This window comes from Streptomyces sp. NPDC017943 (assembly GCF_044328425.1).
Classification (GTDB): Bacteria; Actinomycetota; Actinomycetes; order Streptomycetales; family Streptomycetaceae; genus Streptomyces; species Streptomyces djakartensis_A.
Window position 1 is genome coordinate 390514 of record NZ_JBIRHH010000006.1, and the last position, 57671, is coordinate 448184.

The following is a 57671-nucleotide window of genomic DNA, read 5'->3' on the forward strand; positions in this document are numbered from 1 at the left end:
TCGGTGCCTCGGACAGGGGCAGCCGGTGGGTGATGATCCGGGTGGGATCGATCCTGCCCTGCTCGATCATGTCCAGCAGCGGTCGCATGTACCTCTGCACGTGGCACTGGCCGGTCCGCAGCGTCAGTGACCGGTTCATCCAGGCACCCGCCGGGAACTTGTCGATCATCCCGCCGTAGACGCCGATGACCGAGACCACGCCTCCGCTCCGGCAGGACATGATGGCCTGGCGCAGCACGTGCGGCCGGTCGGTCTCGGAGCGGACCGCCTGCTTGGCACGGTCGTAGAGGTGGACGTGGGAGGCGCCGTGCGTGGCCTCCAGGCCGACCGCGTCGATGCACTTGTCGGGGCCCCGGCCGCCGGTGAGTTCGAGCAGGGCGGACCGTACGTCGGTGTCCTCGAAGTCGATGGTGGTGTAGCCCTGGGCGGCGGCCATGTCGAGGCGGTAGGCCTCCTTGTCGATGGCGACGACCTTCTCCGCGCCCAGGACCCGGGCACTGTCCATGGCGAACTGGCCGACCGGCCCGGCACCCCAGACGGCGACGACGTCACCCTGCTGGATGTCGCACATGTCGGCGCCCATGTAACCGGTCGGCAGGATGTCGGACAGGAAGAGCACCTGCTCGTCGGTCAGATCCGACTCGATCTTGAGGGCGTTGGCGTCGGCGAGCACCACCCGCGCGTACTCGGCCTGGCCACCGGCGAAGCCGCCGGTGAGGTGGGAGTACCCGTAGATGCCACAGGTGGGATGACCGAACATCTTCTCCGAGATGCCCGCGTTCGGGTTGCTGTTCTCGCAGCACGAGTACAGCTCCGCACGGCAGGACGCACACGCGCCGCAGGCGATGGGGAAGGGCACCACGACCCGGTCGCCGACGCGCAGTGTGCCGTTGTCGATGCCGGGGCCGACCTCGACGACCTCTCCCATGAACTCGTGGCCCAGGATGTCGCCCTTCTCCATGGTCGGCACGTAGCCGTCGACCAGATGGAGGTCGGAGCCGCAGATCGCCGTCGAGGTGATCTTCACGATGGCGTCGCGGCTGTTCAGGATCGAGGGGTCCGGAACGTCCTGCACCTCGACCGAGTTGCGTCCCGTCCAGCAGGTGGCCTTCATGCCAGTGCCTCCTTCAGTTCGTCCTCGGTCAGCGGTCGGGCCGGGTGCTGCGGGAACTCGCCCCGGGCCCGCTTGCCGCCGGGTGCGCCCTCGGAGCGGACGACCTCACCGGTCTCCGCGATCTGCTTGAACCGGCGCAGGTCGTCGTCCAGTTGCTGGTGCGGCTCCTCGCCGAACCAGCGGGCGGCCGCCTTGCCCACCGCCCCACCGGGCAGTTCGTAGCGCAGGGACACCCGGATCTCCGTGCCCTGCCCGCCCGGGGCCGGCACGAGACGGACTTCGCCGGAGTTGCCGATGTCGGCGCCCTCCACCGACCGCCACGCGATCAGTCGGCCCGGGACGTCCTGAGTGATCTCGGCGTCCCATTCGACGGTTTTGCCGAACGGCGCGTCGGCCTTCCAGTGACTGGTGCGCGGGCCGGTCACGTGCACGTCGTCCAAGTGCACCATGAATTCCGGCAGTCGCTCCAGGTCCTTCCAGAGGGTGTACACCTCGTCCGGGGACCGGGTGACGGTGGTGGCCGCGGTCAGTTCCATGGGGGCGCTCCTACGCGTGCGGGTCACGGCCGCGTAGACGTCCGTGGCGGTGAGGGCGGTGACCGCGGCCGTCGCAGCGACGGTGCGTCCGAGACCGCGACCGTTGTGGTTCTTCAGGGCTCTGGCGAGCATCGTCAGGTCCATGAGGTCGCCGCCGACGCGACTCCAGAGCCAGACGGGGTGTGGCCGTCCCAACAGGCCGGTCGCCGCAGCCAGTTCGCGCACGCCGACGGCCGTCGTGGCCGACCGGTGGCGGGGGGCGTCGCCCACGCCCAGGGCCCGTGCGAAGCCCGCCGGGGCGACGACCTGGGGCACGCCCAGGAACGCACTGGCCCAGCCGAGGCCACGTACGAGCGGATCGTGTCGCAGGCGGGAGGTGGAGCGGGTGTCTGTCGTCATCAGTGCTCCTGACGTGCGGTCGTCATCAGTGCTCCTGACATGCGGGAGAACCGGGGCCGGAGGGGGGTGGCCGCCCGCCCGGTGTGGTGCCGCAGCGGGCGGGCGGCCCCGGCCTCCTTACTGCTTGTGGCCGTTGCTGTGGCCGTCGGGATGCAGCAGCACCTTCGTCCAGCCGTCGTCACGGGCGTCGAAGTGCTCGTAGGCGGTGGGGGCCTCGTCCAGGCTGAGCTCGTGGGAGACGACGAAGCTCGGCGTCGCCTTCCCGCCGGCGATCAGGTCCCGCAGCGCCCGGTTGTACTTCTTCACCGGAGCCTGGCCGGTCCCCATGCGCTGGCCCTTGAACCACATCATCCCGAAGTCGATGGGCACCTTGCCCTGTGCCTCCCACTCGCCCTGCGCCTCCTCGCCGCCGGGGTCCTGGGGCAGGAACACGCCCACCACGCCGATGTCGCCCGTGAACCTCACCGAGTCGATCAGGCTGTTGAGGGTGAGGCTGGCGTCCTCGTGTCCCTCGGAGTCGTGTGCCTGGTAGCCGACGCACTCACACCCGTTGTCGGCGCCCAGACCGAGGGTGGCCTCCTTGACGACCTCGGCCGGGTCCTGCTCGGCGGTGTTGATCGGAATGGCCCCGATCTCCTCCGCCTTGGCCAGCCGGTCGGGCTGGTGGTCGGCCACCCAGACGCGGCCGGCACCCTTGAGCACGGCGGAGTAGGCTGCCATCAGCCCGACGGGACCGGCCCCGAAGACGATCGTCTGGTCGCCCGGCTTGACGTTGGCCATCTCGGTGGCGTGGTAGCCGGTGGGGAAGATGTCGGCGAGCATCACGTAGTCGCTCTGCCGCTCGGCGGCGTCCTCGCCCAGGCGCAGCGCGTTGAAGTCGCCGTAGGGCACGCGCAGCAGTTCCGCCTGGCCGCCCTGGTAGGGGCCCATGTCGGCGAAACCGTAGGCGGCTCCTGCGAGGGCGGGTTCCGGTTGCATGGTCAGGCAGTAGTTGGTCAGGCCCCGCTCGCACTGCTTGCAGAAGCCGCAGGCGATGTTGAAGGGCAGGACCACGTACTCGCCGACCTGGACCTTGCGGACGGCCGAGCCGACCTCCACGACCTGGCCCAGATTCTCGTGCCCCAGCGTGCGGCCGGACTCGAACGAGGTGCGTCCCTCGTACATGTGCAGATCCGAACCGCAGATGTTGGTGGTGGTGATCTTGACGATGATGTCGCAGGGGTGCTCGATCTTCGCGTCCGGTACGTCCTTCACGGTGACCGTTCGCGGTCCTTCGTATACCGCTGCTTTCATGATGACTTCCCTGGGTGTCCTTGCATGGCGGTGATGGAGACGGCGCAAGGGGCCTGACTCGCGACCATGCGAGGAGGGAGTCGGTGGTATCGGCACGCCTGCGCGAGCCGTTCGCCTGGATCAGGGAGAACGGTTGTTTCACCCGGTCGCCGGGCGGAGCCTCGGTGCTCCGGCGGCGTACGGTGCGGGTCTCCGTCAACCTCCGGCCGAAACGGCGTTCGTCGCACGAATCGGAGGCAGTGTCGCCGGGGCGCCGACCAGCGGTCGGGACGGCATCCCCGGCACGGACCGTCCGCTACTCACCGTCGTCCGCGAGCATGCGACGACGGTCCTGTTCACGCTTGGAATAGGCGGCCGCCCGGATCGCCTCGTCGCTCTCCAGGCCCGACCCCAGCGCACCACCGGCCGTGGCGACCGAAGCGACGAACCAGGCCAGCGTCCAGTACTCCGCGGCATGCAGCGGCGTCCGAGTCATGGAGGCGAACACCTGGTCGTTGAGGATGAAGAGCCCCCACAGCAAGTTGACGACCAGCAACCCGGCGTAGCAGACGAGCACCCCGATGCCCACGGTCACGACCGTCGACGCGTTGTAGAGCGCCGCCCGCTTCCTCTCCTCCGGCGAGTCCTGCGCCTTCCGATGCCACAGGTGCGCGTCAATGATCAGCCAGCCGATCATGAGGGCGACGGACCCGATCGTGGCGATCACGAGCCGTGGGGTGTCGAGGAATGCGGCCAGGCTCCAGACGGTGGAGTTCACGGTGGCGATCGCTCCGGTGGCGAGTGCGGCCGCAAGGGCCTTGGAGAGGCCCGGGACCAAGCGCCACGGCCTGTTGGCCCGGACCATGCCGCCGAGCACCCTCAGGTAGCCGCGCGGCCCACCGACCACATAACGGAGGTCCGCGGCCTCCTCGTCGCCGACCCGGGCCGGGTGAACGGACGCAAGGCGACCGGTGTCTCCCAGCGACCGATCCCGGCCAGGCTTTCCGCCCTGGGCGGACTGCGCATCCGCCAGGCTGAGCACGGCCTCCTCGACCGCGCGCCGGGCCCTGCTCTGGAAGCGCAGTCCGCCCAGGGAGGGGAGGGACAGGAGTGCCAGGCCGTGTTCATGACTCAGATCCACGACGAGTTTGTGCCCCTGCGAGTGCAACGGCAGGTCGGTGAGGGCCACGACGACGTCCCAGTCCTCTTCACGTCGCCGGTCGATGAGCCGGCGGGTCATCGTGGTCGGGTCCTCGGTCCCCGCGGTGAAGGGCTCACTCACCACCTCGACGGCGAACCGCCGGTGGCGGCCCGACGCGTCCGCGAGCCGGGCGGGCATGTCCCGGGCGATGTGCTGGGCGACCTCGGTCGGCGCGTCCGGATCCGCCAGGAGAGCCACGGCCGTGACGCTCTGCGACGACTCAACCATGACGGTCCCTTCTCGTCGTCCACTCCGGCGTCCAGCAGTGCCCCGAATGCCCGGCGCGTAACGCCCGGTCCTCAACCGTTTCGACACAGCCGTACAGCAGGTCGGGGACGCCGGCGAGCACCTGCGGCCGGGCCTCTCGGACGCGACGCCCGAGCCGTACGGCGTCAACCCCAGGCGGAGCCGAGCAGGCGCGGCCCGGGCTGATCAGCCGCGCTGAGGCCAGATCGGGCCCTGGTCGGTCCAGACGACGCCCTTGTTGCGGCACAGGCAGAAGGGGTGCCCGACGGGGTCGGTGTAGACCTGCCAGCCGTAGCCGTTCGGGCCGATGAAGTCCTGCTTCAGCGTCGCACCGAGGGCCAGGACGCGGCGCTGCTCGGGCTCGAACTCGTCCACCTCGAAGTCGAGGTGGAACTGCTTGGGGTGCTCGCCGTCGGGCCACTGCGGAGCGCGGTAGCCGTCCACCCGGATGAACGCCAACTCGATCTCGCCGAACTGGATACCGGCCCAGTCCTCGGAGCTGCCTTCCTTGACCGGCCGGCCTGTCACCTCGGAGTAGAAGGCCGCCAACTCCATCGTGTCCGGGCAGTCGATGATGAAATCGGTGAGTCTCAGCATCCCGGGATCTTGTCACAGGCTCACGCGCCGCGAGGGCGGGACCTTCTGTCACCGGTGGCAACCGACAGCGACCGTCGTATCTCAGCCGCTCCCCACGAACCCCCAGGTCACAGCCCCCCACCCATACGCGTTTCCGCCCAGCCCTGGCGGTACGGCAAGATGGGGTGTATCTGCCCACTGTCAGATTCAAGCTGCCGGACGGTTTCTCTTGGCTGAGTTCATTTACACCATGCGCAAGGCGCGCAAAGCGCACGGCGACAAGGTGATCCTCGACGACGTGACGACGAGCTTCCTCCCGGGGGCGAAGATCGGCGTCGTCGGCCCGAACGGCGCCGGAAAGTCGACGATCCTCAAGATCATGGCCGGGATCGAGCAGCCGTCCAACGGTGACGCCTTCCTCACGCCGGGTTACACGGTCGGCATCCTGCTCCAGGAGCCCCCGCTGACCGAGGACAAGACCGTCCTGGAGAACGTCCAGGAGGGTGTCGCCGAGATCAAGGGCAAGCTCGACCGGTTCAACGAGATCGCCGAGCAGATGGCGACCGAGTACACCGACGAGCTCATGGACGAGATGGGCAAGCTCCAGGAGCAGCTCGACCACGCCAACGCGTGGGACCTCGACGCGCAGCTGGAGCAGGCCATGGACGCCCTGGGCTGCCCGCCCGGCGACTGGCCCGTCACCAACCTGTCCGGTGGTGAGCGCCGCCGCGTCGCGCTGTGCAAGCTCCTGCTGGAGCAGCCCGACCTGCTGCTGCTCGACGAGCCCACCAACCACCTCGACGCCGAGTCGGTGAACTGGCTGGAGCAGCACCTGGCGCAGTACCCGGGCACCGTCGTCGCGGTCACCCACGACCGGTACTTCCTCGACAACGTCGCCCAGTGGATCTGCGAGGTCGACCGCGGTCGCCTCTACCCCTACGAGGGCAACTACTCCAAGTACCTGGAGACCAAGGCCGCCCGCCTCAAGGTCGAGGGCCAGAAGGACGCCAAGCGGCAGAAGCGGCTCAAGGAAGAGCTGGAGTGGGTCCGCTCCAACGCCAAGGGGCGGCAGGCCAAGTCCAAGGCGCGTCTGGCCCGCTACGAGGAGATGGCCGCCGAGGCCGACAAGATGCGGAAGCTGGACTTCGAGGAGATCCAGATCCCGCCGGGCCCGCGTCTGGGCAACGTCGTCGTCGAGGTCAGCAACCTCAGCAAGGGCTTCGGCGAGAAGCTGCTCATCGACGACCTCAGCTTCACCCTCCCGCGCAACGGCATCGTGGGCATCATCGGTCCGAACGGCGCCGGCAAGACCACCCTGTTCAAGATGATCCAGGGCATCGAGGAGCCGGACTCCGGCGCCATCAAGGTCGGCGACACCGTCAAGATCTCCTACGTCGACCAGAGCCGCGAGAACATCGACCCCAAGAAGACGCTGTGGGCCGTCGTCTCCGACGAGCTGGACTACATCAACGTCGGCCAGGTCGAGATGCCGTCGCGGGCGTACGTCTCCGCCTTCGGGTTCAAGGGGCCGGACCAGCAGAAGCCGGCCGGGGTGCTCTCCGGCGGTGAGCGCAACCGGCTGAACCTCGCGCTCACCCTCAAGCAGGGCGGCAACCTGCTGCTCCTCGACGAGCCGACCAACGACCTCGACGTCGAGACCCTCTCCAGCCTGGAGAACGCGCTGCTGGAGTTCCCCGGCTGCGCCGTGGTCGTCTCCCACGACCGGTGGTTCCTGGACCGCGTGGCCACGCACATCCTCGCCTACGAGGGCGACTCCAAGTGGTTCTGGTTCGAGGGCAACTTCGAGTCGTACGAGAAGAACAAGGTCGAGCGGCTCGGCCCGGACGCCGCCCGTCCGCACCGCGCCACCTACAAGAAGCTGACCCGGGGCTGATCTTGCGGCACATCTACCGCTGCCCGCTGCGCTGGGCGGACATGGACGCGTACGGCCACGTCAACAACGTGGTGTTCCTCCGCTACCTGGAGGAGGCCCGTATCGACTTCCTGTTCCGCCCGGAGAAGGACTTCAAGCAGGGGTCCGTGGTGGCACGCCATGAGATCGACTACAAGCGGCAGCTCGTGCACCGCCACCACCCGGTGGACATCGAGCTGTGGGTCACCGAGATAAGGGCCGCGTCCTTCACCCTCACCTACGAGGTGAAGGACGGCGACCAGGTCTACGTGCGGGCGTCGACGGTGATCGTGCCGTTCGACTTCGAGGCGCAGCGCCCGCGCCGGATCACCGAGGAGGAGCGGGAGTTCCTCCGCGCGTACATGGATGACGCCGAGGAGGAGGCCGTCGCGGCATGACGGTCCTGCACCTCGCCGACGAGGGGGAGGCGGCGGACCTCGCGGCCTTCCTCTCCCGGCTGCTCCACTACGACCGCGGGGCCGCGGTGCGCCTGCAGGCCGCCGGCACCGCACTGGCCGTCTTCGGCCGGCCGCCGTCCTTCGAGGTGCTGGCGGTCCGCGCGGTGCGGCTGGCCAAGCCGTACGAGAAGGGCCTGGAGGTCAGGCTGGACGTGACCGTGTCCGCCGGTGAGCTGCTGGAATCGGTGGACGAGAAGGCCGCCACGGCCGCCGTGCCGCAGGCCGTGACCGGGCCGCCGTGGGCCGGGGTGCTGCCGCCCCGCAGCGGCTGGCGGGCCGAACCGGGACTGCCCGGGCCCGACGCCCTCCGGTCGCTGGTGGCCGCCGCGGTGGCCGAGTTCCGCGCCCGGACGGGGGAGTTGCCCGAGGAGCGGCGCACCCGCGGCGAACTGGACCGCATCGGCCGGGACATCTGGTCCCGCACGGTCGGGGACACCCCGCTGCCGGTCCGGGCCGTGCACGCGGCGCAGTCGCTCGGCTTCCTGCGGCCCGGCGCCCCGCTGGGGCTGCTCTCCTCGGGCGCGTGGCTGCGGCTGCGCACGCCCTACGGGTCGGTCGCGGTACGGCGTGCCGGGCTCGGGGCCTTGGACGTCAGCGTCCGCTGACCGGCCACCGGGGGAGGGCGTCAGCCCGGGGTGTTCACCATCGAGGCGGCCGCGTAGGTCAGGTAGCTCCACAGCGTGTGCTCGTGCTCCTCGGACAGCCCGAGCTCGTCGACCGCCACCCGCATGTGCTTCAGCCAGGCGTCGTGCGCCGCGCGGTCCACCTGGAAGGGCGCGTGGCGCATCCGCAGCCGCGGGTGGCCGCGGTTGGCGCTGTACGTAGTCGGGCCGCCGAAGTACTGGATGAGGAACAGCGTGAAGCGCTCCTCGGCGGGGCCGAGGTCCTCCTCGGGGTACATGGGCCGCAGCAGCGGGTCCCCGGCGACCCCCTCGTAGAAACGGTGGACGAGCCGGCGGAAGGTCTCCTCCCCGCCGACCTGCTCGTAGAAGGTCTGCTCCTGAAGCGTGCCGCGCCGAATCTCTGTCACGCGTTCCATGGTCTCAGACGCCCCGGCATAGGACTCAAGACCTAGGTCCCGCCGCCCGTGATCGGAACGACCGGCCCCAGGCCCGCCGCTTACTGTGGAGACATGGGCGGGCACGCACCCGGCAGGGAACTCGAGGACCTCGGCGCCAGCGCGCGGGCGGGGCTGGTGCGGCGCATCGAGGCGAGCGGGGCCTGGACGGCCGACCCCGCCTGGCGGGAGGCCTTCGCGGCGGTCCCGCGCCACCTGTTCGTGCCGTACTACTACGTGGCCGTCGCGGGCGGTTACGAGCGCCGCTGGGGCGAGAGCCCCGACCCGCAGGCGCGGGAGCGGTGGATACGGGGTGCCTACGAGGACGTGCCGCTGGCGACCCGGCTGCGCGACGGGGAGCTGCTGTCCTCCAGCAGCCAGCCCTCGCTCATGGCGGACATGCTGACGGAGCTGGACGTCCGCGAGGGGCACACGGTCCTGGAGATCGGGGCGGGCACCGGCTACAACGCCGCGCTGCTGTGCCACCGGCTCGGCGACGACAAGGTCACCAGTGTCGACCTGGACCCGGAGATCACCGAGTCGGCCCGCCGGCACCTGGCCGCGGCCGGGCACCATCCGGTCGTCGTCACCGGCGACGGCGCCCGGGGCGTGCCGGAGCGCGCGCCCTTCGACCGGATCATCGCGACCTGCGCCCTGACCTCCGTACCGCCGGCCTGGCTCGCCCAGAGCCGGCCGGGCGGCCGGATCCTGCTGCCGCTGGCCACCGGCCTGCTCGCGCTCACCGTGACCGACGCCTCGCACGCCGAGGGGCGCTTTTTGCACACGCCCGCCTACTTCGTGCCCCTGCGCGGGACCGGCCGGGCCGCGGAGCCGTTCCAGCTCGGCGGGGTGCCCCGCCGGGCCAGGGAGGACGACCTGTTCCGCTTCCTGCTGGCCCTGACCCGCGGCAGCATCGACCCGGAGGAGGCGCTGTCGCTGTGGGAGCAGGAGGGCAGACCGCAGCGCGAGCGCTACGGCATCACCGTCAGCGGCGAACGGGAGTGGGCCTGGCTGGACGACCCGGAGGGGCCGTACGCCTGGCCCCTCCCGTCCTGACGTACCGCCGCGCGGCGCCGACGGTACGGCTCAGCCGCGCGGCTCAGCCGCGGCGGATCGTGATCGTCGTCCAGGCGCCCACGTGCACCCGGTCGCCGTCCTGGAGCGGGACGGGGACGAACGGCTGGATGGGCTCCTCCGAGCCGTTGACCGTCGTGCCGTTCGTCGAGTTCTGGTCGACGACCGCCCAGCTGCCGTCCGGCTGCTGCACCAGCACCGCGTGCTGGTGCGAGACGCCCGGGTCCTCCGGCGGCACCGACAGGTCGATGTCGGGGGTGTCGCCGGTGGAGTGCCGGCGGCGGCCGATGGTGATCTGGTTCCCGGTGAGCGTGCGCTGCTGCTCGGGGGAGTACGCGGGCAGGTTCAGCCCGGCGGCCTCGGGGCCGGAGCGCTGCATCATCGCCAGGAAGTACTCGCGGTCCGGGCCGATCGTCGCGGTCCAGGTCGCCGGTCCCTGCTGCGGCTGGTGCTGCTGCGGGAAGCCTCCCGGGCCGGGCGGGGCCTGGGTGGCACCGGGCTGCGGGTAGCCGTAGCCGCCCTGACCGGGTCCGCCGGGACCGCCGTGGCCGGGACCGCCCGGGCCGCCGTGCCCGCCGGGGCCGGTGTGCGACGGCGGGGAGATCACCCAGTCGTCGTCACCGCCGCCGAAGGCCGGACCGCCCTGCTGCGGGGGCCGCTGCGTCTCCTGCGGGAAGGCGGGCGGGGCCGGCGGGCCGGACTGGTGGAACGCCTGCGGAGCGCCGCCGGGACCGCCGGGGCCACCCTGCCCACCCGGGCCGCCCCCGTAGCCGCCGGGACCGCCGCCGTGTCCACCCGGACCGCCGTGGCCACCCGGGCCGGGCGGCGGCGGGACCGGACGCGAGGGGTCGTTGCCGAATCCGGGCGGGCCGGACGGACCACCCGGGCCACCGGGCGCCCCGTAACCACCCGGGCCACCGGGACCACCGGGGCCGCCAGGGCCGCCGGGACCACCCGGGCCGGGACGGCCGGACTGATCGCCGCCGAAGGGCGGGATCGGCTCGGCCGGGCGGTTCACCTGCGAGGGGCGCGAACTCTGGTAGTCGAACGCGTCACTGCCACTGCCGTACGACGGGCCGCCCGGGCCGCCCTGGCCCGGTGGCTGGAAGCGCGCGCCCGGGCCGGGCGGCGGCGGGGCCGCGGGGGTGTACGAGGTCGCCGTGTTGGTGAGGAAGTTCCACCGGCACTCCTCGCAGAACGGGGCACCACCCTCACGCGGCGTACGGCACTGCGGGCAGAGCTCCGGCTCGGCGGACAGGTGCGGCGGGCGCCCGCCGGGCTGCCCACCGGGGCCGGGGCCGCCGGGGCCGCCCTGGCCGGCCGGGGGCGGGAAGCCGTAGCCGCCGGGGGGCGGAGGGGGAGGAGGCGGAGGCACGGCACCCGCCATGCGGTGACCGCAGACCTCGCACCAGTCGTCGGAACCCGACTGGTGTCCGTTCGGGCAGGTCGGCATGTCGGCGCGTCCCTCCTTCGATCTCTTCCAGGTCACTTCTTGACGCGAACAGTCTTGGTGGACCGGGTTTCGAGCGTCATCTCGTCCGCCTCCGCGACCTTCGCCTTCAGTCGCACAGTACCGGTCGCGGCGTCGACCACGTCCACCACCTTCGCAAGCAGTTTCGCAGTATCGGCGTTCCCCGAGGCACTCGCGAGCTGAACGGCCCGGCCCAGTTTGGCCGTTGCTCCGTCGATATCGCCCGACTTGCGCAGATCGAGCCCCTGCTGGATGACCTGGGCCAGTTCGGCCTGCCCGGTGTAGTGGGCGACCTGGGGGTTGATCGACGTGGAGGCGACCATGTCGTCCGTCCACACGGCCCGGACCAGGCCCTGCGCGCCGAGGTTGTGGACGCCGCCGTCGGGCTGCGGGACGACCAGCGAGATGCGGGCCGCCAGCATCTCCTGCCCGACGTGCGCGGCCGGGACCTGCACACACAGGTGGTAGTCGCGGGACTCGTCGCCCCAGGAACCCAGCGGGTAGTCGCCGGCGCGGGGGCCGGCCTCGGTGCGCCGGCCGGTCAGTTCCTCGACCGCGGGGGCGACCTGCTTGACGAACTTCACCGTGGTGTCGACGGGGGTCCACAGCCGCAGGGAGACGTCCGCGACCTCCTTGCCCATCGCCGTCTCCATCATCCGCGTGAAGTCCGCGGCCAGAGCGGCCGGATCGGCGACGATGTCGGCGGTGCCGAGCAGCGCCGAGGCGATCGCTGTGACTTCTTTCACTTCCCAGTCGGTGCCGACCCCGCGTGCGTCGCAGGTGAAACGGCCCGCGCACGCGTCGAGCGCGGCCCTCAGGTCCTGGGCCGACTCGTGCTCGTTGCGGCCGTCGGTGAGCAGGATGCCGTGGCGGATGGCGACGTCCACGGAGGACAGCAGACGGTCGGCCAGCCGCAGCCAGGTGCCGATGGCCGTGCCGCCCCCCGCGCCGAGCGCCCGCAGCGCCTGCTTGGCCTGCGCGCGGGTGGTGGCGTCGGCGACGGCGACCCGGCCGCCGCCGGGGTAGACCTCCTTGGCGACGTGCGTCCCGCCGATCACCGCGAAGTGGACGCCGTCGCGCAGGGTGTCGATCGCGGCGGCGGTGGCGTCGCGCGCGTTGCGCATCTTGGCGGGCGGGTAGTCCATCGACCCCGAGCAGTCGACCATGATCGCCACCGCGGCGGACGGACCCTGCCCGGGTGCGTACAGCTGCGGTGCGCCGACCGCGCTGCCGAGGGTGCCGCCGCCGGTCGCCGTCACCGTGACGATGGCGTTGACCTCGCGGGCGCCCTCCGGCAGGTACTCGTTCTGATAGACGTCCACCGAGAACCGGGGCGCGCTCGCTTTCGAGAAATTGGCCATGCCTGTTTCGATCCCCCTCCGGAGACCCCGCCGGCAGCGGGGTCACGACGGTGGGCGGACCGGTCCCCTCCGGTCCGCCGAGCCACCCCCGAGCGTGGCCTCAGGCCGATCCTGCCCCCTGCGGCACCGCCGGGAACGGCACGAGCGCCACTGTTACGTTGTCGTGGCCCCCGCCGTCCAGGGCGTGACCGACGAGCACGCGGGCGCTGTGCAGCGGCTGCCCGGCGGCGTCGAGCGGCAGGATGCGGGCCATCTCCTCGGCGGCCTCGGCGTAGTTCCACAGGCCGTCCGTGCAGACGACCACCACACCGGGGCGGTCGGGCTTGAACGCGGCGGTGTGCGGCTCCAGTTCGTAGGCGTCGGCGCCGAGCCAGCCGGTGATGGCGTGGGCGCGCTCGTCGGCGTAGGCCTCGGCCTCGTTCATCAGGCCCGCGGCGACCATCTGCGCCGCCCAGGAGTCGTCCTCGGTGAGCCGGGCCGGGGGAGCGCCGCGGTCGACCGGGACCCAGTAGGCGCGGCTGTCGCCGACCCAGCCGACGATCAGCAGCCCCGAGGTCACCACGGCGCCGACGATGGTGCAGGCCGGGGCGTTCTGGTGCGGGGCGTGCTCGCGGGCCGTGGCCGGCTCCTCCGCCAGCGAGTTGACCGCGTGGGAGGCGGCGACGATCGCCTCGTGCATGGCCTGCTGCGGGTGCGTGCCGCGCGGCAGGGCCGCCAGCAGCGTCTCGCTCGCGGCCTTCGACGCGGCCGCCGAGGCGTCGTCGGGCCGGGTCGCCGAGGAGACGCCGTCGCAGACGATCGCCACGGAGGCGGGCGAGCCGTCGGGCAGCGTGGTGGTCCCGAGGGCGAACGCGTCCTCGTTGCGGTGGTGGCGCAGGCCGCGGTCGCTGACCGCGGCCACCGGCCCGGACTCCTGCTCCATGTGGTCCCGTTCGCGCGGCTGGGCGTGGCCGCAGTTCTCGCAATAGCCGTCGTCGTCCACGCGGCCGGCCCGGCAGGCGACGCAGACCTTGCCGCCGGCAGCGGCGGGCGGGGCCGCCGGTTCGGCGGACACCCGGGGGTCCGGCGCCTGGAGGGGGTACTCGTCCGGCTGGGTGCGGTAGATCTCCGGCGCGTAGCCCTCCGGCTGCGGCGGCCGGTCGAACCGCACCCCCGCCGCCGGGGACGGGGGCGCACCGGGGGGCGGTGCGCCGGCGCCCGGGGCCGCGCCGGCCGGCGGGGCCTGCGGGGGCTCGGGGTACGCGGCGGCCGGGGCGCCCTGGGCGGGCACCGCGCCGTTCAGGGCGATGGTCGGGTTGTCCTCGGGCCGTGCCGGCACGGCGGACAGGTCGTATCCGCACGCGCCGCAGAAACGGTCACCCGACTCGAGGGGTTCCTCGCAGCTCGGGCATGCGGACAACCGGGGCATCTGCGACATCAACTACACCCACGTCCGGGGGCGGTAACGATTGGCACGTTCCACCAGGTCGATCCTCTCCTCGCCGCCCCGCGCCAGCCGGGCCAGCATGCGGTACGAGCGTTCCAGTCCGAAACGCAGTCCCCGCTCGTCCAGGCCGCTGCCGAGCAGCGTCCGCCCCCCGGCGGCGGGAGGGGAGGAACCCTGGCCCCCGGAGAGTACCCAGTCCAGGGCGCAACCGAGGACTTCGGCCGACAACTGCTCCCGCCGCGCCGGATCCAGGCCGTAGGCGTCGAGCGCCTCCACCTGTGCCGCGGCGGCCGTCAGGTCCTCCAGGAAGGGCACGTCCGAGGCCGTGGCCGTGCGCCCGCGCAGCCGTGCCCGGACGGCCGCCACCCGCGCGGCCGTGTAGTGGATGGAGGACTCCGGCACGGACTCCAGCGTCCGCACGGCGCCGCGCCGGTCGCCGGTCGCCAGCTGGACACGGGCCAGGCCGAACGCGGCGCTCACATGGCTCGGGTCGGTCGACCACACCAGCCGGTAGTACTCGGCGGCGTTGTCCAGCTGGCCCAGCACCTCCGCGCACAGGCCCAGCGCCAGCTTCGGGGCGATCTCGCCGGGGAAGGCGTCGTAGATCGCGTCGAAGGCCAGCGCGGCGCCCTCGTCGTCTCCGGTCACCAGCGCGGCCAGGCCCCGGAACCAGACCACCCGCCAGTCGTCGGGCCGTTCGTCCTCCAGGGCGGCGAGCGACTCCAGCGCGGCACCCGGCTCACCGGTCTCCAGCCGGGCCCGCACCTGCCGCAGCCGCGTCTCGGTCGACGGGGCCGGCGCGGCCTCCAGTGCCCCGAGCAGCTCCACCGGGGCGGAGGTCATCAGGCCCGCGAGGAAACCGGCGTTGGGGTCGGTCGGGTCCACCCGGGGCACCGGCAGGGCCAGGGCGGCGGCGCGGGTGTCGACCCGCTTGACGAGCCCGGCGACGGATGCCGCCGCACCGGAGGGCGGAGCGCCGGCCCGGGCCGGGAGCGCGGCGCCGGCGCGGCGTCCCGTCCCCGTCGCCCGCGCGCCCAGCCGGGACACCTCGCCGTCCAGCCGGGGGAACAACTCCGTGTCGGTCACCCGCAGTTCCGGACCGAACAGGGTGGACAGAGCGGGCCGGGCCCGGCCCGTCTGGAGCGAGACGACCTCCCGCAGCACGCCCGTGAGCTGCTCCGTCATCTCCTGCGCGGAGGCGAACCGGCGGGCCGGATCGGGGTCGGTGGCGCGCACCAGGAGCCGGTAGAAGGACTCGTACTGCCGGAACACCTCGATGTGGTCCGGGTCGGGCAGGGAGTCGGCGTAGACGTTGGTGTAGCCCTGGAAGTCGAAGGTCAGCACGGCGAGGGTGCGGGCGACCGTGTACAGGTCGCTCGCCACGGACGGCCCGGTCTCGGCGACCTCGGGCGCCTGGTAGCCCACCGTGCCGTAGATGGCCGACTCCTCGTCGTCCATCCTGCGCACCGCGCCCATGTCGATCAGCTTCAGCTCGTCCTCGGTCTGGATGGCGTTGTCGACCTTGAAGTCGCAGTAGAGCAGGTTGCGGCTGTGCAGGTGCCCCAGCGCCTCCAGCGCCTCGATGCCGTACGCGCACGCCTGCTCCACCGGCAGCGGGTCGCGCCGGCCCTGCGGGGTGCGCCGGGCGTTGGCGATCTCCTTGAGCGACTTGCCGCCCACGTACTCCATGACGATGTAGCCGTCGAGGGAGCCGGTGCGCTGGTCCAGGTGCTCCACGAAGTTGTAGATCCGCACGATGTTGGCGTGCTCGATCTCCGCGAGGAAGCGCCGCTCGGAGATCGCCGCCGCCATCGCGTCCTGGTCGCCCGTGTCCAGCAGGCCCTTGAGGACCACCCAGCGGTCCGAGACCGCGCGGTCCACGGCGAGGTAGATCCAGCCCAGACCGCCGTGCGCGAGGCAGCCCACCACCTCGTACTGCCCGTGGACCACGTCACCGGTGCGCAGCTTCGGCACGAACGAGTACGGGTGGCCGCACTTGGTGCAGAAGCCCTCCGTGCGGCCCGGCCGGTCGCCGCGCGCCCGGCCCACCGGGGCCCCGCAGTCCGACCGGGAGCAGAACCGCTTGCGCTCGGGCACCTCGGGGTCGTCCAGCACCATCGCGCGCGGGTCGGGCCGCGGGATCGGCGGCACCTGCACCAGCCCGGCGCCCAGCCGCACCCGGGAGGCGGTACCGGAGGCCGACCCGGAGCTGCGCACGGACACCGAGCGGCCCGTGGACCTGCCCGACACCGAGCGGGACAGCCGGCCCGAGACCGAGCGGCGGGAGCGCGACGACTGCGAGGACGTACCCGCACTGCGGCTGCCCGAGGACCCGCGGGAGCCGCTCCCGCCCCCGGAGGTGACGCCCGTGGGGGACGAACCCACCATGCCGCCCTCGGAGGAAGGGCTCCGGGGTGCGACGACCGGGGCCAGGCCGCAGGTGCCGCAGTACAGTTCGCCGCCGCCCACGTCCTCGTACGCGCCGTCGCAGCCGGGGCGCTGGCACGCACGCCCGGACGGGCCGGGCGGCTCGTGCGGTGCCCGGCTCATCGACTTCCCCTGGTCGCTCATGCGTCCGGCCCCCTCCGGTCGTCCTCGGCCCCGCCCGGATGGTCCGGCACCCGCGGGCCGCCGAGCAGCTCGGCCGCCGCCTGCTGGTAGCGCAGCACGGCCTGTTCGGCGGCGCGCAGGTCGCAGGGTGCGCTCCACAGCATGCGACGCGCCTTCTCGTACCGCTCCACCAGCAGCGCGTCCTCGGCGAAACCGTGCCGGGCCACCTTCGCCCGGTACGCGTCGAGCCGGCCGCGCAGCTCGGCGCGGACCGCAAGCGGCGCGGTGACCGCGCTCAACGACTCGCGGGCGCGCAGCAGTTCGTCCTCGGCCTTCTCCTCCAGCGCCTCCAGCAGCGGCGAGAGCCGATGCCACTGGGCCTGCCTGCGGTACTCCGCGGCCGCCGCCAGCTGCTCCTGGAGCGCGGTCGGGGGACCGCTGACCACCGGCACCTCCGTCGCCGCGATCTTCGCCAGCACCTCGCCCCGGGCGGTGCGCGCCTCGGCGAGGGTGCGGTCCGCGCGGCTGAGCACGTCCCGCAGCTTCACGATCCTGGTCTCGGCGTCCTGGCGGACCGTCAGGACCGCGTCGATCTCCCGCCGCACGTCCTCCAGGGCCCGCGCCTCGCGGTCGTACACCGTGGTGTCCGGCCGGCCGCCGCCCGGCGCCGAACTGCCCTCGGCAGCCACCCAGAACGCCAGCGGGTCGGAGATCACCTGCTCGCGCAGCCGGGTGAGCGTGCGGGTGATGCGCTCCAGGTCGTCACCCGACGGATGCTCGCCGGGCCGCACGCCGACCGAGTGCGCCAGCCGCCGGGTGCGCTGGAGTTCGGCGGCCAGCAGGTCGATCCGGGCCGGCAGCGCCGACCAGACGGCGTCCGCGGCGACCACCACGTCCAGGCTGGTCGCGTACAGCTCGTTCATCCGGTCCACCAGCCCGGCGAGCGAGTAGCGCTCGCTGAGCTTCGTCGAACCGCCGTGCGGAGCAGCCGCGTTGGCCGTCGCCGCGGCGCCGCCCGCGACGGTGACCGGCTCGCCGTTCAGCAGCTCGGTCAGCTCCACCAAATCCTCACGGCTGGACCAGCGCCGCCGGGCGCGGATGTCGCGGGCGGAGCGCAACGCGTCCGTGTACGCGTCGAAGTAGGTCCACAGCAGGGTGATCGACGCGTCCGTGGCCGCCCAGCGCTCCCGGGTGACGCCGGTCAGTGCGGCACCCTCCAGGAGTCTGCGGCCGGCGTGGTCCTGGAGGGCGAGGAGCGAGGTCTCGATCGCTTCGTGCTCCGCGCCGAGCCGCGCCAGCGCACGGTCCACCTCGTCCCGGTCCATCACCGGCCCGGCGGGTCCCGTGACGCCCATCGATCACCTCTCGCTGCGGTTGTGCCGGTCGGGGGCCTGGTCGTCGGTCGCGGTGCGGGTCAGCTCGTGCGGAGGTACTCCGGTGCCGGGGGTTCCGACTTCTTCGCATCCTTGCCCAGTGTGGCGGACAGCCATTTCCCGTACGAGGCCTGCCAGCCGTCGTCGCCGTCCTTGCGGTAGTCCACCAGGATCCGGTTGACCCGGCGTACCAGGTCGTCCGCACCCTTCTTCATCGCCACGCCGTAGTACTCGGCAGTGAAGGCCTCGCCCTTGAGCTGGACCGTCGGGTCCTGGGCCGCCTGGCTCGCGGCGAGCGCGCCGTCGGTGACCACGGCGTCCACCTCGCCGAGTTGCAGCCTGACCAGGCAGTCGAGCTGGTTCGGGACCGTCGTGGAGATGTCCGTGCCGGCGGGGAGCCGACCGTCCTTCCTGTCCGCCTCCAGCTTGGCGTGCGCCGTGGAGCCCGCCGCCGTGCAGATCCTGCGGCCCGCGAGCGTGTCGTCGTAGCCCTTCACGGGCGACGACTTGGGCGCCAGGACCTGCTGGCCGGTCTTGAAGTACGGCGCGGAGAAGGCGACGTCCCGGATGCGGTCGCAGTTGATCGTCATGGTGCGGACCACCATGTCGACACGGCCGTCCTGGATCGCCGGGATGCGCTGATCGGTGGGGATCGCCTTGAACTGCACCGCGTCCCGGTCGCCGAGTATCTCCTCGGCGATGCGGTGCACGAGGTCGATGTCGAAGCCCTCCAGCTCGCCCGACTCGCCGCCGTTCGGGTCGCGGTAGCCCCAGCGGTAGCTGTTCTGGTCGACGCCGACGACCAGCTTGCGCTTCTCGCCCGTACGGCTCTTGATGGCCGCGATGGTGTCGCCGTCGTCGCCGGAGGGGGAGAGCGTCTGCTTCTCCGGGGCCTCGCAGTCCTCCTCGGCACCGGTCCGGGCGATGTGCGCGGTGGCGGTGGTCCCGGCGGGCCCGGTGCCGACCACCGTGGCGGCCTTCCGGGGCAGGCACAGGGCGGCGAACGCCACCAGGGCGCAGACGACCGCCATCGCCGTCACTCCGCCCCAGCCCCTCAGGGCGGTGCGCACACGTCCTGCTCGCACGGTCGTGCCTCCTGTCGCCCCTGGCCCGTTCACCGGTACTCCGACAGCCTGCGGCCGATGCCCAGGACCGCTCCCGCGGCCCCGAGGAGCGCGAGGACGGCGGCCCCCGCCGGCAGTCCGGTCAGCGCGTCCCGGCCGCCCGTGGCCGCCCGCTCGAACTCCCTCTCCTCGTGCGCGAGGGCCGTGCGCAGGTTCGCGTCGACGCTGTCGAAGCACTCGCCGGTCGCGCCCTCGGTGCCGATCACCCTGTCCAGCGCCTGCTGGTAGTTGCCGTTCTCGTCCTGCTCGCGCGCCGCGGCGTGGCGCTTCTTCCACTCCTCCATGTTGCCCAGCGCGGTCGTGACGGGCTTCCGGCCCGTCCCGTCGTCGGCGAGCTCCCGCGCCGCCTCCAGGCGGGCGCCCAGGGCACCGATGTCCGCGCCGAAGTCGAAGTCGTAGGCGTCGTAGGTCTTCCCGCCGACCTTCTTCGTCTCCGCGCCGCGGGCCACCAGGGTGAGGTTCTCGTTGCCCCGGGCCTTCAGGGAGGCGATGCGCGCGTCGTGCAGGACGTTCAGCGAGCGGACGCCGTGGTCGTAGGAGTCGTTCAGGCCGGAGCGGGCGAGGCCGTGACCGGCGACGAGCCAGAGCAGGACGACCGCCGCGGCGGCGGTGGCCGCGACCAGGCCGTGGTTCAGGACGCGGTGGGTGCGCCGGTAGGTGCGGTGCTGCGCCCAGCCGAGGGCGGCCAGGGCGAGGACGCCGAGGGCGATCGCCGCCCAGGGGTAGGGCGTGGCGTCCGCGTAGTCCGCCCGCAGGCGCTGGTTCTCCTTCGTGTACAGGTCCTCCGCGGCCGGGAGCATCCGCTGCTGCATCTTCTCGTTGGCGTAGCGCAGATAGGCGCCGCCCACCGGGAAGCCCTGCCGGTTGTACGTGCGCGCGCGCTCGACCAGGCCCTTGTACTCGGGCAGCAGCCGGTTGAGTTCGGCGATCGTGCGCGCGGAGGGGGAGCCCGGTTCCGACGCGGCGGCCGCGTTGACCAGCTTCTCCGCGGCCGTGCGGATGTCCTTCTCGTAGCGGTCGCGGGAGGCCGCCGACTCCTGGCCGCCGGCCAGGAAGCCGCTGGAGGCCGCGGTGTTGGCGTCCGCCAGGGACCGGTAGATGTCGGCCGCGTCGGAGCTGAGGGGCTGGCTGCTGGTGAGGACGTCGTCGGCGGCGGCCGCGCGGCCGGTCATCTGCCAGGCGCTGACGGCGCCGAAGGCGACGACGAGGGCGGCGAGGAGCGCCCCGATGATGCGCAGGCGGCCCGGTTCCGTGGTCGCGGCGGCGCGCAGGCGCTCGGCGCCCTCGGCGAAGGCGGTGCGGCGGGGAGGGCCGGCCGGGGAGGCCGGGGCGGACGGACGGGGTGCCGCTGCGGGATGGGCGGAGGACCGGGCCGGCGGGGCCGCCTGCGCCGGGACGGGCGGCAGGACGGGCAGGCTCGGACCCGGTGGCGGTGTGCTGCCCCGCGGCGTGTGTGTCACTGTGACCTCCCCCATGGTCATCCGTCGCGGCAAGTATCGCTGCCGGGACCGACATCCGCACCGGCCTTGCCCGATCTTGATCGGATCGCAGCGTGGAGCGCCACCCCTCGCCCAGGTACACGTCCGGAGGAGGGGTTCGGTTCCCGTGCGGCGGGCCCGGCACCTGCCCGCGCGTGCGGCTCACACGCCGTAGTGCGCCCGCAGCCGCTCCTGCGCCCCCTCCGGCGCCCCCAGCCGGTCCAGGCCCAGCAGGGCCGCGCCGAGGACCGGGCGGGCGGTGACCACCTGCGGGACGGCCTTGGGGGCCCGGTCGGCCAGCAAGCGGTCGATGTGGTCGTTCAGTTGGGGGTGCCGGGCCGCCAGCACGCTGCCGCCCAGCAGGACCGGGGCGGGTTCGGACAGGAGGTCCAGGCGGGTGAGGGCCACCACCGCCATGGCGACCACCTCCTCCGCCTGGCGTTCCACGATCGCCCGGGCGACGGGGTCGCCCTCGGCCGCCGTGGCGAACAGGACCGGGGCCAGCTCGTGGCGCCGGGAGGCGGGCACGCGCTCCAGGTGCAGCGCCTCGATGAGCGCGTGCATCGAGGGCAGGCCGAAGTGCGCGGGCAGGGTGCGCACCAGGGCGGTCGGGCCGCCCCGGCCGTCCTCCGCGCGCGCGGCGTGCCACAGGGCCTCCTCGGACAGCCCCCAGCCGCCGCCCCAGTCACCGGAGATCCTGCCGATCGCGGGGAAGCGGGCGGTGCGGCCGTCGGGGCGCATGCCGACGCAGTTGATGCCCGCGCCGCAGACGACCGCGACCCCCCGCGGTTCGGTGACCCCGGCCCGCAGGATGGCGAAGGTGTCGTTGCGGACCGTCACGCTCGCGCCCCACGCGCGCGTGCGCAGGGCCCCGGCCAGCTCCTCCTCCTCGACGGGGAAGTCGGCGTTGGCCAGGCAGGCCGAGACGTGGGCGACCGAAGCGAGCCCGGCGTCGGCCAGGGCCCGGTCGACGGTCTCGGCGAGCCCGCGCACGGCCGCCCCGACGCCCACCGCCGGCGGGCGGAAGCCGCCGCCGCGCGCCGTGGACAGCACCTCCCCGTCCGAGGAGACGACCGCGACGTCGGTCTTGCTGTTGCCCGCGTCGATGGCGAGGACGTGCGCTCTCACGCCCACGCCAGGTGCTCCCGGTTGTGCGCGATCAGCCGGTCGGTGAGCTGCTCGGCGTGCGCGTACTGGCCCACCAGGGGGTGGGCGAGCAGCGCGCGGAAGACCCGCTCCCGGCCGCCGTGCAGGGCCGCCTGGAGGGCCAGGTCCTCGTAGGCCGTGACGGCCGCCATCAGGCCCGCGTACAGCGGGTCCACCGGCGCGACGGGCAGCGGGGAGGCGCCCTTGGCGCCCACCGCGGCCTGCACCTCGACGACCGCGTCGTCGGGGAGGAAGGGCAGCGTGCCGTTGTTGTACGTGTTCACCACCTGGTAAGGGCTGCCCGCCCCGCCCAGGAGGGCGGCGGCCAGGTCGACGGCGGCCTCCGAGTAGAAGGCGCCGCCCCGCTTCGCCAGCAGCCCCGGCTTCTCGTCGAGGGCCGGGTCGGCGTACAGCGTCAGCAACTGCTCCTCCATCGCGGCCACTTCGGCGGCGCGGGAGGGCTTGCCGCCCAGTTCCCGCACGACTTCGTCGTGTGCGTAGTAGTAGCGCAGGTAGTAGGAGGGGACGACGCCCAGCGTGTCGAGGAGGGGGCGGGGCAGGCGCAGGTCGGCGGCGACGGTGTCACCGTGCCGGGCCAGCAGCTCGGGCAGGACGTCCTCGCCCTCCGGGCCGCCGCGGCGCACGGCCGTCTCCCAGGTCAGGTGGTTGAGGCCGACGTGGTCCAGGTGGAGCTCGGACGGCTCCAGCGAGAGCAGGGCCGCGAACTTGCGTTGCAGGCCGATCGCCACGTTGCACAGGCCGATCGCCCGGTGACCGGCCTGGAGCAGGGCGCGGGTCACGATGCCGACGGGGTTGGTGAAGTCGATGATCCAGGCGCCCGGGTTGGTGCGGCGGACGCGCTCCGCGATGTCCAGCACCACCGGGACCGTGCGCAGGGCCTTCGCCAGGCCCCCGGCGCCCGTGGTCTCCTGGCCCACGCACCCGCACTCCAGGGGCCAGGTCTCGTCCTGTTCGCGGGCGGCCTGGCCGCCCACGCGCAGTTGCAGCAGGACTGTGTCCGCGCCGTCCACCGCCGCGTCCAGGTCGGTGGTGGTGGTGATGCGGCCGGGGTGGCCCTGGCGGGCGAAGATGCGGCGGGCGAGTCCGCCCACCAGGTCCAGGCGGTTTTCGTCCGGGTCCATCAGGACCAGCTCCCCGACGGGCAGGGTGTCCCTCAGGCGGGCGAAGCCGTCCACGAGTTCGGGGGTGTAGGTCGAGCCTCCGCCGACCACGGTGAGTTTCATGTCTAACCCTTTACTCCGGTGAGCGTGACGCCCTCGACGAACGCCTTCTGGGCGAAGAAGAACACGAGGATCACGGGGGCCATGACCAGCACGGTGGCGGCCATGGTGAGGTTCCAGTCGGTGTGGTGGGCGCCCTTGAACGACTCCAGGCCGTAGGACAGGGTCCACGCGCCCGGGTTCTCCGAGGCGTAGATCTGCGGGCCGAAGTAGTCGTTCCACGCGTAGAAGAACTGGAAGAGGGCCACCGCGGCAATGCCCGGCTTGGCCATCGGCAGCACGACTTTCAGCAGCGTGCGCAGGTCGCCGCAGCCGTCGACCTTGGCCGCGTCCACGTACTCGTCGGGGATCGTCGTCAGGAACTGGCGCAGCAGGAAGATCGAGAACGCGTCGCCGAACGCCATGGGGATGATCAGCGGCCAGAGCGAGCCGGACAGGTCCAGCTGCTTCGCCCAGAACAGGTACATCGGGATGACGACGACCTGCGGCGGCAGCATCATCATCGAGATGACCAGCATCAGGGCCAGGTTGCGGCCGCGGAAGCGGAACTTGGCCAGGGCGTAGGCCACGGGGATCGAGGAGACGACCGTGAGGACCGTGCCCAGGCCCGCGTAGATCAGGGTGTTCCGCCACCAGGTGAGGAAGCCGGGGGTGTCGAGGACCTTGGCGTAGTTGCCCCATTCCCAGGTGTGCGGGATCAGGTCGCGGCTGAGCGCCTGGCTGTCGCTCATGAGAGAGGTGAGGAGGACGAAGACGAACGGGAGCGTGAAGAAGAGGGCCGCCGCGATGCCGAGGGAGTGGATCGCGATCCACTCCAGCAGGGCCCGGCGGTGGGCCGTGCGGTGTGCCGGCGACGGGGGCGTCTGCCGCTCCAGGGGCTTGTCGAGCACCTGCGTCATCGTTCACCTGCCTGGATCAGGCCGCCCCGGCGGCGCATCAGGAGAGCTGTGAAGGCCATGGAGAGGGCGAAGAGGACCAGGGCGACCACACAGGCCGCGCCGTAGTCGAAGCGCTGGAAGCCCAGGTTGTAGACGAGTTGGGGGAGGGTGAGGGTCGACTTGTCGGGGTAGCCGGGCTCGAACTGCGTTCCCGCGCCCTGGATCACGCCCGACGCGACCTTCCCGGCGATCAGCGGCTGTGTGTAGTACTGCATCGTCTGGATCACGCCGGTGACGACCGCGAACATGACGATCGGCGAGATGTTCGGCAGCGTCACGTAGCGGAACCGCTGCCACGGGGCCGCGCCGTCCAGTTCGGCCGCCTCGTACTGCTCCTTCGGCACGTCGAGCAGGGCCGCCATGAAGATGACCATCAGGTCGCCGATGCCCCACAGCGCCAGGAGGGTGAGGGCCGGCTTGGACCAGGTGGGGTCGTTGAACCAGCCCGGGGCGGGCAGCCCGGTCTTCTCCAGCAGGGAGTTGACCGGCCCCGTGCCGGGGTTGAGGAGGAACGCGAAGGCCATCGTGGCCGCCACGGGCGGGGCCAGGTAGGGCAGGTAGAAGAGGGTGCGGAAGACGCCCGTGGCCGTCCTGACCTTGGTGATCAGCAGGCCCACGCCCAGGCCGAAGGCGACCCGGAGCGTGACCATGACGACGACGAGCCACAGGGTGTTGCGCAGGGCGGGCCAGAACAGGGGGTAGTGCTCGAAGACGTAGACCCAGTTCTTCGTGCCGCTCCACGTGGGCGGCCTGAAGCCGTCGTAGCGCATGAAGGAGAAGTAGACGGTGGAGATCAGCGGGTAGGCGAAGAAGACCGTGAAGCCGATCAGCCAGGGGGAGAGGAAGGCGAGGGTGCGCAGGGCCGAGCGGCGGTGCTTGGCCCGCAGGGTGTGGGTGCTCATGCGCTACTTCGCCTGCGCGATGTCCGTGTCGATCTGCGCGGCCGCCTTCTTCAGGCCCGCCTTGAGATCGGTCGCCTTGCCGCTTTCGTAGGCGTAGCCGAACTCCTGGACGGTGGTGAGGTAGACGCCGCCGTTGACGGAGGCGGGGGCGGTGGTGGAGTGCGGGTTCGCCGCGATCTCCAGGAACGTCTTGAAGCGCGGGTCGTACGTGAGCTTCGGGGACTTCAGGGCTGCCAGTGTCGAGGGCACGTTGTGGATGGCGTTGGAGAAGTCCACCACCGCGTCCGTGTCCGTGGTCATGTACTTCACCAGCTCCCAGGCCGCGTTCTGCTTCCTGCTGGTCGCGGCGATGCCGGCGATCGTGCCGGTGATGTAGCCCTTGCCGTACTGGTCCACCTGGTCGTCGGGGACGGGCAGCGGGGCCACGCCGATGTCGAACGCCGGCTTGGTGTCCAGGGCCATGCCCAGGCGCCACTCGCCGTCGAGCTGCATGGCGACCTGGCCGGTGTGGAACGGGTGCTTGGGGCCCCATTCGTCGCCGAGCTTGGAGCGGTAGGTCTCCAGCTTGCGGTAGCCGCCGAGGGTGTCGACGAGCTTCTTCTGGACGGTGAAGGCCCGGGCGAACGCCGGGTCCTCGCCGACCTTCGACGTGCCGTCCTTGTCGAAGTACGTGGGGGAGAACTGGCCGAGGTAGTGCTCGGTGGTGGTCTCCCAGCCGTGGTAGTTCGGCATGAAGCCGAGCTGCTTGTACGAGTCCCCCTGGGGGATCGTCAGCTTCTTCGCGACGCGCTCGAACTCCGACCAGGTCTTCGGCGGGGCGGTGACGCCGGCCTTCTTGAACGCCGTCTTGTTGTAGTAGAGGCCGTAGGCGTCACCGAGCAGGGGGACCGCGCAGCGGTTGCCCTCGAACTGCGTGTACTCGTTCATGGCCTTCGGGAACGTCTTCTCCGGGTCGACGCCCGACTTCTCGAAGAACGGGTTGAGATCCACCAGCGCGCCCGAGGAGCAGAACTTGCCGACGTTGTTCGTCGTGAACGACGAGATCACGTCCGGGGCCTTGGCCCCGCCGGCGCGCAGCGACTGGTTGATCTTGTCGTCGGTCATGTTGCCGACGACGTCGACGTGGATGTTCGGGTGCGCCTTCTCGAAGCCGGCGACCAGGTCCTCGACGGCCTTCACCTCCGAGGGCGCGCTCCAGGCGTGCCAGAAGGTGAGGGTCGTCTCCTTGGACGCGTCGTCGTCCGCTCCGGCGCCGGACTGGCCGGTGCAGGCGGTGGCGAGGAGGGCGACGGAGGCGGACGCGGCGAGCACGAGGGCCGCTTTCCGGGGCATTCTGGGCATGGCGGAGCTCCCTGGGGCACGGGGTGAGGGCGGGACGCGGGAAGAGGGGTGGGGCTAGCGGGAGGTGTCGAAGACCTCGTCGCGGGTGGTCGCGAGGGCGCTCTCCAGCGCGCCGCGCAGCACGGGGTGTTCACGGACGTCGCCCACGACCAGACGGGGACGCGAGGCGGCCAGTTCCTCCAGTTCGGCCTGGACCAGGGCGCGCAGCGGCTCGCCGCCCGAGGTGAGGGCGGCGCCGCTCAGCACCACCAGCTCGGGGTCCAGCACCGACACCAGGGAGGCCAGACCGGTGGCCAGCCGGGTCGCGTAGGCGCGCAGCAGCTCGCGGTGCGGTCCGTCGCCGGTCTGTGCGGCCCGGGCCACGAGCCGGGCGGCGGCCTCGGCGTAGGGGCCCTGCGGGACGTCCTCGATGCCGAGCTCCCGGGCCAGGCGGGGGACGGCCTGGGAGCCGGCCAGCTCCTGGTAGCCGCCGCTGTTGGCCTTGGTGACCTTGCGGACCAGGGGCGTGCCCGGGACCGGCAGGAAGCCGACCTCCCCGGCGCCGCCGGTCCACCCGCGGTGCAGCCGGCCACCCAGCACCAGGGCGGCGCCCAGGCCCTCCTGGTTCCACAGCAGCACGAAGTCGGTGTGGCCCCGGGCCGCCCCGAGGCGCTGCTCGGCGAGGGCGACCAGGTTGACGTCGTTCTCGTACTCGAACGGCATCGGCAGGGCGGTTGCGAGTTCGTCCAGCAGGGTGGGGGAGTGCCAGCCAGGCAGGTGGGAGGCGTAGCGCAGCCGGCCCGTGGTGGGGTCGAAGGCGCCGGGGGTGCCGATGACCAGGCGGTGGACGTCGTCCCGGGCCAGTCCCGCCGCCTTCACCGCGCCGTCCAGGGCGTCGGTGACCTGCTGGACGACCGGGGTGGCGGCGCGGCGGCCGGGGGTGGGCAGTTCGAAGCGGCCGACCGTGCGGCCGGTGATGTCGGCGACCGCGGCGAGGATCCGCTGGGGGGTGACGTCGAGTCCGGCGGCGTGGCCGGACGCGGGGTTGACCTCGTAGAGCTGGGCGCTCGGGCCGGGGCGGCCCTCGGTGGTGCCGGTGGCAAGGACGAGGCCGGCCGCCTCCAGGCGGGCCAGGAGCTGGGAGGCGGTCGGTTTCGACAGCCCGGTGAGTTTGCCGATCCGGGTGCGCGAGAGCGGCCCGTGCTCCAGCAGCAGGTCCAGGGCGGCCCGGTCGTTCATGGCGCGCAGGACGCGCGGGGTGCCCGGCGTTCCGGCGGTTCCTGCCATGCGTGTCCACACCTGCCCTTCGGCTGCTCAGCCTCTCAGTGATCCGGTGGGGAAGTCCATCGGGAGGCCGGCCCCTCGATCACTGTTAGGAAAGTTTCCTATTCGGTGGGGAGGAAGGTATGCCCGTCACCGGGCGAGCGTCAATAGGGGCGGTCCGCCGGAGCGCGGACACGCCGGAGGGCGGCACCCGGACTCCGGGTGCCGCCCTCGTGGGTGGCCGGTCGCTGCTCCGTGGCCGGTCGCTGCTCCGTGGCCGGTCGCTTACTTCGTGGTGCTGGTGGGCGCGGGCGGGACGAGCGGGGACGCCGCCGCCGACTGCGGGGACGAGGCGTTCGCGTACACCGAGGGGGCCGCCATCGCGGCCGTCGGGTCGGCCGCGGTCTCCTCGACCGGGGCCGTGGCACCGCCGACGATCCGGATGCCGGCCGCGTCGAAGGCCCGCTTGACGCGCCAGCGCAGCTCGCGCTCCACGGTCAGCGACTTGCCCGGCATGGTCTTGGCGGAGATGCGCACGACCATCGAGTCCAGCAGCACGCTGTCCAGCCCCAGGACCTCGATCGGGCCCCACAGCAGTTCGTTCCAGGGCTCCTCGGCGCCCATCTTCTCGGCCACCTCGTCCAGCGTGGCCTTGACCTTGTCCAGGTCCTCCCCGGCGTGCACGGTGACGTCCACGTTGGCCGTCGCCCAGCCCTGCGAGAGGTTGCCGATGCGCTTGACCTCGCCGTTGCGGACGTACCAGATCTCGCCGCCCTCGCCGCGCAGCTTGGTCACCCGCAGGCCCACCTCGATCACCTCGCCGGAGGCCACGCCCGCGTCGATGGAGTCGCCGACGCCGTACTGGTCCTCCAGGATCATGAAGACGCCGGACAGGAAGTCCGTGACGAGGTTGCGGGCACCGAAGCCGATCGCCACACCGGCCACACCGGCGGACGCCAGCAGCGGGGCCAGGTTGATGTTGAACGCGGAGAGGATCATCAGGGCCGCGGTGCCCATGATCAGGAAGCTGGCCACCGAGCGCAGCACCGAGCCGATCGCCTGCGAACGCTGGCGGCGGCGTTCGACGTTGACCAGCAGGCCGCCCAGTCCGGCACCGTCCACCGTCTGCCCCGTGCGGCTCATCCGGTCGATGAGCTTGGTGATCGCCCGGCGCACCGCGACCCGCAGCACCGCCGCTATCACCAGGATCAGCAGCACGCGCAGCCCGATGGCGAGCCAGGTCGACCAGTTCTGCTCCACCCAGCCGGCGGCGTTCGTCGCGCTCTCCTGGGCGTCCTCCAGCGAGGGCACTCTCGGGCTCTCCGTCTCCGAGGGGGTCGGCGACGGGGACGGGCCGGCGGCCCACAGGACGGCGTCCGCAACGGACAAGGACACGGCAGGTACCTCCAGGTGCAGCGGTCTGCCCCGGTGCGGCGGTTCCGGGGGTCGAAGGTCACGGCTGGGTCACCGAAGGGGCAGAACCACCACACTAACGGGGCATTGTGTGTGCTCCCGAAGAATGTGTGAAGGAGAGACGGTGCTCACCTGGGCCTGAACAGGCCACGTCCTCGGACGGGCGTCCGGTGTGGGCGAAAACACTCCCAGCCCGTTACGGGGACATGGTGGCGCTTGCACCAGGCATGAGGGGAGACTGACTACGAATCGTCCCGGCGCGAGCCACGCGCCGCCGGCGTCCAAGGAGGCATCCGTGCCGCATGTCCTGGTCCTCAACGCGTCGTACGAGCCACTCGGCGTCGTACCGCTCCGCCGCGCGCTCGTCCTCGTCCTCGAGAACAAGGCCGTCTGCCTCGAGGAGTCCGGCGCCCATCTGCACAGCGCGACCGTCACAGTCCCCGCACCCAGCGTGGTCCGGCTCAAGCGTTTCGTGCGGGTTCCCTACCGGGGGCCCGTTCCTCTGACCCGCCGGGCGCTGTTCGCCCGCGACGGGGGCCGGTGCATGTACTGCGGTGGCGTCGCAACCAGCGTCGACCACGTCATCCCGCGCAGCCGCGGGGGCAAGCACGTCTGGGACAACGTCGTCGCGTCCTGCCGTCGCTGCAACCACGTCAAGGCCGACCGCCATCTCGTCGAGATCGGCTGGCGGCTGCGCCACAAGCCCGCCCCGCCCTCGGGCCTGGCCTGGCGCATCATCGGCACCGGCCATCGGGATCCGCGCTGGCTGCCGTACTTGCAGCCGTACGGCGCGGACGACGCCCTGGCCCGGATCGACGGCATTTCGGCCTGACGATCCGGGTCTTCGTGTCGGCGCCCCGGCACGGAGCCGGTCCCGGGGAACCCCCGTTCCCCCGGGACCGGCCGTCTCCGGGCGGGCCGGCGCCTTCGCACGCCCTTACGCGTACCGCAGCTCCCCGGGGCGCACCGTGCGGCGCAGCAGGGGCAGCGAGGTGGCCGCGGCGAGCAGGCAGGCGGCGAGGACGGCCACGGGGAACAGGGCGGACGCCCAGGGCACCGCCTCGTCCGCGAGTGCGGCGTACCGGACACCGATGGCGGTCCCCCCGAGGCCGGCCAGCAGCACCGCGGGCGTCAGGGGCAGGGCGGTCTCCAGCAGCAGGGAGCGGCCGAGCACCGACTGCGGCACGCCCGCGGCGGCCTGGACGGCGAGGCCCCGGCGGCGGGCGGCCAGCGACTCGGCGGTGCCGACGGCGAGGCCGGACAGGGTGAGCACGAGGGCGATCGCGACGGCGGCACCGGTGAGGTTCAGGCCGGTGAGGTAGAAGGAGGCGTCGGGCCGCTCGCGCACCGCGTCGGCCAGCACCTGCCGGACACCCAGGAAGCCGGTCCCGGCGACGGTCACCAGCAGCACGGCCGCGTGCGTGCGGGCGGCCGACCACGGGTCCTCGCGCAGCCGCTCCGCGGCGATCAGGGTGGCTGCGGAGCGGGCCCGGCCGGCCAGGATCCGTCCGACGACCCGGGCGGTGGCACCGGACAGCCACACCGCACCCGCGCCGACCGCGAGGACCGCACCCGCCAGCGGCAGCGGCGGCCCCCCGGACGACCGGAGCGGGGCGCCCGAGGCGGTGGCGGCGGTCAGCAGCGCGGCCACCGCGGCGAGCAGGAGACCGCTCAGGAACAGCAGCCCCGAGACCCGGCCGTCGCCCGGCCCGGTCCGGCGCACCGAGCCGAGCGGCGAGGTCACGACCCGGCGCAGCGCCAGAGCACCCGCCGTCGCGCCCAGCACGGGCACCGCGAGCGCGACCAAGGCGATGCCGGCCCAGGCCGGCGCCGTGGGCGCGTCCCACAGGCGCAGCAGCACCAGCACCGAGGGCACGGTGGCCACCGCCGAGCCCAGCGCGCAGGCGAGCCCGGTCTCCAGCGCGGCGATGCGCCGCACCTGCCAGGGCGTGGCTCCGGCGAGCCGCAGCCCGGCGAGCCTGCGGTCGCGGTGCACGGCCCCGATCCGGGCGCACTGGCCGAGGAGGCCGAGCACGGGCAGGAGCAGGAGCACCAGTCCCAGGACCACTCCGGACCGGGTGCCGGGATCGTCCAGGAGCCCGTCGGCGAGCGGGATCGACCGTCTGCCGCGCAGCGACGCCAGGGCGACGGCGGCGAGGGCGAACACCGTCGCCGACGCGGCCCCCACCGCCGTGAGCGCGGCCCGCCACCGCTCCCCGCGGTCCGCGCCGCGCGTGAACTGCCAGGCGAGCCGCAGATCCGCGTCCAGTGCCCTCATGCCGTCACCCCGAGCGCCGCCACGGCCCCGTCGCGCAGCTGGACCTCGCGGTCGGCGTACGCCGCCACCTGGGCGTCGTGGGTGATCAGCAGCACCGCCGTGCCGGACCGGCGGGCGGTGCGCACCAGGGCCGTCATCACCTGCTCGGCGGACAGGGAGTCCAGGGCCCCGGTCGGCTCGTCGGCGAAGACGACCCGCGGGCCGGTGACCAGGGCCCGGGCCAGCGCGACGCGTTGCGCCTGACCACCGCTCAACTCGCCCGGGCGGGAGTCGCCCTGCCCGCGGACGCCGAAGCGCTCCAGCCACTCCGCGGCCAGGTCCCGGGCGCGGGCCCGGCCGGTGCCTGCCAGGAGCAGCGGCAGGGCGACGTTGTCCAGGGCCGTCAGCTCGGGGATGAGCTGGCCGAACTGGAACACCACGCCGAACTCGGTGCGCCGCAGTTCGCTCAGCCGCTTCTCGGACAGGTCCTCCAGCCGCTGTCCGTCGTAGGTCACGGAGCCCGCGTCCGGACGGACGATGCCGGCCAGACAGTGCAGCAGGGTCGACTTGCCGCTGCCGCTGGCGCCCGTCACGGCCAGGATCTCGCCCGCGTGCAGCCGGAGCGACGCGCCGCGCAGGGCGGGTGTCCTGCCGTGCGCCTTGACGAGGTCGCGGGCCGTCAGGAGTGGCACGGGTTCGTTCATACTGCGTCGACCTCCGCGGTCAGGGTGGTGAGCCGGGCCGCCGTGGTGTTCATCCAGCGGAGGTCGGCGTCGAGGTGGGTGAGGGCGTAGTCCGCCGAGAGCACGGTCGCGAGGTCGGCTCCCTCGGCGGCCTTGACCGCCGTCAGCTCCCGCATCCGCTCCTTGTGGGCGGCACGCTGGGCGCTCAGGTATCCGGCCGCGTCGCCTCCGGAGAGGATCGCGACGACGACCTTGGCGAAGATCTCGTTGGCCACGAACGGGGCGGGCGGGGCGATCTGGCCGGCCCAGCGGGCCAGTTCGCGCGCCCCCTCGCCGGTGGTGCGGTAGCGGGTCCGCTCGGGGCCGCCGTCCGAGTCGGTGCCGTCGACCTCGGCGAGACCGTCCCGGACCAGGCGTTGCAGGGTCGTGTACACCTGCCCGTAGGCCAGCGGACGCGCCTGCGGGAAGCGTTCGTCGTGGCGTCGCTTCAGGTCGTAGCCATGGCTCGGACCCGTGGCGAGCAGGCCCAGCAGGATGTGGCGGGTGCTCATGGAGATCATTATGCACTGGGTACATGTACTGAGTGAATAGCTGGCCGCGAAGAAGTGCGCGACCGGGCCTTCCGGGGGTCACGGGGTGACCGCGTACGCCTCCACGGACCACAGCGAGTAGCCGTACGGGGTCGCGCGCTTCTCGCCCTGGACACGCAGGAAGCGCACGTCCCGCTCGTCCATCCGGACGCTCTCCCGGCCGCGGCGTCCCTCCCGTACCGACGCTGCCGTGCGCCAGCGGCGGCCGTCGGCGGAGACCTCGACGCGGTAGGCCGACGGGTGGGCGTCCTGCCAGTGCAGGACCACGCGCCCGATCCGGGCCGGGCGGGGCAGTGCGACCTGCCACCAGGCGCCGTCGTCCACCGGGGAGGACCAGCGGGTGGCCGGATCGCCGTCGTTCGCCGCGGGCGCGGGGAAGGCGGGGGTCTCGTCGCCGGAGGAACGCGCCGAGCCCGCGCGCGCCAGGTCCGGGCCCCCGGTGGGCGGGACGGCCCGGACGGTGAGCGTGCGGGAGGCGTCCCCGAAGCGCAGCCGGACCCGGTGGGGCCGCATCGGAGCGCCGCGCTCCACCGTGACCTCGACGGGCACCTCCGCCGCCGCGCCGCGCGGGACGTCCAGCTCGCCCCGGGGCGCCCGGACCCGTACCCCCTCGGGCGCCTCGACGGTGAGCCGGCCGCGGGTGCCGACCGGGCGCAGGGAGCCGAGCCGGACCGTCAGCCTCTCCGTGCGGCCCGTCTCGGCGTCCACCTCGTCGCGGGCCAGCCCCAGGGAGACCGCGGGGGAGTCGCCGAACCAGGGCACGAGGTGCCGGACGCGGGACGCGTCGGCCCCGGCGACCCGCACGGCGTCGACCTGCCCGGTGCCGGGGCCCTCGCGCCCCGCCCGGAGCCGGTCACCGAGGCGGATCTCGGTCGCGCCCGAGCCGTCCAGCCGTCCCGCCTCGCGCCAGCCGCCGCCCGGCACGTGCACCTCGACCGCGCCGGCCGTGCCCGGGTCGGTCAGCACCGTCACGGCCGTCAGCGCCCGGGGCCGCGGGAAGCGCAGGGCGCGTGCGTCGCCGGGGGCCCGGGGCGGCTCGTGGTCGACGCCCGACCAGGCCGTGTAGGACTTCTGCGCCCGTCGCAGGAAGGGGTCGAGCACCTGCGTGCCGACCTCGGCCCGCGCGCCGCCGAGCGCGGACCGCAGCTCCCCGATCCGGCGGTACGCCCGCCAGGCCGCCGCCGCGTCGCCCGCGCGTTGCGCGTCCAGCATGTCCAGCGCGGCCGTGCCCGCCTCGCCGTAGCGGGCGAGCTGCCCGGACCAGGGGGCCACCTCGGCGGCCAGGCCGGTGCCCGCCAGGCGCCGCGGCAGCTCACGCAGCACGGTGAAGGCCGCGCGCAGCCGGGCCGCCGCGCCGTCCCGCCGCGTGCCACCGGCCGCCCGGGACGTCCAGTACTCCTCCGTCAGCGGCCGCAGGTACGCCGACTCCCGGGCGTCCAGCACCGACGAGGCGTCGTTCCCGGCGAGCGCGGCCAGGGCCTCCTCGCGTCGCCGGTCCCCGCCCGCCAGGTCGGCGACGGCCGCGCGCCAGGAGGCCGCGGGCCGGTAGGCGCGCGGGTTCCAGGCGAAGTCGGCGGCGGTGAACAGCGGGATGCGGGAGGCCTCCGGCTGCTGCATGGCGTTGGCGAGCAGCCCGGCCGAGCCGGTCGCGACGGCCGGCTCCCGGCCCCGGTAGGGGCCGAGGAAGAGGCGGCCGGGGTCGTAGTCGTTGACCGGGTAGTTGTCCATGGTGACCAGCGGATGGCCGAACGCCTCGCGGGCGGCGGCCAGTTCGCGGCCGGTGATGGTGCGGGGCAGCACGCCGACGCCCGTCCACGCCACCTCGACGCCCTCGTCCAGCGCGTCCGCCAGGGCCCGCCGGTACACGGTCGAGCCGTCCTCGTAGTACTCGGTCGGCATGAGGGAGGGCGCGGCCGCTCCGGGGTGGCGGCGCGCGAGGTGCCGGGCCACCTCGTTCGCCACCCGGGCCTGGGCCCGCGCCGCCGCCCGCGGTCCGGAGCCGAACCGCCCGGCGTCCGCCTCGCAGTGCCACTCGCTGTAGCTGACGTCCTGGAACTGGAGCTGGAAGGCCCGGAAGCCCAGCGCCCACATCGCGTCCAGCTTGCGGGTCAGCGCCCGCACGTCCGCGTCCGAGGAGAAGCACATCGCCTGGCCCGGGGCCACCGCCCAGGCGGGCGTCACGTGGTTGCGCTCCGCCCGCGCGGCCAGCTCGCGGAACCGGGCCCGCCACCGCTGCGGGTACGGCTCGCGCCAGCGCGCCTGCCGGTACAGGTCGTCGCCGGGGGCGTACAGGTAGCGGTTCTGTTTGGTGCGCCCCATGAAGTCCAGCTGCGCCAGCCGCTGCCGGTGCGTCCACGCGGTGCCGTAGAAGCCCTCGGTGATGCCGCGTACGGGGCTCGCGGGCCAGTCGCGCACGACGGCAGCGGTGAAGGCGCGGTCCGGGCGCAGCAGTTGCCGCAGCGTCTGCACGGCGTGGAACAGGCCGTCCGCGCCCGTGCCAGTGAGCAGGACGCCGCCGCGGCCGACGGACAGCTCGTATCCCCCGGCGGGCAGGGCGTGCCGGTCGCCCGGGCGGGCCGGCCGCGTCCGGGCGCGGACGACCAGGGCGCCCGGCACCGGCGCGTCCGTGACGCGGCGGGCACCGGCCCGGCGCAGCAGCGCGCGCAGCGCGTCCAGGGCGTGCGGGTCGGTGTCCGGGCCGGTGACCAGCGCGACCTCGTGCGGCACGGCCACCGGGGCGCCGCCGGGCCGCAGCGACTGCGGGCGCGGCCAGACGGAGAGGTCCGGCGCCGGGGAGGCGGCGACCGCTCGCGCGGTCGCACCCGGCACGGGCGGCGCGGCCGCGGCCGCGGGCGGGAGGCCGAGCCCGGACGCGACGACGGCGATGGCCAGGGCCGCCGCCCGTTTCCCGTGCCGCAGTCCCACAGGCCGCCTCCCGATGTGTCCGACCGGCGGGACGAGCCCACCACCCGCCCGGTGAAGGTGTCAACGGCAGCGGCCGGTGTGCCGTGGTTTGCGGGAGTACGGGAAGAGGGCAGGGGAGCGAAATGTGAGCAGAAGCACGATGTTGGCCCCAAGGCGTCTGCCTTCCCGACGACTGGGTAGGGCTGCAAGGACCCACCGAACCCGTACCCGGCAAGGAGGCCCCCCGTGGCTGCGATGACGTTCCTCCCGCTCCCGGCCCCGTCCAAACCCGTGGCGGACCCGTCCGCCGACCTCGACGAAACCCAGCACGACGACCCCGTGTACTGCGTCTTCAGCTCCGAGAGCACCTGCACGGAACTGCCGCTGACCAGCGAGCCCCCGCTCCCCGACGCCGAGCCCCTCACCAGTGAGCCGCCGCTCGCCGAGGCCACCCCCCTCACCAGCGAGCCGCCGGCCTTCGTCCCGGACCAGCCGAGGCCGTAGATGACCGCACCCGAGCCGGCCGACCCGCCCTCCGAGGACCTGACGCGACTCGCCGCCCTGTACGGCGTCGCCACCTCCTACAGCCCCTCCCCGGACCGTGTCGTGGCCGCCTCGGCCGCCGCGGTCACCTCCGTGCTGACCGCCCTCGGCGTGGACGCGAGCACGCCCGGCGCCGTGCGCGCCGCGCTCGCCGCCCGGGAGCGGGAACAGGCCGAGCGGCTGCTGCCGCCGACCGTGGTCGGCCGGACCGGAAGCGCCCCCGACGCCCTCGCCGCCCTGCCCGCGGGCACCCGCCTGCGCATCGACACCGAGGACGGCGGCACGCGCACCTCGGCCGACGGCCTGCCGCCCGGGGTGCACCGGCTGACCGCCACCGCCCCCGACGGCCGCACGGCCGAGGCCCACCTGATCGTCGCCCCGCCCCGCCTGCCCGCCCCCGCCGGGCGCGCCCACGGCCTGCTCGTCCAGCTGTACTCCCTGCTGTCCCGCCGCTCCTGGGGCATGGGCGACCTGGGTGACCTGGGCGAGCTGGCCGCCTGGGCCGGACGGTCGCTGGGCGCCGGGTTCATCCAGGTCAACCCGCTGCACGCGGCCGTGCCCGGCGCCCCCACCGACCCCTCCCCGTACCGCCCCTCCTCCCGCCGCTTCCCGGACCCGGTGCACCTGCGCGTCGAGGACGTCCCCGAGGCCGCCTACGTGGAGGACCGCGAGCGTCTGCGCAGCCTGCTGGAGCAGGGCGGGCGGCTGCGCGCGGCGGTGCTGGAGAAGGGCGAGCTGATCGACCGGGACGCCGTGTGGGAGCTGAAGCGCGAGGCGCTGCACCTGCTCGCCGAGGTCCCGCTCGGTCCCGGCCGGCGCGCCGCCTACAGCGACTTCCTCGCGGAGCAGGGCCGGGCCCTGGAGGACCACGCCACCTGGTGCGCGCTCGCCGAGGTGCACGGGTCCGACTGGCACCGCTGGCCGACGGGGCTGCGCGACCCGCGGTCGGCCGAGACCGAGCGGGCCCGCAACGGCCTGCTGGACCGGGTCGAGTTCTGGTCCCGGCTGGCGTGGCTCACCGACGAGCAGCTCCGGGCCGCCCAGCGCGCCGGGCGCGAGGCGGGGATGCCGGTGGGCATCGTGCACGACCTCGCGGTCGGGGTGCACCCCGGCGGCGCGGACGCCTGGGCCCAGCAGGAGTACTTCGCCGCCGGGATGTCCGTGGGCGCCCCGCCGGACGCCTTCAACGCCCGCGGCCAGGACTGGGGCCTGCCTCCGTGGCGGCCCGACCGGCTGGCCGAGTCCGGCTACGCCCCCTTCCGCGACCTGCTGCGTGCCCTGTTCCGCTACGCGGGCGCCCTGCGCATCGACCACGTGATGGGCCTGTTCCGCCTGTGGTGGGTCCCCCAGGGCCGCCCGCCCACCGAGGGCACCTACGTCCGCTACGACGCCGAGGCGATGCTCGCGGTCCTCGTCCTGGAGGCCTCCCGGGCCGGTGCCCCCGTCATCGGCGAGGACCTCGGCACCGTCGAACCGGGCGTGCGCGAGGCGCTGCGCGAGCGCGGGGTGCTCGGGACGTCCGTGCTGTGGTTCGAGCGCGACTGGGAGGGCGACGGCCGCCCCTTGCCCTCGGAGAGCTGGCGCGCCGACTGCCTGGCCACCGCCACCACGCACGACCTGCCCTCCACCGCTGCGCGGCTCACCGGGGAGCACGTGGAGCTGCGCGACAGCCTCGGCCTGCTGACCCGCCCGCTGGCGCAGGAGCGCGAGGAGGCCGCCCGCGACACGGGGGAGTGGCTGGCGGAGCTGTCCCGCCTGGGCCTGCTGCACGGCACGGGCGGCGGTGGCGACGCGTCCTCGGAGGAGGCCCAGATCCAGGCCGTGCACCGCTTCCTGCTCCGCACACCCGCCCGCATGATCGGCGTCTGGCTCCCGGACGGGGTGGGCGACCGCCGCCCGCAGAACCTCCCGGGCACCTGGGACCAGTACCCGAACTGGCGGCTGCCCGTGGCGGACGCCGAGGGGCGCCCGGTGACCCTGGAGGACCTGGCGGCCTCACCACGGCTGCGCGCGCTGATGGACGTCCTCCGGGAGCCCGGGGCGTGAGGCGGGGAGCCCTTACGGCACCCCGGGCGCGCGTGCCCGGCCGGCGTTGGATACTTTGACACCGTGGACAAGAAGAACGCCCTGCGCGCCGGCGCCCTGGCAGCCGGTACGACGCTGATGATGCTGCTCATGTCGTCCCCCGCGAGCGCGCTCACCCGCGACGACGGTGACGACCCCGGCACGGGCCTGAGCGTCATCGAGACGCTGGGTCTCTTCGTCGCGGCCCCGATCGTGCTCTACCTGGTCATCGCCGGTCTGGTGATGGTCGGCGACAAGACGCACAAGAAGAAGGACCCGACCAGCTCCAACATCACCACCAAGGCCGAGGCGGGGACCGACGTCAAGGCCTGACCCGTTCGCTCCGCCGAGGGCGCCGTCGCGATCACCGCGGCGGCGCCCTCGGCGCGTTCTCAGGGCCGTTCCGCTCCCGCGAGCAGCTCGCGCAGCAGCCCGGCCAGGAGGCCGGCGCGCTCGGCGTCCAGCGCGGACAGGGCCTCGGTCTGCACGGCCAGTCCCGCGCCGACCGCCTCGTCGACCAGGTCCAGGCCCTTGCCGGTGAGGGTCACGTGGAGGCCGCGCCGGTCGTGCGGATCGGGTGAGCGGCGCAGCAGCTCCGCCCGCTCCAGCTTGTCCAGGCGCCCCGTCATCCCGCCGGTGGTGAGCATCAGCGTCGCGGACAGCTGCCGGGGCGAGAGCGTGTAGGGCTCTCCGGAGCGGCGCAGGGTCGCCAGGACGTCGAACTCCCCGCGGGAGATCCCGAACGGCGCGTACGCCTTCGCCACCCGGTCGGCCATGGCCGCCGAGAGCCGGTTGATCCGGCCGAAGACCTCCATGGCGGCGGTGTCCAGGTCGGGCCGGACCGTCGCCCACTGGTCGATGATCGCGTCGACGGGGTCCCTGCGATGCTCCTTGCGGTGCTCCGGGCGTTCGTTCATGGCACGAGTATCGGGGCCCCTCCGGTCACCCGCAAGAAAGTAGGTTGACGGAAAGTTGCTTAGCGCTAAGCTACTTTCCACTGACCTACTTCTGGGGGTGCCACCATGGCCCTGTCCCGTCCGGCGCTCATCGCCCTCACCGCACTCGCCCCCGTCTCCTGGGGCACGACCTACGCGGTCACCACCGAGTTCCTCCCGGCCGACCGCCCCCTGTTCACCGCCCTGGTGCGCGCCCTGCCCGCCGGGCTGCTGCTGCTCGGCCTCGCCCGGGTGCTGCCGCGCGGTGCCTGGTGGGGCAAGGCGGCGGCACTCGGCGCGCTGAACATCGGCGCCTTCTTCCCCCTGCTGTTCCTGTCCGCCTACCGGCTGCCCGGCGGCCTCGCGGCGGTCGTGGGATCGGCCGGGCCGCTGTTCGTGGCCGGGCTGTCGGCGCTGCTGCTCGGACAGCGGCCCTCGGCGCGCACCCTGCTGACCGGCATCGTGGCGGCCTTCGGGGTGAGCCTGGTGGTACTGCGGGCCGCGGGGGCGCTGGACGCGCTCGGCCTGCTGGCGGCCCTCGCCGGCACCGCGTCGATGTCGGCGGGCGTGGTGCTCACCCAGCGCTGGGGACGGCCCGACGGGGTGGGCCCGCTCGCCCTCACCGCCTGGCAGCTCACCGCGGGCGGGCTGTTCATCACCCCGCTCGCCCTCCTCGTCGAGGGGGCACCCCCGGCACTGGACGGCCGGGCCGTCGGCGGCTACCTCTACCTCGCCCTGGCCAACACGGCCGTCGCGTACTGGCTGTGGTTCCGGGGCATCGGCCGCCTCAGCGCCACCCAGGCCACCTTCCTCGGGCCGCTCTCCCCGCTGACCGCGGCCGTCACCGGCTGGGCGGCGCTCGGGGAAGCGCTCACGCCGGTGCAACTGGTGGGCATGGTGCTGGCGCTCGGGGCGACGGTGGCCGGCCAGTTCGTCCCCCGGAAGCCGCTCCGCGCGCCCTCCGCACGCCGGACGGGGAAGGCGGGGCAGGGCGGCCCGGACGCCACCACCGTGGTGCTGCGCCGGTAGGACGGCCGCAACGGCCCTCCGGCGCGGCCGCCGAAGGCACGGAAAGGGGCGCCCGGCCAGGCCGGGCGCCCCTTCGTGCTCGGTGCCGGGCGGTTACTGCCCGGCCGCCGCGTCCGCCCGCTGGGCGTGCAGGGCCCGCTCGACGCCCGCGCGGGACTCCGAGACCAGGCGGCGCAGGGCCGCGTTGGGCTCGGCGGAGGCCAGCCAGGCGTCCGTCCGGTCCAGGGTCTCGCGGGAGACCTGGACCGCCGGGTAGAGACCGACCGCGATCTGCTGGGCCATCTCGTGGGAGCGGGACGCCCAGATGTCCTTGACCACCTCGAAGTACCGCTCCGCGTAGGGGGCGAGCAGCTCGCGCTGGTCGGTCTGGACGAAGCCGCCGATGACCGCCTCCTGCACGGCGTTGGGCAGCTTGTCGGAGTCGACGACCGACGCCCACGCCTCCGCCTTGGCCTCCGCGCTCGGACGGGCCGCACGGGCCGTGGCGGCGTGCCGCTCACCGGCGGCCGTGCGGTCGCGCTCGTACTCGGCCGCGATCTCCGACTCGTCGAACCGGCCGACCGCCGCCAGCCGCTGCACGAACGCCCAGCGCAGCTCCGTGTCGACGACCAGGCCCTCCACGCTCTGCGAGCCGTCCAGCAGCGCCTCCAGCAGGTCCAACTGCTCCGGCGTGCGGGCCGTCGCGGCGAAGGCGCGCGCCCATGCCAGCTGGTGGTCGCTGCCCGGGGCGGCCGAGCGCAGGTGGGCCAGCGTCGCGTCGGTCCAGCGGGCCAGCAGCGTCTCGCGGGCGGCCGGGTCGGCGTACAGGTCGACCGCCAGCTTCACCTGCCGCTGCAGCGACTGCATGACACCGATGTCGGACTCCTTGCCGATGCCGGACAGCACCAGGGCCAGGTAGTCGCGGGCCGCGAGCTGGGCGTCGCGGGTCATGTCCCAGGCCGACGCCCAGCACAGGGCGCGCGGCAGGGAGGACTCGAAGTCGCCCAGGTGCTCGGTGACCACGGCGAGGGACTGCTCGTCCAGGCGGACTTTCGCGTACGACAGGTCGTCGTCGTTGAGCAGGACCACGGCCGGGCGGCGCTTGCCGGACAGCTGCGGGACGGCGGTCAGCGCACCGTCGACGTCCAGCTCGACGCGCTCGGTGCGCACCAGCTTGCCGCTGCCGTCGAGGTCGTACAGACCGACGGCGATGCGGTGCGGGCGCAGCGTCGGCTCGCCCTTGGCGCCGGCGGGCAGGGCCGGGGCCTCCTGGCGGATCGCGAAGGAGGTGATCACGCCGTCCGCGTCCGTCTCGATCTCCGGACGCAGGACGTTGATGCCGGCCGTCTCCAGCCACTTCTTCGACCAGGTCTTCAGGTCGCGGCCGGAGGTCTCCTCCAGCGCCCCCAGCAGGTCCGACAGGCGCGTGTTGCCGAAGGCGTGGGCCTTGAAGTAGGCCTGCACGCCCCGGAAGAACTCGTCCTCGCCGACGTAGGCCACGAGCTGCTTCAGCACCGAGGCGCCCTTGGCGTACGTGATGCCGTCGAAGTTGACCAGGACGTCGTCCAGGTCGCGGATGTCCGCCATGATCGGGTGCGTGGAGGGCAGCTGGTCCTGCCGGTACGCCCAGGTCTTCATGGAGTTCGCGAACGTCGTCCACGAGTGCGGCCAGCGCGAGCCGGGCGCGGCGGCCTGGCAGGCGATGGAGGTGTAGGTGGCGAACGACTCGTTCAGCCACAGGTCGTTCCACCACTCCATGGTCACGAGATCGCCGAACCACATGTGGGCCAGCTCGTGCAGGATGGTCTCCGCGCGCGTCTCGTACGCCGCGTCCGTCACCTTCGAGCGGAACACGTACTGGTCGCGGATCGTCACCGCGCCCGCGTTCTCCATCGCGCCCGCGTTGAACTCCGGCACGAAGAGCTGGTCGTACTTGGCGAACGGGTACGCGTAGTCGAACTTGTCCTGGAACCACTCGAAGCCCTGCCGGGTCACCTCGAAGATGGCGTCCGCGTCGAGGTACTCCGCCAGCGAGGGACGGCAGTAGATGCCGAGCGGGACGGACTGGCCGTCCTTCTCGTACACGCTGTGCACCGAGTGGTACGGGCCGGCGATCAGCGCCGTGATGTACGTCGAGATGCGCGGCGTCGGCTCGAAGACCCAGACGTTGTCCTGCGGCTCGGGCGTCGGCGAGTTGGAGACGACCGTCCAGCCCTCGGGGGCCTTCACCGTGAACTGGAAGGTCGCCTTGAGGTCCGGCTGCTCGAAGGCGGCGAACACCCGGCGGGCGTCCGGCACCTCGAACTGGGTGTAGAGGTAGGCCTGGTCGTCGACCGGGTCGACGAAGCGGTGCAGGCCCTCACCGGTGTTGGTGTAGGCGCAGTCGGCGACGACCCGCAGGATGTTGCGGCCGTGCAGCAGCCCGGGCAGCGCGATCCGGGAGTCCGCGAAGACCTCGGCCGGGTCGAGGGAGTCCCCGTTCAGGGTCACCTCGTGCACGGCGGGCGCCACCAGGTCGATGAACGACTCCGCGCCGTTCTCGGCGCTCACGTCGAAGCGCACCGTGGTCACCGACCGGTAGGTGCCCCCCTCCTGCGCGCCGGAGAGATCGAGCTCGATCTCGTACGACTCGACGGCGAGCAGCTGTGCCCGCTGCTGCGCCTCTTCGCGGGTCAGGTTTGTGCCAGGCACGCGGTCATCTCCTCGTTATGGGTGGGTTGCGCCATCTTTCCACGGCGGTCCGGGCTCCGGCGACGACCTGGGACTTCCCTAGGGATACCCCTCGGGCGACCCCCGGCGGCGGCACCGCGCGCGGGAACGCGACGTCCGGAATCCGCCGGTTTCGCGCCGCCGTGCGCGTGACCCTGACCGTATGACGCACCGCACCGTGCACCCCATCGCCCCGCGCGTCCTGAGGGAACTGCGCACGGCGGACGACGCCGGCCGCCCGGCGGCCCCGCTGACCGACCCCGAGGGCGGCGCGCCCCTGCGCTGCTGCCTGCGCCACAGCGCACCCGGCGAACGCATCGCGCTGGTCTCCTACGCGCCCCTGCGCCGCTGGGCCGCCGGAACCGGCGCGGACCCGGGCGCCTACGACGAGCAGGGCCCGGTCTACCTCCACGCCGGCCCCTGCGACGGCCCGGCGGACCCGCCCGCCCCCCTGCCGTTCACGAACAGCCACCGCGTCCTGCGCCGCTACTCCGCCGAGGGGCACATCCTGGGCGGGCGGCTGGTCGGCGGGGGCCCGGACGCCTTCGAGCAGGCCCTCACGGAAACACTCGACGACCCGGCCGTGGCGCTCGTCCACGTCCGGGCCGTCGAGTACGGCTGCTTCCTCTACGAGGTGCGCAGGGGTTAGCCCTTCAGCTCCTGCGCCACCAGCTCCGCGATCTGGACGGCGTTCAGGGCCGCGCCCTTGCGGAGGTTGTCGTTGGAGACGAACAGGGCCAGGCCGTTGTCCACCGTCTCGTCGCGGCGGATGCGGCCGACGTACGAGGGGTCCTTGCCGGCGGCCTGGAGCGGGGTCGGGATGTCGGAGAGCTCGACGCCGGGGGCGTCCTTCAGCAGCTCGGCGGCGCGCTCCGGGGCGAGCGGGCGGGCGAAGCGGGCGTTGATCTGCAGGGAGTGGCCGGAGAAGACCGGGACGCGCACGCAGGTGCCGGACACCTTCAGCTCCGGGATCTCCAGGATCTTGCGGGACTCGTTGCGGAGCTTCTGCTCCTCGTCCGTCTCGTTCAGGCCGTCGTCGACGATCGAGCCCGCCAGCGGCAGCACGTTGAACGCGATGGGGCGCTTGTAGACGCCGGGCTCCGGGAAGTCGACGGCCTCGCCGTCGTGCGTGAGCCTGTCCGCCTCGGCGACGACCTTCTGCGTCTGCCCGTGCAGCTCGGCCACGCCCGCGAGACCGGAGCCGGACACCGCCTGGTAGGTGGCGACGACCAGGGCCTCAAGCCCCGCCTCCTCGTGCAGGGGGCGCAGCACCGGCATGGCGGCCATCGTCGTGCAGTTCGGGTTGGCGATGATGCCCTTGGGGCGGTGGGCGATCGCGTGCGGGTTCACCTCGGAGACGACCAGCGGCACCTCGGGGTCCTTGCGCCAGGCCGAGGAGTTGTCGATCACGACCGGGCCCTGCGAGGCGACCTTCTCGGCCAGCGCCCTGGACGTGGCACCGCCCGCGGAGAACAGCACGATGTCCAGGCCGGTGTAGTCGGCGGCTGCCGCGTCCTCCACCGTCACGCCGTCCAGCTCGGTGCCCGCCGAACGGGCCGAGGCGAACAGGCGCAGCTCCGTGACCGGGAAGTTCCGCTCCTTGAGGATCCTGCGCATGACCGTGCCCACCTGTCCGGTGGCTCCGACGATTCCGACCCTCACGGCGACTCCCTCTCCTGCGTCTCTTCACGTGCTCGTTGCTTGGCCGAGGCTTTTCCATCATGCGGCCGACCACGGCCCGCCTGTCCACTTCTTTCGCCGCACCTGCCCGAGGAGTGGGACGGCGTGTCCCGCCCCATGGTTGCGGACCTGCGGTGGCGACCCCGCTGAGCTGCAGAAATTCATCCGGCAGGGGTCGTACGCCGCAAGCTCGCCTGCCCATGCGGGTCCCGGCCACACGGAAGTGTGACGTATGCCTCGGTCGCTCCGGCGAAACCCGCCGCCGGACCGGTGAACGTTCCGCGCCGGTCCGGCGTCGTAGGAGGGACACGGTGAGGGGGGTGGCTTGTGCTGCTGCGCGGAAGGGCCGGGCGCGGGCGGGAGGCGCGCGCCGGGGACGGCCTGCCGGACGGCGCCGATCCGCTCGATCCGGCCCAGGAGCGCCGGGTGCGGGCGGTGCTCGCACTCGGGGGAGTGCCGCAGGCGGACCTGCCGGACGGGGTGCAGCAGGTCCGCCTGCGGCTGCTGGAACGGGCCGCGAGCGGGCGGGAGGCGCCGCGGGACGTCTCCGCCTGGGCGGCGGTCGTCGCCTCCAACCTGGCCATGGACTGGCACCGGGCCAAGCGCCGCCAGGAGCGGCTCGGGGAGCGGCTGGCCGCCCTGCGGCAGCTCGAGCACCCCTCCGGCGAGGACACCAGCGTGCTGTCCGTCGCCGTCGCCCAGGGCCTGGACGAGCTGCCCGACGCCCAGCGCCAGGTCGTCGTCCTGCGCTTCTACGCCGATCTGCCGGTGCGGTCCATCGCCGAGCAGCTCGGCGTCCCGGAGGGCACGGTCAAGAGCCGGCTGCACACGGCGGTACGGGCCCTGCGCGCCCGCCTGCACGAGGACGAGGTGGTGTGACGTGCCCGCCGAACACGACGAGAACCGGCAGGGTGAGCCCGAGCCGGCCGGGAGGGCCCCGGACGGCGACCGGGGTGCGCTCATGGCCGCGGTGGCCGGGGAGCCGCCGGACCGGGCCGCGCTCACCGACGCGGCCTTCGCGGAGGAGTACCGGGCCGCGGCCGCCGACGTGGCGCTGCTGCGCGAGCAGCTCGGTCTCATCGGAGACGCCCTGGCCGAACCCCCGCCCGAACGCCGGACCGCCCCCGTCACCGAGCCGGTCGCACGGCGACCCCGTCCCTCGGCCCGGGTCCTCGCCCTGAGAGGGCTCGTCGCCGCCGTCGGGGCGGCCGTCGTGCTCGGCATGGGCTCGCTGGTGGTGCACGGCGGGGGTACGGGGGCCCAGGACGACCAGGGCGCGAGCTCCGCCGCCGACGGCGCGGCCGGGACGTCGAAGGGCGGCACGGACTTCGAGGCGGATCACGCCGGGTACCTGGCCTGCGCCCGGCTCGTCGCCGAGGGCACCGTCACGAAGACCGAGGCGGTCCCCGGGAGCGGGCGGCTGCGCGTGACAGTCGACGTGACGCGGTACTGGAAGCCCGCGAAGGGCCGGGACCGGATCGTCGTCCCCCTGGACGGCGACACGCAGCCGCGACCGGGGGCGGGCGAGCACGTCCTGGTCGGCATCCCGCAGGGGCGGGACGAGCCGGACCTGTGGACGACGGGGGAGGAGCGGATCGCCCGGGAGCGGGCCTGGATCACCGCCGCCGCACCCGAGGCCCGCACCCGGCCCTGCCGCTGAACACGGCGAAGGGGCGGGCGCCCGCCAGGACGCCCGCCCCTCACCCGCCGTACAGGGTTACGGCAGGACCTTCTCGATCTTCACGCTGCCCAGGCCCGCGACGGTGCCGCGCGCGTTGACCAGCTGGACCTGGCCGAAGAACTCACGTCCCTCGGGAGCGGCCGCCGCGGCGGTGATGCTGCCGGAGACGGTCGCCGAGTCGCCCGTGCCGAGCTTCACCGGCCCGGAGCCGTCGACCGTGACGGTGCCGAGCGAGGCGGAGAAGAACACGTCCTGGTAGTCGTACTCCGTGGTGCCGGCCGGCACCGAGTAGCCGACGACCTCGATCGTGTACGTCCCGGCTGCCGGGGACGGCACGGACACGGACTCCTCCGAGTCGCCGTCCGCGGAGCTGGCGACCTGCTTGCCGGCCGCGTCGTACACGGCGAGGTCGAGGTCGGCGGCGGTGTCCGAGACACGGCCGATGGCGACGTCCAGGGACTTGGCGCCCGCGGGCACCTCGACCGTGGTGGTCTGCGTCTCGCCCTGCTTGATCGACGGGCGGGCCGTCTTCGCCGAGCCGAGCGGGCCGCCGACCAGCTTGCCGTCGAGCGGGGCGAAGCCGTTGGTCACCTTCCAGGAGGCGGTGGCCGGGGTGCCGACCTTGGCCTCGGGCACGGTCACGGTCTCCGGGTCGAAGGCCGCGCCGAGGACGGCGACGTCGAGCTTGTACGGGTTGTCCAGCAGCGGCGACGTCCGGCGCGACTCGACCTCGATCTCCCAGACACCCGGCTGCGGGTCGGCGTACGCACGCACGTCGGGGCGGCAGGTGTTGGCCGGGTTCGAGTAGTTCGGGTAGCAGTTGATCGTCGACGTCGGGTCGGACGGCACGCCGTACGGGTGGATGGAGATGAACCGGGTCTGGCTCTTGTCCTTCAGCCCGCTCATCGCGACCTCGAGGCTCTTGGCGCCCTCGGGGACGGTGACGAAGTAGTGCTGCGAGCTGTTGCGCTGCACCGAGTCCTTGGCGGAGAAGGTGTACTTCAGCGGCGAGGAGACCACGACCGTGTGCAGCACCTGCTCGTCGATGCCCTCGGTGCGCGGGTCGTCGACCTCGAGGATCGCGCTCTTGATGCCCGCGGACTTCGGCGCGGCCTGGACCTTGACGGTCACCGGCTGGTTCAGCGGCAGCTTCACCTCGTCGGAGCCGACGACGCGGAACGTGCCGCCCGCGTTGTTCTCGAAGTGCAGCTCGTGCCGGATCGCCTTGTCGGCGCCGGACGTACGGGTGATGGTGACCTCGTACGTCTTCTTCTGGCCGGCCTTCAGGCCGCCCTCACGGTCGTAGAGGCCCGTGCCGAAGCCCGGGGTCTTCAGGAACTGGTCGATCGCGGTGTCGACCGGCGCCTTGACCGTGTACGCGTGCGAGTGCGCGCCGTCACGGATGGCGTCCCAGGCGTCCGGGATGTTCATCAGGCCCGCGCCCTCCTCGTACGCCTGCACACCCTTGATGTGGTCGGCGGTGGAGGTGAGGGCCGTGCGCAGCGTCGCCGGCGTGAGGTCGATCTTCTTCTGCTTGGCGGCCGAGATCAGCAGCGCCGAGGCACCGGCGGCCTGCGGGGAGGCCATCGAGGTGCCCTGGAGCATGCCGTAGCCGGCCGGCAGGGAGTAGCCCGCCTCGGCGACCGGGGCGCCCGGCATCCAGGTCTGGATGGTGTTGATCGCGGCACCCGGGGCGACCAGGGTCGGCGTGAAGCCGCCGTCCTCACGCGGGCCGCGCGAGGAGAAGGGCATCATCGCGTACTTCTTCTCCACGACGGAGCCGTAGTTGGCGGCCCAGGTCTCCTTGGAGACGGACGCGCCGACCGAGATGACCTTCTCGGCCAGGGCCGGGTCGCCGATGGTGTTGGCGCCGGGGCCGGAGTTGCCCGCGGAGATCACCAGCTGCACGCCGTACTCGTCGATGAGACGCGTGTACAGCTCGGCGCGCGCGTTGTTGCCGTCGTTCAGCGCCGGCAGGCCACCGATGGACATGTTGACGATGTCGACACCGCGCTTGGTGACGAGGTCGATCATGCCCTCGGTCAGCGCGACGTTCGTGCAGCCGCCGGACCAGGTGCAGGCGCGGGAGGAGACCAGCTTGGCGCCGGGCGCGGCACCGTCCATCCGCCCGCCGAACAGGCCGTTGGCGGCGGTGATGCCGGCGACGTGCGTGCCGTGCTCGGACTCGATGACGCCGATGTTGACGAAGTCGGACTTCTTGCCGACCCAGGAGCCGCCCAGCGGGTCCATCGGGACGTCCTTGCGGATCTCCACGACGAACGGCTGCCGCTCGGCGATGTCGGTCTTCGGGTCGTCGGTGCCGAAGTACCCGACCTGGTGACCGTCCTTGTACGGCTTCATCGCGACGTCGTCGCCGAAGTCGTTGTTGTTGTTCAGGTCGACCCGGACCGTGCCGGTCGTGGCGTCGTAGAGCACGCCCCAGACGTCGGTGGTGTCGCCGTCGCGGTTGGCGTCGCCCGCCGCGTCGCCGCCGGTGGTGTACGACTCCTTGAACAGGCTGACGGCGTAGGAGCCCGCCGGCGCCTTCCAGGACTGGCCCTGGTACGTGAAGGCCGGGCCGGACACGGCCGAGACCATCGGGCGCCAGGTGCTGTCGTTGTCGATGATCGGGTCGGTCGCCGTCACCCAGTCGACGATCTTCCGCTCACCGGTGGTGGTCTTCTGCAGCGCCGGGTGGCCGAGGTCGACGCCGGAGTCGAGGATGCCGATGGTCACGCCGCGGCCGTCCGCCTTGGGGTGGTCCTCGACGAAGTCGACCGCGCCCGTCTCGAAGGACGGGTTGTACGGGTTCTCGGCCGGGGTCCTGCGGTCCGGGGCGGGGTAGGTGCCCTTCGCGGCCTTGGCGCCCTTGGCGGCGTCGCCGCTGGGCGTCGGGTCGTCGAGCGGGATCTCCTCGCGCAGGTCGATGCCGTGCACCGAGGAGAGCTTGGCCGCGGCCGCGATGGCCGCGTCCGCGCCGGAGGTCGGGACGGTGGCGCGGACGTAGCCCAGCTTGTCGTCGGCCCGGCCCACCGAGCCGCCCTTGACCGCGTCCAGCTGCCCGGCGACCTGCTCGGTCTTCCCGGGCGCGGTGGCGATCATCATGGTGACGGTCTTGTCGCCGTCGGCCTTGGCCTCCGCGAGCAGGTCCGCGTCGTTCGAACCGAGCTTGTCGTGAGCGGACTTGACGTCGACGTCGGCCGGCGCCGAGGCACCCGGCCCGTCGGCGGAGAAGGCCAGCGGAATCGGCCCGGCCGCGGTGAGCGCGGCGACGAGGCCGGCGGCCACGGCGATCCGTGCCACGCGTCTCCGGCCCGGTATCGGGTCGTGCTGGGGGGTGGAGGTCATCGGCATCCCTTGAGGTAAAGGAACGAGCGGCAGCGGCCGGGACCGATCGGCTCCGATCGGACCTGGTCGCGACGGTCCGGAACGGCGAGCCCGGACGATCGCACAGCTTTACGCAAGGGGATGTTCTTTGGGGAGGGTTGACCGAAACGAAATGGATGTATGGGGAAAACCCCCGATGCGTTTTGCGGGTATCGGTCCCGAAGGCGGTGAAATCGGTTAACGTCCCGGAGTGCGCCAGAAGTTGAGGGTGGCGGCCTACGCCATATGCGTCCGGGACGGACGGATCCTGCTCGCCCGCTCGCCCGCCCGGGACGGCACGCCCGAGTGGGTCCTGCCCGGCGGCGGCATGGAGCACGGCGAGGACCCCTACGACACCGTGCGGCGCGAGGTCGAGGAGGAGACCGGCTACCGCGTCGAGGTCACCGCCCTGCTCGGCGTCGACTCCTCCCACCGCGTCTTCCGCGAGGGCTTCGGCGGGCGCTCCCTGGACCACCACGCCGTCCGCTGCGTCTACGAGGCCCGCGTCACCGGCGGCGAGCTCCGCCACGAGGTGGGCGGCTCCACCGACCTGGCCGCCTGGCACGACCTGGACGCCGTGCCCGGCCTGGTGCGGGTGCCGATGGTCGACACCGCGCTGCGGCTGTGGCGTGAGCGCCCGGTGACGGGGCACCTGACCGAGGAGCGCGGGGCCCGCCTCCCCGAGGGCTGAACCGGCCCGCCCCGCATCCCGGTTACCCCGGCACATGAACGCCGGGTGACCGCTCCCGGGCCGTTCCCGGAGCGCTCGCCGACACCCCGGGTGGTCCGAGATCCACGTTCGGCGATCGGCGCCGCCCGTTGCGGCCGCGTTCACACACAGGTCATCCCCGGTGCCAACGATCCAGTACGAGCGGGGTGTTCGCGTCACGAGCACCCCGCGACCACTGCCGACGCGTTCGCACTCGGGGAGACAAGCGCATGGCGCGCACACGCTCAGACGCCGGCTCCGGCCCGGGCATCCACCGTCGTTCCGTCCTCGCCGCCACCGGCGCGGTCGCCCTCTCCGCGGGTGCCGGACTCGCCCTGCGGACCGGCGAGAGCCCGGCCGCCGCGGCAGGGGAGAGCACGCAGGCCGCCGCGGCCGCGACCTCCCGGCAGGCACCCGCCGCACCCCTCGCCCCCTACACCCGGGGCACCACCCTGGCGAGCGTCGCCGCCCCACGCGGCGGCCCCGGCTACCGGCGCCTCGGCGACGGACCCGGCTGGCAGCGCGTGGTGCGCTCCGAACTGGCCGCGCCCAAGGCCGGCCGCGCCGGGCGCCGCACCGCGCTCGCCGCCTTCGTGCAACTCACCGACCTGCACATCACGGACGCGCAGCACCCCCTGCGCCTGGAGTACCTGCGCGCGGCCGACGTGCACGCCTGGCGGCCCCACGAGACGCTCACCGTGCAGGGCGCGATCGCCCTCGTGGAACGGATCAACGCACTGCGCGGCGCCCCCGTCACCGGCGCCCCGCTGCACTTCGCCATGACCACCGGCGACAACACCGACAACAACGCCAGGATCGAGCTGGAGTGGTTCCTGACGGTCATGAGCGGCGGGCGCATCACGCCCGACACCGGTGACCCGCGCCGCTACGAGGGCGTCCAGAACAGCGGCCTCACGCAGTACTGGCAGCCGGAGGCCGCGCTGCGCGACCTCGACAAGCAGGCCGGCTTCCCCCGGCTCGACGGCTTCCTGCGGGCCGCGGTCCGCGAGGTGCGCAGCCCCGGCCTGAACCTGCCCTGGTACTCCACCGTCGGCAACCACGACTCCCTGCCGATGGGCGTCTACGGCTCGCACGGAGACTCCTACCTCGCGGACCTGGCCGTCGGCGGCAGGAAGCTGATGGACGTCCCGGCAGCGCAGGCCAGACAGCTCAGGAAGCTCATCAAGAAGGCCGGGGACCCGCAGGGCGTGCACTACCACGACTTCCTCAGGTCCCACGCCCGGTCCATGCGCCCGGTCACCCCGGACGAGCGCCGCGCCCCCTTCACCCCGGCCGAGTACCTGCGGGCACACCTCGACCCGGCCCACCGCGGCGCCGGCCCGGCCGGCCACGGCTACACCGCGGCCAACCTCGACGCGGGCACCCAGTACTACGCTTTCCGCATCTCCGACGACGTGATCGGCATCAGCCTGGACACCACCGACCCGGGCGGCCACTACGAGGGCTCCATCGGCTCGGCCCAGATGCGGTGGCTCGACCGGACCCTGCGGGAGAACGAGGACTCCTACGCGGTGATCTTCAGCCACCACACGAGCCGATCCATGACCAACACCCGCCCCGACCCGGCCCGCCCCCAGGAACGCCGGCGCGACGGCCGAGCCGTCCTGGCCCTGCTCGGCAGCCACCGCAACGTGCTGGCCTGGGTGAACGGCCACGTCCACAAGAACGTCGTCACGCCCCACTCCGCGCCCGGCGGCCGCTCCTTCTGGGAGATCTCCACCGCCTCCCACGTCGACTACCCGCAGCTCGCCCGGATCGTCGAACTGACCGACAACAAGGACGGCACCCTCTCCCTGTTCACCACGCTGGTGGAGTCCGCCGCCCCGCACCGCACCGACTTCTCCGACCTCTCCCAGACCGGACTGGCCGCCCTGTACCGCGAACTGTCCCTCAACGCCCCCGGTGCGATCACGACCCTCGGCGGCGCCCCGCAGGACCGCAACACCGAACTCGTCCTCAAGAAGGGCTGACGTCCGGGACCGGCACGAGGAGGGGCCACCGGCGTGCGGCGCCGGCGGCCCCTCCTCCCCCCTCCTGGCGGGTGGCCCGGTCCCTCCCTACCGGGGCAGCACCACGACGTACGCGGCGGGATCGCGGTCGCCCGCCGCCATCAGGGCGGTGCGCACGACCGTCGCCTGCTGCTCCGGGCTGTCGCGCAGCTTCCTCGGCGTGATGTGGACGACCGTGATGCCGAGGCGCTCCAGGTGCTCCCGCTTGCGGGCGTACTCGGACCACAGGGCGTCGTCGTCCTGGCGGGGCGCGCGGGTGTCGAGCTCGACCGCCACCGCATGCTCGGGCCAGTACGCGTCCAGCCCGCCGAGGTAGGGGCCGCCGGGCAGCCGCAGGTCGACGTTCCACACCGGGTCGGGCAGGCCGTACCGGGCGACCATGCGGTACAGGCGGTCCTCCGCGCGGGCCCGGCCCTCGGCGAGCAGCGAGTCCACCGCGTCCACCACGTGCGGACGGCTCAGCAGCCGGGCCTCGGTCAGCTCGCGCACCACGGAGGCGGCGTCGCAGTGACCACCGCGCACGGCCTCCGTCAGCAGCCGGCGCACCACCTCGGCGTCGGCGAGCCCGGCCACCGCGTCGGCCACGGCGCGGGGCACGGGAGCCACCGGCAGCCCCGTCACCCGGTCGGCGGCGGGCAGGACGGGCGTGCGGACGATCCGGGCGCAGCCCGCCGAGCGCAGCCGCCGCATCCGGGGGACCAGGACGTCGAAGGCGTCCAGGGACGGCAGCGGCGGCGAGGACGCGAAGCCGTGCAGGGTCAGGGCGGCCAGGCCGGTGATCATCACCTCGGGGTAGTCGGCGGTGTGCGCCCCGGCCGCGCCCGGCTGGGCCGGGACACCGGTCCCCCGCTCCCGTGCCGCGTACATGAGCACGGCGTGCAGCCGCTCCTCGCTGGTCGGCGGCCCCGGGTGGAGCAGGACCACACCCGGCAGGAGCTGCTGCCAGGGGCCGCCGGGCCGGCACTGCTCGTTGGTCCCGGCCGGGGAGACGCCGTGCGCACGCAGCTGGGCCGTCGTCATCACCCGGGGGCGGCCGAGGCCGGACAGCTCGTGCAGGGGGCGGGGGGAGAGCGGGGTGTTGTGCGTCATGCCCCGCAATTTCCCGCGCCCGGACCCGCTTTGAACCGCTGTTACACGTCCGTCGAGGAATGCGGACAACACGGCACTAAAGGACGGATGTTCGGTTGCCGAAAGCCCCTGGTCCGTTCGGGTGCGGACCAGGGGTTACGGGCTGCGGGGCACTCATCTCGTAACGACGGGGGAACACCCCGATCTCAGGCCAAAGCTACTGGTCAGCGGCCTCGTCGCACGCCTGGCCGCGCAGCGCCCGGGCCAGGTCGTCCCGGGACTCCAGCACCAGCCGGCGCAGCGCCGGGGCGGCCTCCTTGTGGGAGTCCAGCCAGGCGTCCGCGGCGTCCAGGGTCGCGCGGGACTGCTGGAGCGAGGGGAACAGGCCCTGCACCACGTGCATCGCGATCTGGATCGACCGCTCCTGCCACACCCGCTCGATCGCGGCGAAGTACCGGTCCGCGTACGGGGCGATCAGCTCGCGCTGCGAGTCCTGCGCGAAGCCCGCGATGGTCGCCTCGACCATGGCGTTGGACAGCGCGTCCGACTCCACGACCTGCGCCCACGCCTGTGCCTTGACCGCCTCGGACGGGCGGGCGGCCAGGCAGCGGATCTGGTGCCGCTTGCCGGAGGCCGTGTCGTCCCGGGCCAGTTCCCGCGCCAGGGTCTCCTCGTCCACGGCCCCGTGCGCGGCCAGCGGCTCCAGGAACGCCCACCGCAGCTCCTGGTCCACGTCCAGGCCCTCGACCGTGCTGGTGCCCGACAGCAGCTCCTCCAGCAGCGCGAAGTCGGCCTCGGCGGTGGCCGTCCGGGCGAAGAACCGCGCCCAGGCCAGCTGGTGCTCGCTGCCGGGCCGCGCCGCGTACAGCTCGCGCCGCGCGCCCTCGGCGAGCAGCCGGGCCGCCGCCTCCCGGCGGGCGGGCGCCGTGTAGTGCGTGACCGCCGACTCGGCCCAGGCGTGCAGCATCTGCAGCACGCCGATGCCCGACTCGCGGCCCGCGAACCGCAGCACCAGGTCGACGAAGTCCCGCGCGGGCAGCAGCGCGTCCCGCGTCATGTTCCACAGCGCCGACCAGCACAGGGCGCGGGCGAGCGGGTCGGTGACCGTGCCCAGGTGCTCGCGCAGGGTCGCCAGGGACGTGGCGTCGAAACGGGTCTTGCAGTACGTCAGGTCGTCGTCGTTGACGAGGACCAGGTCGGGCGCCTCGCTCCCGGCGAGCTCCGCCACGACCGTCCGGGGGCCCTCGACGTCGGTCTCCACGCGCGCGTAGCGCTCCAGCGCGCCGTCCGCCACCCGGTACAGGCCCACCGCGACCCGGTGCGGGCGCAGCTCCGGGTGCGACTCGGCGGCCTCCTGCACCACGGCCAGCTCCTCGACGCGGCCGTCCGCGCCCAGCAGCACCTGCGGCGTCAGCGCGTTCACCCCGGCCGTCTGCAGCCAGGACCGCGCCCAGGCGCTCATGTCCCGGCCGCTGGTCTCCTCCAGCGCCGACAGCAGGTCGCCCAGGCGCGTGTTGCCGTACGCGTGCCGCTTGAAGTAGCGCCGGGCGCCCTCCAGGAACGCCTCCTCGCCGACGTACGCCACCAGCTGTTTCAGGACGGACGCGCCCTTGGCGTAGGTGATGCCGTCGAAGTTCAGCTTGGCGTCCTGCAGGTCGCGGATGTCCGCGGTGACCGGGTGCGTGGAGGGCAGCTGGTCGGCGCGGTAGGCCCACGCCTTGCGCCGGTTGGCGAAGGTGATCCAGCCGTCCTGGAAGCGGGTCGCCCCGACCTGCGAGAACGAGCCCATGAAGTCGGCGAAGGACTCCTTCAGCCACAGGTCGTCCCACCACTGCATGGTGACCAGGTCGCCGAACCACATGTGCGCCATCTCGTGCAGCACGACGTTGGCGCGGCCCTCGTAGGACGCCTGCGTCACCTTCCCGCGGAAGATGAACTCCTCCCGGAACGTCACCAGCCCGGGGTTCTCCATCGCGCCCAGGTTGTACTCCGGCACGAACGCCTGGTCGTACTTGCCGAACGGGTAGGGGTAGTCGAAGTGGTCGTGGAAGAAGTCCAGGCCCTGCTTGGTGACCAGGAAGACGTCGTCGGCGTCGAAGTGCGGCGCGAGGCCCTTGCGGCACAGGGCGCCGAGCGGGATCTCCAGGGTCGTGCCGTCGGCGAACGTACGGGAGTAGGAGTCCGTCACGTAGTGGTACGGGCCGGCCACCACGCAGGTGATGTACGTCGAGATCGGCTTGGTCTCGGCGAACCGCCACACCCCGTCGGCCTGTTCGCCCGCGCCGTTGCTCCACACCGTCCAGCCCTGCGGCGCGCGCACCTCGAAGCGGTAGGGGGCCTTGAGGTCGGGCTGCTCGAAGTTGGCGAAGACGCGGCGCGAGTCGGCCGGCTCGTACTGCGTGTACAGGTACACCTCGCCGTCCTCCGGGTCGACGAAGCGGTGCAGGCCCTCGCCGGTGCGGGAGTACGCGCACTGCGCGTCGACCACCAGCTCGTTGTCCGCGGCCAGGTCCTCCAGGGCGATCCGGGAGCCGTCGAAGACCTCACCCGGGTCCAGATCACGGCCGTTGAGTGAGACGGCCGTCACACTCGGCGCGATCAGATCGGCGAAGCTGCTCGCCCCGGGTTCGTTGCAGCGGAAGCGGATCGTGGTCACGGAACGGAAGGTGCGGGGCCCGTCTCCCGTGACCTCGCCGACCGCGGACCGCAGGTCGAGGGACACCTCGTACCCGTCGACGCTCAGCAGGGCGGCCCGCTCGCGGGCCTCGTCGCGGGACAGATTCTCACCGGGCACGGGCGGCACTCCTCAGGTGTCGGGGGGTACGGCTGAACAGCACCGATCCTGCCATGTGCCCCTGACGCCGGGCAGCCGGGAATGGCGCGGGCGCACGGCGGCGTTCCCGGAGAAACGGTTTCCTGCTGAGGAGAGACATGTCGGACAAGACGCCCGTCGACTTCTGGTTCGATCCGCTGTGCCCCTGGGCGTGGATGACCTCCCGCTGGGTGCTGGAGGTGGAGAAGCTCAGGGACATCGAGGTCCGCTGGCACGTCATGAGCCTCGCCGTCCTCAACGAGGACAAGCTGGACGAGCTGCCCGAGGAATACCGCGACATGCTGGAGAACAAGGCGTGGGGCCCCGTCCGGGTCGTCATCGCGGCGCGGCAGGAGCACGGCCCCGAGGTCCTCGGCGACTTCTACACTGCCCTCGGCACCCGCATCCACAACCAGGGCGAAGGCCCCGGCAAGGAGACCGTCGCGGCGGCCCTGAAGGACGTCGGCCTGCCCGAGTCCCTCCTGGAGCACTGGGACTCCACCCCGTACGAGGCCGAGCTGCGCGCCTCCCACAAGGAGGGCATCGACAAGGTCGGCCAGGACGTCGGCACGCCCGTCATCGCCGTGCCGGGCGCCGACGGCGAGCAGATCGCCTTCTTCGGCCCGGTCGTCACCCCGGCGCCCCAGGGCGAGGAGGCCGCCCGCCTCTGGGACGGCACCCTCGCCGTGGCCTCGGTCCCCGGCTTCTACGAGATCAAGCGCACGCGCACCAAGGGGCCGGACTTCTCCAACCTCTGAGGTTCACGCCGAGGCGCCGGCTTCCGGGTTCTGCAAGTCCTCCGGCAGCCGGCCCCCGGCGGCTTGGTGGTCCCAGGGCTGGTACCACCGGCAGCCCGGCGCGGTGCAGCGCCACAGGTCCGTGCGGTCCGTACCGATGGCCTTTCTCTCCTCGGGTTTGAGCGGTGCGAACACCTGAGTACCACTGCCGTCACACGTCGGGCAGTGCTTGTCCCTGAAGAACATCAGCCCCTCCTCGCCGTCACCGCCGGTCCGGGGAACCGGCACGACGTGCCGACCCCCCTGCGGTAGTACAGCGCGTCCTGCGCGAACGCGTCCCCGAAACCGTCCGGCCCGGCCCCCCGCACGCGCGTTCACCGGCGCCCCCGGTCGCGGGCCCGCGCCGGCCGGTCGGGTGCTCCGAGGCCGAAACGGCCCCGAACCGGCCGCGACAAAGGCCGCGTCGGCGGCCCACGGCGCGTCGGGAACGAGGACCCCGGCGGACACGGCCGGGCGCATGGTCCGGGTCCGGGCCGCCTTCACGCCCCGCCCCGACCGCACCGCGGCCTTCGCGCAGCCGTACGCGCGCCTGGCCGACGCCCTGCACGAGCGCGGCAGGCCGCCGGGCCCGGCCGCCACCCCTGCGTACGGCCGCCTGAACCGGGATACTTCCGCCCCATGAGTACGACCCTCCTGCTGGTGCGCCACGGGCAGACCGTCTGGCACGCCGAGAACCGCTACGCCGGCGTCAGCGACATCGACCTCACCGACACCGGCCGCGCCCAGGCAGAGGCCCTGGGCCGGTGGGCCGCCGCCCATCCCGTCGACGCCGTCTGGTCCTCCCCGCTGACCCGGGCCCTCGCCACCGCCGAGCCGGCCTGCCGCGCCCTGGACCTCGTCCCGCAGCGCGAACCCGGCCTGCGGGAATGCGACTTCGGGGTCGTCGAGGGCCGTACGCTCGCCGAGTTCGAGACGGAGGACCCCGAGTGGGCCGCGGCCTACCGCGCCGACCCGGTGGCCAACTCCTTCCCCGGCGCCGAGGAT

At 73.2% G+C, this 57671-nt stretch carries 48 protein-coding genes (2 of these 48 only partly in view); 17 read left to right on the top strand and 31 right to left on the bottom strand.

Annotated features, from left to right (window positions below; all coding sequences use genetic code 11):
* The 5 genes from ACH4C6_RS21940 to ACH4C6_RS21960 form a co-directional block, all read right to left on the bottom strand.
* Positions 1–1114, bottom strand: the 5' portion of a protein-coding gene (locus ACH4C6_RS21940) for a zinc-dependent alcohol dehydrogenase (RefSeq protein ID WP_398110273.1). Its footprint begins 62 nt before the window's first position; 1114 of the gene's 1176 nt are visible here — the first part of the coding sequence; it begins with the start codon at positions 1112–1114; its stop codon lies beyond the left edge, outside the window.
* A complete protein-coding gene (locus ACH4C6_RS21945) occupies positions 1111–2049 on the bottom strand; it encodes an SRPBCC family protein (RefSeq protein WP_398110274.1) in 939 nt (312 codons plus the stop codon). The genes ACH4C6_RS21940 and ACH4C6_RS21945 overlap by 4 nt, the downstream gene beginning before the upstream one ends.
* Before the next feature lie 117 nt (positions 2050–2166).
* Positions 2167–3342 carry a glutathione-independent formaldehyde dehydrogenase gene (locus tag ACH4C6_RS21950; RefSeq protein WP_398110275.1) on the bottom strand — a complete coding sequence of 392 codons (1176 nt, stop codon included), beginning with the start codon at positions 3340–3342 and terminating at the stop codon, positions 2167–2169.
* A 295-nt stretch (positions 3343–3637) separates the two neighbouring features.
* Complete coding sequence (locus ACH4C6_RS21955; RefSeq protein ID WP_398110276.1) at positions 3638–4750, bottom strand: hypothetical protein; 1113 nt, start codon at positions 4748–4750, stop codon at positions 3638–3640.
* Positions 4751–4954: 204 nt separating this feature from the next.
* Positions 4955–5365, bottom strand: coding sequence for a VOC family protein (locus ACH4C6_RS21960; RefSeq protein WP_398110277.1), 411 nt, complete (start codon positions 5363–5365; stop codon positions 4955–4957).
* Between the two features lie 208 nt (positions 5366–5573).
* On the opposite strand from ACH4C6_RS21960, the gene ettA reads away from it, so the two are divergent.
* Genes ettA through ACH4C6_RS21975 form a run of 3 tightly spaced genes read left to right on the top strand, consistent with a single transcriptional unit; the run spans position 5574 to position 8319 of the window.
* Positions 5574–7238, top strand: coding sequence for an energy-dependent translational throttle protein EttA (gene ettA, locus ACH4C6_RS21965; RefSeq protein WP_369195577.1), 1665 nt, complete (start codon positions 5574–5576; stop codon positions 7236–7238).
* 2 nt (positions 7239–7240) lie between these two features.
* Positions 7241–7654 (top strand): acyl-CoA thioesterase, encoded by a 414-nt coding sequence (locus tag ACH4C6_RS21970; RefSeq protein ID WP_398110278.1) that lies wholly within the window; start codon positions 7241–7243, stop codon positions 7652–7654.
* A complete protein-coding gene (locus ACH4C6_RS21975; RefSeq protein ID WP_398110279.1) occupies positions 7651–8319 on the top strand; it encodes a hypothetical protein in 669 nt (222 codons plus the stop codon). The genes ACH4C6_RS21970 and ACH4C6_RS21975 overlap by 4 nt, the downstream gene beginning before the upstream one ends.
* A gap of 20 nt (positions 8320–8339) precedes the next feature.
* Here the strand turns inward: ACH4C6_RS21975 and ACH4C6_RS21980 are convergent, their stop codons facing one another.
* Entirely contained in the window at positions 8340–8753 is a 414-nt protein-coding gene (locus ACH4C6_RS21980) for a globin (protein ID WP_333933369.1), read from the bottom strand.
* Between the two features lie 93 nt (positions 8754–8846).
* Between ACH4C6_RS21980 and ACH4C6_RS21985 the strand changes: the two genes are divergently transcribed.
* Positions 8847–9827 carry a methyltransferase domain-containing protein gene (locus ACH4C6_RS21985; protein ID WP_398110280.1) on the top strand — a complete coding sequence of 327 codons (981 nt, stop codon included), beginning with the start codon at positions 8847–8849 and terminating at the stop codon, positions 9825–9827.
* Between the two features lie 43 nt (positions 9828–9870).
* Here the strand turns inward: ACH4C6_RS21985 and ACH4C6_RS21990 are convergent, their stop codons facing one another.
* From ACH4C6_RS21990 to ACH4C6_RS22055, 14 genes are all read right to left on the bottom strand, one after another.
* Positions 9871–11298 carry an FHA domain-containing protein gene (locus ACH4C6_RS21990; protein ID WP_398110281.1) on the bottom strand — a complete coding sequence of 476 codons (1428 nt, stop codon included), beginning with the start codon at positions 11296–11298 and terminating at the stop codon, positions 9871–9873.
* 32 nt (positions 11299–11330) lie between these two features.
* Positions 11331–12677, bottom strand: a complete 1347-nt coding sequence (locus ACH4C6_RS21995) for a VWA domain-containing protein (protein ID WP_398110282.1) — start codon at positions 12675–12677, stop codon at positions 11331–11333.
* A 100-nt stretch (positions 12678–12777) separates the two neighbouring features.
* Positions 12778–14097, bottom strand: coding sequence for a PP2C family serine/threonine-protein phosphatase (locus ACH4C6_RS22000; protein WP_398110283.1), 1320 nt, complete (start codon positions 14095–14097; stop codon positions 12778–12780).
* Entirely contained in the window at positions 14098–16653 is a 2556-nt protein-coding gene (locus ACH4C6_RS22005) for a tetratricopeptide repeat protein (RefSeq protein ID WP_398110435.1), read from the bottom strand.
* Between the two features lie 17 nt (positions 16654–16670).
* The gene (locus ACH4C6_RS22010; RefSeq protein WP_398110284.1) at positions 16671–18008 is read right to left on the bottom strand and encodes a hypothetical protein; all 1338 of its coding nucleotides are present in this window, start codon (positions 18006–18008) and stop codon (positions 16671–16673) included.
* 59 nt (positions 18009–18067) lie between these two features.
* The gene (locus ACH4C6_RS22015; RefSeq protein ID WP_398110285.1) at positions 18068–19111 is read right to left on the bottom strand and encodes a glutamate ABC transporter substrate-binding protein; all 1044 of its coding nucleotides are present in this window, start codon (positions 19109–19111) and stop codon (positions 18068–18070) included.
* 29 nt (positions 19112–19140) lie between these two features.
* Positions 19141–20610: a hypothetical protein gene (locus tag ACH4C6_RS22020; RefSeq protein WP_398110286.1), complete on the bottom strand. Its 1470-nt coding sequence runs from the start codon at positions 20608–20610 to the stop codon at positions 19141–19143.
* Between the two features lie 180 nt (positions 20611–20790).
* On the bottom strand, positions 20791–21762 hold the full coding sequence (locus ACH4C6_RS22025; protein ID WP_398110287.1) for an N-acetylglucosamine kinase: 972 nt from the start codon (positions 21760–21762) through the stop codon (positions 20791–20793).
* Positions 21753–23018 (bottom strand): 6-phospho-beta-glucosidase, encoded by a 1266-nt coding sequence (locus ACH4C6_RS22030; protein ID WP_398110288.1) that lies wholly within the window; start codon positions 23016–23018, stop codon positions 21753–21755. The genes ACH4C6_RS22025 and ACH4C6_RS22030 overlap by 10 nt, the downstream gene beginning before the upstream one ends.
* Before the next feature lie 2 nt (positions 23019–23020).
* Complete coding sequence (locus ACH4C6_RS22035) at positions 23021–23914, bottom strand: carbohydrate ABC transporter permease (RefSeq protein ID WP_398110289.1); 894 nt, start codon at positions 23912–23914, stop codon at positions 23021–23023.
* A complete protein-coding gene (locus ACH4C6_RS22040; RefSeq protein ID WP_398110290.1) occupies positions 23911–24855 on the bottom strand; it encodes a carbohydrate ABC transporter permease in 945 nt (314 codons plus the stop codon). The genes ACH4C6_RS22035 and ACH4C6_RS22040 overlap by 4 nt, the downstream gene beginning before the upstream one ends.
* 3 nt (positions 24856–24858) lie before the next feature.
* On the bottom strand, positions 24859–26196 hold the full coding sequence (locus ACH4C6_RS22045) for an ABC transporter substrate-binding protein (protein WP_398110291.1): 1338 nt from the start codon (positions 26194–26196) through the stop codon (positions 24859–24861).
* A 54-nt stretch (positions 26197–26250) separates the two neighbouring features.
* Complete coding sequence (locus ACH4C6_RS22050; protein ID WP_398110292.1) at positions 26251–27462, bottom strand: ROK family protein; 1212 nt, start codon at positions 27460–27462, stop codon at positions 26251–26253.
* A 261-nt stretch (positions 27463–27723) separates the two neighbouring features.
* Positions 27724–28833 carry a mechanosensitive ion channel family protein gene (locus ACH4C6_RS22055; RefSeq protein WP_398110293.1) on the bottom strand — a complete coding sequence of 370 codons (1110 nt, stop codon included), beginning with the start codon at positions 28831–28833 and terminating at the stop codon, positions 27724–27726.
* Between the two features lie 313 nt (positions 28834–29146).
* Here ACH4C6_RS22055 and ACH4C6_RS22060 point away from each other — a divergent pair, with 313 nt between their 5' ends.
* Entirely contained in the window at positions 29147–29683 is a 537-nt protein-coding gene (locus ACH4C6_RS22060; RefSeq protein WP_398110294.1) for an HNH endonuclease, read from the top strand.
* Positions 29684–29788: 105 nt separating this feature from the next.
* Here the strand turns inward: ACH4C6_RS22060 and ACH4C6_RS22065 are convergent, their stop codons facing one another.
* From ACH4C6_RS22065 to ACH4C6_RS22080, 4 genes are all read right to left on the bottom strand, one after another.
* Complete coding sequence (locus tag ACH4C6_RS22065) at positions 29789–31129, bottom strand: FtsX-like permease family protein (protein ID WP_398110295.1); 1341 nt, start codon at positions 31127–31129, stop codon at positions 29789–29791.
* Positions 31126–31812 carry an ABC transporter ATP-binding protein gene (locus tag ACH4C6_RS22070; protein ID WP_398110296.1) on the bottom strand — a complete coding sequence of 229 codons (687 nt, stop codon included), beginning with the start codon at positions 31810–31812 and terminating at the stop codon, positions 31126–31128. Before ACH4C6_RS22070 ends, ACH4C6_RS22065 begins: the two co-directional genes overlap by 4 nt.
* Positions 31809–32342, bottom strand: coding sequence for a PadR family transcriptional regulator (locus ACH4C6_RS22075; protein ID WP_398110297.1), 534 nt, complete (start codon positions 32340–32342; stop codon positions 31809–31811). Before ACH4C6_RS22075 ends, ACH4C6_RS22070 begins: the two co-directional genes overlap by 4 nt.
* Positions 32343–32420: 78 nt before the next feature.
* Positions 32421–35306, bottom strand: coding sequence for a beta-N-acetylglucosaminidase domain-containing protein (locus ACH4C6_RS22080; RefSeq protein ID WP_398110298.1), 2886 nt, complete (start codon positions 35304–35306; stop codon positions 32421–32423).
* Positions 35307–35531: 225 nt separating this feature from the next.
* Here ACH4C6_RS22080 and ACH4C6_RS22085 point away from each other — a divergent pair, with 225 nt between their 5' ends.
* The 3 genes from ACH4C6_RS22085 (at position 35532) to ACH4C6_RS22095 (ending at position 38225) form a co-directional block, all read left to right on the top strand.
* On the top strand, positions 35532–35789 hold the full coding sequence (locus ACH4C6_RS22085) for a hypothetical protein (protein WP_398110299.1): 258 nt from the start codon (positions 35532–35534) through the stop codon (positions 35787–35789).
* The gene (gene malQ / locus ACH4C6_RS22090; RefSeq protein ID WP_398110300.1) at positions 35790–37874 is read left to right on the top strand and encodes a 4-alpha-glucanotransferase; all 2085 of its coding nucleotides are present in this window, start codon (positions 35790–35792) and stop codon (positions 37872–37874) included.
* Positions 37875–37937: 63 nt separating this feature from the next.
* Complete coding sequence (locus ACH4C6_RS22095) at positions 37938–38225, top strand: hypothetical protein (protein WP_369195600.1); 288 nt, start codon at positions 37938–37940, stop codon at positions 38223–38225.
* Positions 38226–38284: 59 nt separating this feature from the next.
* Here the strand turns inward: ACH4C6_RS22095 and ACH4C6_RS22100 are convergent, their stop codons facing one another.
* Complete coding sequence (locus ACH4C6_RS22100; RefSeq protein WP_398110301.1) at positions 38285–38809, bottom strand: MarR family winged helix-turn-helix transcriptional regulator; 525 nt, start codon at positions 38807–38809, stop codon at positions 38285–38287.
* 105 nt (positions 38810–38914) lie between these two features.
* On the opposite strand from ACH4C6_RS22100, the gene ACH4C6_RS22105 reads away from it, so the two are divergent.
* Positions 38915–39856 carry an EamA family transporter gene (locus ACH4C6_RS22105; RefSeq protein WP_398110302.1) on the top strand — a complete coding sequence of 314 codons (942 nt, stop codon included), beginning with the start codon at positions 38915–38917 and terminating at the stop codon, positions 39854–39856.
* Positions 39857–39949: 93 nt separating this feature from the next.
* On the opposite strand, the gene pepN (ACH4C6_RS22110) is transcribed toward ACH4C6_RS22105, so the two are convergent.
* Entirely contained in the window at positions 39950–42526 is a 2577-nt protein-coding gene (pepN, locus tag ACH4C6_RS22110) for an aminopeptidase N (RefSeq protein WP_398110303.1), read from the bottom strand.
* A 181-nt stretch (positions 42527–42707) separates the two neighbouring features.
* Here pepN (ACH4C6_RS22110) and ACH4C6_RS22115 point away from each other — a divergent pair, with 181 nt between their 5' ends.
* Entirely contained in the window at positions 42708–43193 is a 486-nt protein-coding gene (locus tag ACH4C6_RS22115) for a DUF1203 domain-containing protein (RefSeq protein WP_398110304.1), read from the top strand.
* Here ACH4C6_RS22115 and ACH4C6_RS22120 read toward each other — a convergent pair.
* Positions 43190–44206 carry an aspartate-semialdehyde dehydrogenase gene (locus ACH4C6_RS22120; protein ID WP_398110305.1) on the bottom strand — a complete coding sequence of 339 codons (1017 nt, stop codon included), beginning with the start codon at positions 44204–44206 and terminating at the stop codon, positions 43190–43192. The two genes, ACH4C6_RS22115 and ACH4C6_RS22120, sit on opposite strands and share 4 nt — an antisense overlap.
* Before the next feature lie 348 nt (positions 44207–44554).
* On the opposite strand from ACH4C6_RS22120, the gene ACH4C6_RS22125 reads away from it, so the two are divergent.
* Positions 44555–45103: an RNA polymerase sigma factor gene (locus ACH4C6_RS22125; protein WP_398110436.1), complete on the top strand. Its 549-nt coding sequence runs from the start codon at positions 44555–44557 to the stop codon at positions 45101–45103.
* A gap of 1 nt (position 45104) precedes the next feature.
* Positions 45105–45884: a hypothetical protein gene (locus ACH4C6_RS22130; protein ID WP_398110306.1), complete on the top strand. Its 780-nt coding sequence runs from the start codon at positions 45105–45107 to the stop codon at positions 45882–45884.
* A 57-nt stretch (positions 45885–45941) separates the two neighbouring features.
* Here ACH4C6_RS22130 and ACH4C6_RS22135 read toward each other — a convergent pair whose 3' ends face one another.
* Positions 45942–49253 carry a S8 family serine peptidase gene (locus tag ACH4C6_RS22135; protein ID WP_398110307.1) on the bottom strand — a complete coding sequence of 1104 codons (3312 nt, stop codon included), beginning with the start codon at positions 49251–49253 and terminating at the stop codon, positions 45942–45944.
* Between the two features lie 229 nt (positions 49254–49482).
* Between ACH4C6_RS22135 and ACH4C6_RS22140 the strand changes: the two genes are divergently transcribed.
* Both ACH4C6_RS22140 and ACH4C6_RS22145 read left to right on the top strand, forming a co-directional pair.
* A complete protein-coding gene (locus ACH4C6_RS22140; RefSeq protein WP_398110308.1) occupies positions 49483–49962 on the top strand; it encodes an NUDIX hydrolase in 480 nt (159 codons plus the stop codon).
* Between the two features lie 248 nt (positions 49963–50210).
* Positions 50211–51971: a TIGR03767 family metallophosphoesterase gene (locus tag ACH4C6_RS22145; RefSeq protein WP_398110309.1), complete on the top strand. Its 1761-nt coding sequence runs from the start codon at positions 50211–50213 to the stop codon at positions 51969–51971.
* 87 nt (positions 51972–52058) lie between these two features.
* On the opposite strand, the gene ACH4C6_RS22150 is transcribed toward ACH4C6_RS22145, so the two are convergent.
* Together ACH4C6_RS22150 and pepN (ACH4C6_RS22155) are read right to left on the bottom strand one after the other, a co-directional pair.
* Complete coding sequence (locus ACH4C6_RS22150) at positions 52059–53099, bottom strand: hypothetical protein (protein ID WP_398110310.1); 1041 nt, start codon at positions 53097–53099, stop codon at positions 52059–52061.
* A gap of 196 nt (positions 53100–53295) precedes the next feature.
* On the bottom strand, positions 53296–55872 hold the full coding sequence (pepN, locus tag ACH4C6_RS22155; protein ID WP_398110311.1) for an aminopeptidase N: 2577 nt from the start codon (positions 55870–55872) through the stop codon (positions 53296–53298).
* Between the two features lie 137 nt (positions 55873–56009).
* Here pepN (ACH4C6_RS22155) and ACH4C6_RS22160 point away from each other — a divergent pair, with 137 nt between their 5' ends.
* A complete protein-coding gene (locus ACH4C6_RS22160; protein ID WP_398110312.1) occupies positions 56010–56648 on the top strand; it encodes a DsbA family protein in 639 nt (212 codons plus the stop codon).
* A 3-nt stretch (positions 56649–56651) separates the two neighbouring features.
* Here the strand turns inward: ACH4C6_RS22160 and ACH4C6_RS22165 are convergent, their stop codons facing one another.
* The gene (locus ACH4C6_RS22165; RefSeq protein ID WP_398110313.1) at positions 56652–56915 is read right to left on the bottom strand and encodes a hypothetical protein; all 264 of its coding nucleotides are present in this window, start codon (positions 56913–56915) and stop codon (positions 56652–56654) included.
* A gap of 229 nt (positions 56916–57144) precedes the next feature.
* Between ACH4C6_RS22165 and ACH4C6_RS22170 the strand changes: the two genes are divergently transcribed.
* Positions 57145–57309 (top strand): hypothetical protein, encoded by a 165-nt coding sequence (locus ACH4C6_RS22170; protein ID WP_398110314.1) that lies wholly within the window; start codon positions 57145–57147, stop codon positions 57307–57309.
* Positions 57306–57671 carry the 5' portion of a histidine phosphatase family protein gene (locus tag ACH4C6_RS22175; protein ID WP_398110315.1) on the top strand. The gene runs 258 nt beyond the window's last position, so 366 of the gene's 624 nt are visible here — the first part of the coding sequence; it begins with the start codon at positions 57306–57308; its stop codon lies beyond the right edge, outside the window. The genes ACH4C6_RS22170 and ACH4C6_RS22175 overlap by 4 nt, the downstream gene beginning before the upstream one ends.

Excerpts from the sequence above, each read along its gene's own strand:
- ACH4C6_RS21945 (WP_398110274.1), bottom strand. The coding sequence starts at position 2,049 with ATGACGACAGACACCCGCTCCACCTCCCGCCTGCGACACGATCCGCTC.
- ACH4C6_RS21950 (WP_398110275.1), bottom strand. The coding sequence starts at position 3,342 with ATGAAAGCAGCGGTATACGAAGGACCGCGAACGGTCACCGTGAAGGAC.
- ACH4C6_RS21955 (WP_398110276.1), bottom strand. The coding sequence starts at position 4,750 with ATGGTTGAGTCGTCGCAGAGCGTCACGGCCGTGGCTCTCCTGGCGGAT.
- ACH4C6_RS21960 (WP_398110277.1), bottom strand. The coding sequence starts at position 5,365 with ATGCTGAGACTCACCGATTTCATCATCGACTGCCCGGACACGATGGAG.
- ACH4C6_RS21975 (WP_398110279.1), top strand. The coding sequence starts at position 7,651 with ATGACGGTCCTGCACCTCGCCGACGAGGGGGAGGCGGCGGACCTCGCG.
- ACH4C6_RS21980 (WP_333933369.1), bottom strand. The coding sequence starts at position 8,753 with ATGGAACGCGTGACAGAGATTCGGCGCGGCACGCTTCAGGAGCAGACC.
- ACH4C6_RS21985 (WP_398110280.1), top strand. The coding sequence starts at position 8,847 with ATGGGCGGGCACGCACCCGGCAGGGAACTCGAGGACCTCGGCGCCAGC.
- ACH4C6_RS21990 (WP_398110281.1), bottom strand. The coding sequence starts at position 11,298 with ATGCCGACCTGCCCGAACGGACACCAGTCGGGTTCCGACGACTGGTGC.
- ACH4C6_RS21995 (WP_398110282.1), bottom strand. The coding sequence starts at position 12,677 with ATGGCCAATTTCTCGAAAGCGAGCGCGCCCCGGTTCTCGGTGGACGTC.
- ACH4C6_RS22005 (WP_398110435.1), bottom strand. The coding sequence starts at position 16,653 with ATGAGCCGGGCACCGCACGAGCCGCCCGGCCCGTCCGGGCGTGCGTGC.
- ACH4C6_RS22010 (WP_398110284.1), bottom strand. The coding sequence starts at position 18,008 with ATGGGCGTCACGGGACCCGCCGGGCCGGTGATGGACCGGGACGAGGTG.
- ACH4C6_RS22030 (WP_398110288.1), bottom strand. The coding sequence starts at position 23,018 with ATGAAACTCACCGTGGTCGGCGGAGGCTCGACCTACACCCCCGAACTC.
- ACH4C6_RS22035 (WP_398110289.1), bottom strand. The coding sequence starts at position 23,914 with ATGACGCAGGTGCTCGACAAGCCCCTGGAGCGGCAGACGCCCCCGTCG.
- ACH4C6_RS22040 (WP_398110290.1), bottom strand. The coding sequence starts at position 24,855 with ATGAGCACCCACACCCTGCGGGCCAAGCACCGCCGCTCGGCCCTGCGC.
- ACH4C6_RS22045 (WP_398110291.1), bottom strand. The coding sequence starts at position 26,196 with ATGCCCAGAATGCCCCGGAAAGCGGCCCTCGTGCTCGCCGCGTCCGCC.
- ACH4C6_RS22050 (WP_398110292.1), bottom strand. The coding sequence starts at position 27,462 with ATGGCAGGAACCGCCGGAACGCCGGGCACCCCGCGCGTCCTGCGCGCC.
- ACH4C6_RS22065 (WP_398110295.1), bottom strand. The coding sequence starts at position 31,129 with ATGAGGGCACTGGACGCGGATCTGCGGCTCGCCTGGCAGTTCACGCGC.
- ACH4C6_RS22070 (WP_398110296.1), bottom strand. The coding sequence starts at position 31,812 with ATGAACGAACCCGTGCCACTCCTGACGGCCCGCGACCTCGTCAAGGCG.
- ACH4C6_RS22075 (WP_398110297.1), bottom strand. The coding sequence starts at position 32,342 with ATGAGCACCCGCCACATCCTGCTGGGCCTGCTCGCCACGGGTCCGAGC.
- malQ (WP_398110300.1), top strand. The coding sequence starts at position 35,790 with ATGACCGCACCCGAGCCGGCCGACCCGCCCTCCGAGGACCTGACGCGA.
- ACH4C6_RS22100 (WP_398110301.1), bottom strand. The coding sequence starts at position 38,809 with ATGAACGAACGCCCGGAGCACCGCAAGGAGCATCGCAGGGACCCCGTC.
- ACH4C6_RS22105 (WP_398110302.1), top strand. The coding sequence starts at position 38,915 with ATGGCCCTGTCCCGTCCGGCGCTCATCGCCCTCACCGCACTCGCCCCC.
- ACH4C6_RS22115 (WP_398110304.1), top strand. The coding sequence starts at position 42,708 with ATGACGCACCGCACCGTGCACCCCATCGCCCCGCGCGTCCTGAGGGAA.
- ACH4C6_RS22135 (WP_398110307.1), bottom strand. The coding sequence starts at position 49,253 with ATGACCTCCACCCCCCAGCACGACCCGATACCGGGCCGGAGACGCGTG.
- ACH4C6_RS22145 (WP_398110309.1), top strand. The coding sequence starts at position 50,211 with ATGGCGCGCACACGCTCAGACGCCGGCTCCGGCCCGGGCATCCACCGT.
- ACH4C6_RS22150 (WP_398110310.1), bottom strand. The coding sequence starts at position 53,099 with ATGACGCACAACACCCCGCTCTCCCCCCGCCCCCTGCACGAGCTGTCC.
- ACH4C6_RS22160 (WP_398110312.1), top strand. The coding sequence starts at position 56,010 with ATGTCGGACAAGACGCCCGTCGACTTCTGGTTCGATCCGCTGTGCCCC.
- ACH4C6_RS22170 (WP_398110314.1), top strand. The coding sequence starts at position 57,145 with ATGGTCCGGGTCCGGGCCGCCTTCACGCCCCGCCCCGACCGCACCGCG.